Source organism: Collinsella sp. AM29-10AC (assembly GCF_003469085.1).
Taxonomy (GTDB): Bacteria; Actinomycetota; Coriobacteriia; order Coriobacteriales; family Coriobacteriaceae; genus Collinsella.
Genome location: NZ_QSKB01000022.1, coordinates 1 through 50,228, shown reverse-complemented (window position 1 = coordinate 50,228; position 50,228 = coordinate 1). Strand labels below are relative to the sequence as shown.

Here is a 50,228-nt window from a genome sequence, read left to right as displayed (position 1 = left end):
GGTCGGCGCGCAGTGCGCCGACCGCCGATATATGGGGTCTGATATTTTCTATCAGCTAGGGCCTCTTACTCGTCTAGGAGATCCTCTGGCATGTCGTTGCCGTCGCCTAGGTCGACTGGGGCCTCTTCGGCGTCGGTTGCGGCCTCGGCGCCTTCGTCTTCGGGCTTCTCCTTGGCGGCCGTCATGCGGGCTACGGCGCAGATGCGGTCGTTGTCGTCGACGGTCATCATCTTGACGCCCTGGGTGGCGCGGCCGGTCTGGCTGATCTCGTCGGTCTTGACACGAATGACCGTCGCGCCCTCTGTCACGATGAACAGCTCGTGCTGCGGGCCCACCGTCTTCATGGCCGCGAGGTTACCCTTACGCTCGGTCATTTGGATGGTGTAGACACCCTGGCCGCCGCGATTCTGCTCCGGGTAGTCCGCAACCGGCGTGCGCTTGCCGTAGCCGCGCTCGGTGATGACGAACAGATCGCCGTTGCCGTTAGTGACTTCCATGCCCAGAACGCTCACGCCGTCCTTCATACCGATACCGCGAACGCCGCTGGTATCGCGGCCGGTGGCGCGCACCTGCTCCTCGGAGAACATGATCGCCTTGCCCGCGGTGGTGGCCAGGATAATCTTGTCGCCCTCGCGCACGCGGCGCACGTTCAGCAGCGCGTCGTCGTCACGCAGGTTGATAGCGATCAGGCCGTCGCGACGGCTGCGGTCATATGCGCTCATCACGGTCTTCTTGACCATGCCGCTCTTGGTGGCAAACATCAGGTACTCGTCAGCAGGGAACTCGCGGCAGCTGATGACGCTCGCGATCTTCTCGCCCTCCTCGAAGGGCAGCAGGTTGACGATCGCGGTACCGCGCGCCTGGCGCGTACCCACCGGCAGCTCGTGCACCTTCAGGCGATAGACCTTGCCCTTGCTCGAGAAGAACAGCACGTACTCGTGCGTGGACGCGATGAACATCTCGTCGATGACATCGTCCTCTTTGAGGTTGACGCCCGACACGCCCTTGCCGCCGCGTTTCTGGGCGCGGTAGGCGGCCACCGGGATGCGCTTGACATAGCCGGTGTGGGTGATGGTCACGACCATGTCCTCGTCGGCAATGAGGTCCTCGACGTCCAGGTCCTTCTCGACCTGGCTGATCTCGGTGCGGCGCTTATCGCCAAACTTCTTGGAGATCTCGCGCATCTCTTCCTTAATGACGCCCAGGATCTTCTCCTCGTGCGCCAGCAGGTCCTCGTAGTAGGCGATGGCGCGGCGCAGGCCGTCCAGCTCTTCCTGGATCTTGTCGCGCTCCAGGCCGGTCAGGCGGCGCAGCTTCATCTCGAGGATGGCCGTGGTCTGCTCGGGTGTAAAGCCAAAGCGCTCGATCAGGCGGCTGCTGGCCTCGGAATCGGTCTGCGAGGAACGGATGATGCTGATGACCTCGTCGATATGGTCAAGGGCCATCAGGTAACCCTCGAGGATATGCGCGCGGGCCTGAGCCTTCTTAAGGTCGAAGCGGGTGCGGCGAGTGACTACGTCGACCTGGTGGTCGATGTAGTGCTGCAGCATCTCGCGCAGGCTCAGGCATTTGGGAACGCCGTTGACAAGTGCTAGGTTGTTGGCGCCAAAGGTCGTCTGCAGCGAGGTGTACTTATACAGATTGTTGAGCACGACCTGCGGAATGACGCCCTTCTTGAGCTCGATGACCAGACGGATACCCTTCTGGTTGGACTCATCGCGCATATCCGAGATGCCCTCGATGCGCTTATCGTTGACGAGCTGGGCGATCTTCTCCTGCAGGGTGCCCTTGTTGACCATGTAGGGAATCTCGGTAAAGACCAGGCGGCTACGGCCGGTCTTGGTGGACTCCACATGAGCCTTAGCGCGCACGGTGATGGAGCCGCGGCCGGTCTCGTAGCTCTGCTTAATGCCGGCACTGCCCATGATGATGGCACCGGTGGGGAAGTCCGGACCGGGCATGATCTGCATGAGCTCGTCGACGGTGGCGTCGGGGTTGTCGATCAGGTAGCACGTGGCTTCGATCGCCTCGGTAAGGTTGTGCGGGGCGATGTTGGTAGCCATGCCGACGGCGATGCCCTGGCTGCCGTTGACCAGCAGGTTGGGGAAGCGCGCGGGCAGCGCCTGGGGCTCGGCGAGCGACTCATCGTAGTTGGGCTGCCAGTCGACGGTATCCTTCTGCAGGTCGCGCAGCAGCTCCATGGCGGGCTTTGCCAGGCGGCTCTCGGTGTAACGCATGGCGGCGGCGCCGTCGCCATCGATGTTGCCAAAGTTGCCGTGACCGTCGATGAGCGGCGTGCGCATGGAGAACCACTGCGCCAGGCGGACCATGGCCTCGTAGACCGCGAAGTCACCGTGCGGATGGTACTTACCGATAACTTCGCCGACCGTCCAAGCGGACTTCTTGTGCGGACGGTTGGGGTAGATGCCGCTCTCGTTCATGGCGTACAGGATGCGACGGTGCACCGGCTTTAAGCCATCGCGCACGTCCGGCAGGGCGCGCGCCGTGATGACCGACATCGAGTACTCGATGAACGACTGCTTCATCTCGCGGCCGAACTCCGAAATCTGGAGCTGACCGCCGTTGATATCCTCGCCGGCCGAGGCGCCACGGTCGACTTCGCCAAAGCTCTCCTCGAGCTCGGCGTCGTCGTCCTCTTCCTCATCATCGGCATCGGGGTTATAGGCGTCCGGATCGCCGTCCTCGCCCTGCTCAGCACGGGCAAGCAGGCGCTTCAGATCATCGGGCATGCCGGCGTCGCCGGCCTCGTCCATACCCTCGTTATTGTTGATATCGTCTGCCACGTTACCTCCTCTTAAGCGTCAAGGAATCGTGCGTCATGCGCGTGCTTCTCGATGTACTCGCGGCGATAGCCGACCTCGGAACCCATCAGCTCGCGCACGGCGCGGTCTGCCACCACGGCATCCTCGATCGACACGCGCTGCAGGATGCGGGTCTTGGGATCCATCGTCGTCGAGGCGAGCTGCTTGGGGTCCATCTCGCCCAGACCCTTGTAGCGCTGGACGGTATAGCCCTTGCGCTTCTTGGTGATCTTGCCATCCTTGGCCTTGCCGTCTTCGTCGTTATCGTCGGGGTTCAGGCCCAGACTCTGGATGGTGTCGCGCAGGATCTCGTCTTCGGGCTGGCGGCCGTTGGGATACACGTAGTGGATCTTGTTGCGCACCTTAATGCCAAAGATGGGCGGGCAGGCAACATAGACGTAGCCGGCATCGATCAGCGGACGCATGTACTTGTAGAAGAACGTCAGCAGCAGGATGCGGATGTGCGCACCGTCGACGTCTGCATCGGTCATGATGATGATCTTGTGGTAGCGCGCCTTGGTGATATCGAAGTCGCCGCCGTCGCCGGCACTCGTCGTGACGCCGCAGCCGATCGCGGTAATCAGCGACTGGATGGTGTCACTCGAGAACGCGCGATGGTCACCAACGCGTTCGACGTTCAGAATCTTGCCGCGCAGGGGCAGAATCGCCTGGATGTCTCGGCGACGGCCGTCCTTGGCCGAACCGCCTGCCGAGTCACCCTCTACGATGAAGAGCTCGGTCAGCTCGGCATCGCGCACCGAGCAGTCAGCGAGCTTACCGGGCAGGGACGCCGTCTCGAGCAGGCTCTTGCGGCGGGTCGCCTCGCGCGCCTTGCGGGCGGCGTTGCGCGCCTTGCAGGCCTGTTGCGCCTTCTTGACAATCTCGCGGGCGGGCTTGGGATGCTCCTCCAAGTAATCGGCGAGACCGTCGGTCACGATCTTGAGCGTGAGCGCGCGCATATAGGAGCTACCGAGCTTGGCCTTGGTCTGGCCCTCAAACTGCGGATCGGGCAGCTTAACCGAGATAACGGCCGAAAGGCCCTCGCGCACATCGTCGCCGGTCAGGTTGGCGTCTTTTTCCTTGAGCAGGTTCTGTTTGCGCGCGTAGTCGTTGATCACGCGGGTGAGCGCGGTGCGAAAGCCCTCAAGGTGCATGCCGCCCTCGGGAGTGTAGATGTCGTTGGCGAACGACATGACGTTCTCGCCGTAGCCGCTATTCCACTGCAGGGAAACCTCAACCTCGCCTATCTTGGCCACAGGCGCGTCCGGATCCGATTTGCCCTCGATGTAGATGGGCTCCTTAAAGGCCTCGGGGACGTCCTTGCCCTCGTTGAGAAACTTGACGAAGTCGACGATGCCGCCCTCGTAGCAAAACTCCTCCACGTGGGGAGTCGCCTCGCGCTCGTCGGTCAGCACAATCTTAAGGTTCTTATTGAGGAACGCCGTCTCCTGCAGACGGTTGTGCAGCGTATCGAAATCGTAGATGCAGGTCTCGAAGATCTCGTCGTCGGGCCAGAAGGTGACGGTGGTGCCCGTTGAATCCGAGGTGCCCACGACCTCCATCTTCTTGACGGTCTTGCCGCGCGAGAACTCCATCTCGTAGGTGTTGCCATCGCGACGAACCTGAACGACCACGCGCTTGGACAGCGCGTTGACGACGGAGATGCCCACGCCGTGCAGGCCGCCCGAGACCTTATAGGCCGAGTTATCGAACTTACCGCCGGCGTGCAAGATCGTCATAACGACCTCGAGCGTCGGGATCTTTTTAACAGGGTGCTCGTCGACGGGGATGCCGCGCCCGTTGTCGACGACCGTGATGGAGTTGTCGGCGTGGACCGTCACCTGGATCTCGGTGCAGAAACCGGCCATGGCCTCGTCGACGGAGTTGTCAACGATCTCCCACACCAGGTGATGCAGACCGCTGGCGCTCGTCGAGCCGATATACATGCCCGGGCGCTTACGAACGGCCTCGAGACCTTCGAGAATCTTAATCTCGCCGCCATCGTAATCGTTTTCGTTTGCCACACGTCCTCCTTCAGTCAAGAAAATGTGTACAGCCTTACTAGTTTATCGTAAAAAAATACCCTCGGGAACGAGGGTATTTGGCTCTACAAGGCCACCAGATGCGATTTAAGGCTCTTTTTTGCTTTGCACGCCCTTGGCCCACTCGGCACTGGCTCTCATGGCATTCTCGAGGGCCTCGCGCAGTTTTTGGTCTTCGATGGGCGCCACTTGGCGCTCGATCTCGGTACGCTCGGCCTCACTTAGGTCGGCGTGCGGGGCCGGCGATCGCTCGGTCGTCGCCGGGCGCAGGCGCTCCTTGGCGGCGGACGGTGTGTGACCGGGCGCGGTGGTTTTGAACACCAGGCCGTCCACATGCGCACCGGCGCGCTCCATGCGTGCGCGGATGATCTCGCGCAACAGCGTCATTTCCTGCGTCCACGAGGGCGAGTCGAGATATACCAGCAGCTCATTGGACTCGGGCAGGTAGCGCAGTCCCGTCACATGCCGTCCCTCGCGCGTGCCCGAGCACACCGCGTTCCATGCGCGATAGACCGTGCGCGACTCCTCGGCAGCCTCCATCTGCGCACGGCGCTTAGGCGTTGCAGCCGCCAGGATGCGCTGGCGCTCTGCGTTCAAAAACCCGCTGAAGGCGACTGTCTCGCTCTCGCGCTCGTAATTAGCACGTCTCACCCATGCTCACCACCTTGGCTCGATCAAGCAGGTCATCGGTAAAGTACCCCAAGTTGGTCGTAGTTATGACCGTCTGGATATCATCGCCGATCAGCCGCAGGAAAGCACCGCGACGCCCGCCGTCGAGCTCGCTCATCACGTCGTCCAGAAGCAGCAGTGGGGCGGTGCCCAGGACATCGCGAGCCACGGCAACCTCGGCCACCTTCCAGGACAGCACCAGCGTGCGCTGCTGTCCTTGGCTGGCAAACGAACGGGCGGAGCGACCCGCCACGGTAAACTCAATCTCGTCGCGATGCGGTCCCACCAGCGTCACGCCGCGGCGAATTTCCTCGTCGGCGTGCTCATCGAGGGCAGCCAGCATGCGCTCGTACGCCCAGCCCTTCAGCTCTTCGCGATCCTCGACCTGGGGCAAATCCCCCAGCGTGGACGCATAGGACACGTTGGCGGCCTCACCGGACGCCACTTGCCCGTAGGCAGCGCGCACATGGCCCGCCAGCCGGTCGAGTAGGGCCAACCGGTGCACGAGCAGGGCCGAGCCCGCGCGGGCAATCGAATCGTTCCACGCGCCGAGCATCTCGCGGCAGCACCAGGTCTCCTTGAGCAAGGCATTACGCTGGGTCACGCAACGCCCATAGGTATTCGCAAGATCGGCATAGCGTGCGCTCAGTTGCATGCCAAAGTCATCGAGGGCGGCGCGGCGCACACTGGCGCCTCGCTTAACCATGTCCAGATGGTCGGGACAAAACAGCACGCTCGGCAGAACCCCGCGCACACCGGCGGCGGAGCATCTCTTGCCGTTGCGGCTAAACGAGCGCTTACCGTCCCCCGCGCTCAATCCCATATCAAGCACGCGGCCGTCGCCCTCGAGCCTCAGCTCGACCTTGCACGAGCCCACGCCGTCATGGACGAGCTCGGCTGCGGTCGGATGCCTAAACGAGGCACCGCTCGTCAGCAGCTGCAGCGCCTCTATGAGATTGGTCTTTCCCGCTGCGTTGGGTCCCGCAAGTATCGTCACGCCCTCGTCCAGGGCAAGGCGATAGCTATCGAAGCTGCGGTAGTGCGCGACGGAAAGATCGCGGGCGAACATGGTCATGGCGCAGCGCTAGATGCGGACCGGCATGACTAGGTACAGGTAGTTGATCTTGTCGTAGGACTTGAAGATGCCCGCCTGCGAGTAGCTCTTGAGCTCCAGCGTGATCTCCTTCTCCTTGGACAGGGCATTGAGGCAGCCGAAGATGTAGTGGTAGTTGAAGGCGATGGTACCCGACTCGCCCTCGGCCTCGACATCGATCGTCTCCTGCGCAAGGTCCTGGTCATTGGAAATGGAGGACAGGCCCATCTGCCCGTTCTCGACATCGATCTCGAACTTGACGGCGGGGTTGGCGCTCGCGATAACGGCCACGCGCTTGAGGGCGGCGTTAAAGGCGGCGACGTCGATCTTGACGCTCGTCACGCACGAATCGGGGATGAGCTGCTTGTAGTTGGGGTACACGCCCTCGATGCGGCGCGACACGTAGGTGGTGTTGCCGGCCTCGAAGACGACCTGGGTGTCGGTAGCCCCGATCATAATGGTCGCCTGGCTGGCCATGATGTTCAGCGCGTCGTTAAAGGCGTCGGCTGGAACGTTGAGCTCAAAGGAGCCCTCGAGGGTCGAGGTCTCGACCTGCGTATCGCACACGGCCAAGCGGAAGGAATCGGTCGCCACCAGGCGTACGGTGTTGTTCTCGACCTTCATGTGCACGCCGCCCAGGATGGGGCGAGCCTTGTCGGTCGAGGTGACGCGCCACACGCGGCCGACCATTTCGGACAAGACATCGGTCGGCAGCTCCACGGCACTCTCGATGGCATAGGCCGGAAACTCGGGGAAGTCATTGGCATCGAGCGTGTTCAGCCTAAAAGAGCTCTTCTCGCAACCAATCAGTACCTGGCGCTCGGACAGCTCAAAGGTGACCGGGGCATCGGGGAGGGTCTTGGTGATATTGGAGAGCATCTTACAGGGGATAACCATCTCGCCCTCTTCTTCGACATGCGCCGCGATGCGATGACGGATCGAGATGGTGTAGTTAGAGGTCTGGAATTCCAAGATGCCGTCTTGCGCCTTGACGAGCACGCCCGACAGGATGGGAAGGGTGGATGCCGAAGCGACACCCTTCATAACGACGCCGATGGCTTGTGTAAGCGAGCTCTGGCTGACGGTGAACTTCATCTTTTAATACCTTTCTATAGATATAAATATCTTAATAATAGTAATAGCACTGACGAAACTGTTGATTACTCTCAAAGACGCAGGTCAGACCCAAAAAGAGAATCGACAGCAACCTGTGTGCAACGGGGGTGGTTTTCCACGTTCAAAACCTGCGCAAAACTTTTCATCACCGCGGGTTGGGTTTTAGACACCTTATGCCCGTGGTTTCGACAAGTTTTCAACAGGTGTCTCTATTTCCCTACGAGCGCAGTGTAATTTTATCGCGCAGCGACTTGAGGTCTTCGGTGACGGTGCGGTCTTCCTGGATCATCTTCTGGACCTTTTTGTAGCTTGTGCTGACGGTCGAGTGGTTGCGGTTGCCAAATTCGGCGCCTACCGCCGTGGTCGTCATCTCGCACATTTCGATGGCCAGGTAGATAGCGATATGGCGTGCCTTGGCGATATTGGCGTTGCGACGCGGGCCGATGAGCTCCTCGTGCGTCACGCCGTATTGCTCTTCGATGACGGACTGAACCGTTTGGACGTTGATCTTTTTGGCCGATGTGTCGAAGTACTGGCTGGCGATGGCGTCGATATCGTCAAAGGTGAGCTCCCCGCCCTCGCGCTCGCGGTCGCCCGCCTCGCCGGCGCAGCGCTCGCAAAAGCTCTCGAGTTCGCGGATGTTGGTGCCCGAGACCTCTGCCATGTGTTTAAAGTGCTCGTCGGTCAGGTGCCCGCTGTCGCCCCCATAGGCCGCCAGCAGCGAGTCGTCGCCTGCCTCGGGAGCGGCGACGATGGTGTTCTCGTAATAGCGCTGCAAGATCTTGTATTTCATCTCGTAGCTGGGCTCTGCGACCAGGCAGAGCATGCCGGCGTTGAAGCGGCTGGTCAGACGCTCGTCCATGCTCAGGTCTTTGGGAGCGCGGTCGGCTGCGATGACGACTTTTTTGTTGTTGCGGATAAACTCGTCCATGAGCTGGAAAAAGTAGTCCACGCTCGCGCGCTTGCCGATGATGTTTTGAATGTCGTCGATGATGAGCACGTCCACGCCGTGGTATGCCTGCATGATGGGGGCGTTGCTCTTCTTTTGGCGGTCGAACTCGGTCATCAGGTCGTCCAGATATGCCTGGGAGTTGGCATACTTGACCTTGATCTCGGGCGACTTCTCGGCGAGCTCGTTTTTGATGGCAAGCAGCAGGTGCGTCTTGCCCAGGCCCGATTTGCCGTAGATGAACAACGATGTGCACGTGCCGCGCTCGTCCGCGAGGGCGGCAAACTTGAGTGCCGAGCGATAGGCATGGCTGTTCTCGGGGCCGTAGACAAAGTTCTCAAAGGTAAATTTTGAGTTCGCGGCGAGCGGGGCTCCATCCGTATTCTGCTCGGCCGGCACGGTCGGTGCTGGCACGGGTGAAGCGGGGGCCGCAGCTTGCGTGGATTTAGCCGGCGCTCCGCCCTTCATCTGGTTCATCATGCGACGAAAATCATCGGCCGAGAGTGTGTTCTTGATTGCAATGCCCGAATCCGCGCTCGCCGCTGCGTCGTGAGCGATGGGCATGTGCGTGACGGGTGCGTTCGCTGGCGCCGCCGCCGCGGTCGGCAACGGTGCCATGGTTTCACGGGAAACATCGCTGTGCTGGTGCTCGATTGTCGGCACGTCGCCTGCGGAGGCCGGCACCGCCGGGGAAGCAGCGGGAGCCGCGGCGGCCGCCGTCGCGGCAGCGGATTCGGCCGTTGCGCCTTGCGGTGCCACGATATCGAGCGCGATCGGCGCAAAGGCGATTTCTTCCAGATAGGCCTCAATAGTCGGCTGATGCTTTTTGAGCTGCGCGATGGCAAAGCGCGAGGGCGCCTCGATCGTGAGCGTATCTTCGGTCAGGCTTATAGCGCGCGATTGCCCCAGCATGTTGATGAGGCGTGCATCTTGGCCGTCGCGCTGGCAAAAGGCGATGGCATCCCCCAGGATGATGCTTGCTTCCTCGTCCACTGTCTCTCCCGTTCTTTAGCTCTGAGCTCGCACGCGAGCGGCGCCGAGTTCGGTCAGATGGTATTTCTGGCCATGCTTGATGACCAAGCCGGCCTGCGCCAAGTCATTGAGCGTGCGTGACCAAGTGGGGGCCGAGTTTCCAAACGCCCTCGCCAGATCGGTTGCGCCGCACGCTTGATTTTGCGCCAGATAGCCTAGCGCGGCGTTGCCGCGATCGCTTACGAACACGTCCGGTTGTGGCTGCGCATACTGATTTGCTGCATTAGGATACATCATTTGAGCTGCTGGTTGTTGAGAACTCTGCATGGTCGGCATCTGCTGTTGAAAACTTTGGGGCCACTGTTGGTAAGGCTGCGGAGGCATCTGCTGGGCCCAGGGGTTGTACTGCTGCTGCGGCATCTGCTGGTACGGCTGCTGATATCCCTGCTGGTACTGCTGCGGGAACTGCTGGCCATACCCCAGTGGCGGCATCTGCTGATATGGATATCCCTGATGGTACGGCTGATAGCCCATTTGTTGGCCACCCGGTGCCCCCGTCGCCTGCTGCATTGCTGCTGCATCCTGATCCGCCAGCGGCATGGCCTCTGGCATGTTTGGCGGCATCGACATCGATGCCGCCTGGGGCTCTTGTGTAGGAAGTATTCCGGGCTGCTGCATCTGCCCCACGGGGGGCTGCATCTGCTGCGTTGCCATGGGCTGCTGCGCAAAAGCTCCCGGCAGGGGATATGTGGGCTGCTCCGTCTCGGGTCGCACGGCTGCCCCGCGCCCGCCGGCACGCTCGATTTCCTGCACGCGCTTGGGGTTCAGACTTACCGTCACGACGGTGCCGTTGCCCATGTTGTCCTCGATGGAGACGGCGCCGCCGGCGTTTTCCAAGTACTCCTGTACCATGGGAAACCCGGCGCCGGTGCCGCGGATATACCGTTTCATCTTGCTGTTTGCGCTGGTTACGCCAAAATCGAAGGCACGCTCTTTGTCGTCGATGCCCGGACCCTGATCGGCAAAGCGGATGGTATCGCCACCGTCGAGAATCGAGATGATGGGCTCTGCAAAATGCGCGTGGATAAAGTTTTCGACAATCTCGCGGATAACCATCAGCGAGATGCGTCCTCCCTGCTCTTTCATGCACTGGTAGACGGTGTTGGTTGTCTCTTCCAAGTAGGTACGGACGTCTTGCGGTTCGATGACGATGACACGCGGTGTCGACAGCATGTCATCGTAGACCGCGATGCGCGCTGCATACATGGCTTTTGGCGCCTGCGTGGTCGTCTGCTCGCCTTCCTCACGCTCTTCGCGCACGCCGGTGATGTGCTCGTTGTCGGGTGCCGGGTCTCCGGAATCGACCATGGTGTAAAAGTCGTCAGACATGCCGCTCGCAATCTTTCAAAAGGTTTCGAACAAATAGTAGCTCACCGTGCAATGTTTCTCATCTTTCGACAACTTTTCAAAACCTGTTGAAAACTTTGGAAAACGGACGAAAAGTTCTCAACATTGCCAATATGACCTGTTGAAAACTCGATGAAATATCGTGAAAAGTTGCCATGCACCGCTAAATCGAGCTCGGCTTATGGGGGAACCGTGTGAACTGCGCAACCTTTTACCTTTGATTTCTTGACATTTGAACATTGATTTCCCTACAATCTTCAAGCTCACGTGTCTATATCTGCGTCCGCGCCCCCGCGGACACTCGAAATGCAGCAGGAGGAACTTAAGATGAAGCGTACGTATCAGCCTAATAAGCGTAAGCGTGCCAAGACCCATGGCTTCCGTGCCCGTATGGCCACTAAGGGTGGTCGTGCCGTGCTCGCCCGTCGTCGCGCCAAGGGCCGCAAGCGTCTCACTGTCTAGCAGCGATACACACATCTCGCATGAAGACTATTAAGTCTCGGCAAGATTTCGAGCATGTGTTCAGTCAGGGGCGTCGTTTCAATCACCCTCTGATTCGAATGACCATATGTGAATCGGTTGGCGAAGGCGACTCCGGAAGGGTCGCCTTCGTTGGTGCTAAACGGCTCGGTTGTGCTGTTGTGCGCAACCGTTCTAAGCGTGTGATGCGCGAGGCCGCCCGCAGCTGTGGATTTCCCGTTGCGGGTTATGACATCATCTTGTTCGCAACTCCCAAGACGAGGGTTTCTTCGCCTCAGGAGATGGACAATGCATTGCGTTCGCTTATGAAACGCGCCGGCGTTGCCGGGGAGGAGCGATGAGCAATCACGTTTTGCGACGTGTTGCCATCGCTCCTATTCGCATATATCAACAGGTTATTTCGCCCTTATTGCCTGACGCCTGCATTTATTACCCAACGTGCTCGCAATACGCCGTCCAGGCGATTGAGAAGTACGGTGTTTTGAGAGGCTGCTGGCTTGCCGTGAGGCGCATCGCTCGCTGCAATCCCCTGCACGTCGGCGGTTATGACCCTGTGCCCTAGCGGGCACTCGCTATCGGAGGAAAACTTACATGTGGGATTGGATCGTTAACATCCTTTTCGAGCTGCTCAAGCTCATCCAGACCTTTGCGGTCGACTGGGGCCTGTCCATCATCATCCTGGTGGTCATCATCCGTCTGCTGCTGACGCCGCTTATGCTCAAGTCGACTAAGTCGACGGCACGCATGCAGGTGCTGCAGCCCAAGATGCTCGAGATCCAGGAGCGCTATGCCGACGATCCCCAGCGTCAGGCCGAGGAAATGCAGAAGTTCTACAGCGAGAACAAATTCAACCCGATGGCTGGTTGTCTGCCGCTGTTGATTCAGATGCCTGTCCTGTTCGCCCTCTTTACGCTGCTGCGTAACCTGCCGGACTACTTTAACGACGGCACGTTCTCGTTCTTTAATATTCTGCCCGACCTGACCACCACGCCGAGTGCCTCCTTTGCCGATGGCTTTATGGTCGCGCTGCCTGCGCTGGTCTGCCTGATCCTGTTCGCTGTCCTGACCCTGATTCCGCAGCTCTATATGTCGCGCAACCAGACCGGCCAGCAGGCTCAGAGCATGCGTATGATGGCCGTTGTCATGACGGTCATGATGCTTTGGATGGGCTGGAGCCTTCCCGTCGGCGTTCTGCTGTACTACGATGTGTCCTCTGCCTGGCAGGTTATCCAGCAGATTTTTGTGACGCAGAAGGTTATCGACAAGGCGAAGGCTGATGAGGAGGAGCGCCTTAAGAACGCGCCGCTGCAGGTTGAGGTCACTCGTCGCGAAAAGAAGCCGCGCCCGCACAAGAAGAAGTAGCGGGATATCAATCTTATTTAGGTACCTAACTTTTGGAGTACGTTATGTCTGAAGAGATCATCGAGGATATGCTTGAGGAGGTTGCCCCGCAGGTCGCGGGCGATTATCCCGAGATTGCACAGCGCTACAAGGCCGGTGAAGAGTTGACCGACGAGGAGCTCGACACCATTGCCGATGTCGCGATTTCCATCCTGCGTTCCATCCTTTCGCACTTCGATGCCGACAACTCTCCCATCGATGAGTATGAGGGCGACGAGGGTGAGCTGATTCTGGATGTAACGGCTCCCGACCTTGCTGTTCTCATTGGCCGTCATGGTCGCACCCTTGATGCCCTTCAGGTTATGTTCTCTTTGCTAGTGAGCCGCAAACTTGGCTTTAGGTATCCGGTTGTAGTGGACGTCGAGGGATACAAGAGCCGCCGTCAGGACAAGGTTGCCTCCATGGCTCAGTCTGCAGCCGAGCGTGCCATCCGCACTCATAAGAGTGTTTCGCTTCCGCCCATGAATGCCTATGAGCGTCGACTGGTTCACATTGCACTTCGTGGCAATGATGCCGTCGATACTCATTCTGAGGGTTCTGACCCCGATCGCCATGTGGTGATTGTTGCTCGATAATCTGCTCGAGCTTATGCTAAGGGGACGTGGTTTCCACGTCCCCTTTTTTTGTCAAAAGTTCTCGATACACTGATTTTTGTCAGAAAGGAGCTTTCGTTGTTAGTACTTACTGATCAGCAGGCTGACAAGATGTTGAGTCGTCTAACTTCTTATTGCAAAGAGTATTCCTTGAGCGTAACTGATGTTGAGCTGAGGAAATGTATTCAGCATTTGGATTTGGTTCTGGAATCAAATAAGACAACCAATCTCACACGTATTCTTAACGTAGAAGATGCTGCAGTGCTTCATATCCTCGACTCACTTGTGTTGCTCCCCTATATCAATAAGGCTCCTGAGGGAGCTTTGCTCGATATGGGAACAGGTGCGGGCTTCCCAGGTATTCCTTTAACCATAACCACGCATCGTAAAGCTACTTATATTGACTCTGTTGGCAAGAAGGTTGATGCTGTCAATTCTTTTGTTCATGCTCTTGGATTGAAACATGCTCATGCGGTCCATGATCGTCTTGAAGAATATGCTCGAAGCCATAAGAAGCAGTTCTCTGTCGTAACTGCCCGCGCACTGGCTCCTCTACCGATTCTTGTTGAGTATGCAGCTCCGTTCCTCAAGGATGGAGGGCTATTTGTTATCACCAAGGGCAATCCTTTGGATGAGGAGCTTGCTTCCGGCATGTCAGCAGCTAAGATTTGTGGCTTCGCTTTGCTTCTGAATGACGCAATCGATTTGCCTGAGGGCTTGGGCCACAGAGAGTTCATTGTTCTTAAGAAGAGTCATCCAGCATCCATTTCATTGCCTCGTGCAAATGGCATGGCAAAGAAGAATCCGCTTGCCTAGATGTTTCACGTGAAACATAATGGATACTAACAACTTGCAGTGTTTCACGTGAAACATGGCGGTTGATATCGAATCGGAATGTTTCACGTGAAACATCCTCCGTTTGACAGCTTTAATACACACCAGGAGGGACCGTGGGATTTCGCGACGTTAAGCGTTCTAAGAACGCAAAGGACAGGCGTATCATTGCAATCATCAATCAAAAAGGCGGTGTCGGTAAGTCAACGACGGCTGTAAACCTTGCAGCAGCACTGGGTGAGCAGGGTCGTAAGACACTGATTGTCGATTTTGATCCGCAGGGAAACAGTACAAGTGGATTTGGAATTGAAAAAGAAGACCTTGATCACTGCATCTATGATGCATTGTTGAATGATGTGCCGGCAGAATCGCTTGTTCTTGATACAAATTGCAAAAAGGTATTCGTAATTCCAGCTACGATTCAGCTTGCAGGTGCCGAAATTGAGCTCGTAAGCGCAATTGCTCGTGAAACCCGCCTCAAAGATTTGCTTGAGCCGATTCAGGACGAGTTCGATTTTATTTTCATTGACTGTCCTCCTTCGCTCGGCCTGCTTACTATCAATGCCTTGACCGCAGCAGACAGCGTTTTGATTCCGATCCAGTGCGAGTACTACGCACTCGAGGGCGTTACGAAGCTGCTAGAGTCAATGAAGATGGTCAAATCACGTCTGAACAAGGGCTTAGACACCTATGGTGTGCTTATGACCATGTATGACTCGCGTACTTCTCTATCGAATCAGGTTGTTGAGGAGGTTCAATCGTATTTTGGTGATAAGGCATTTAAGACGCTGATTCCCCGTACGGTTAAAATCTCTGAAGCTCCGTCTTTTGGAGAACCGGTAATTACCTATGCACCTCAAAACAAGGGTGCAAAAGCGTATATGAACCTTGCAAAAGAGGTGATCAAGCGTGCCTAGTGCAAAGAAACGTGGCGGATTGGGGCGTGGACTCAGTGCTTTGGTCTCTGAGGCCGAGTATGAGACCGGTGGTTCGTCCGCATCTGCTTCAAATGCCGCATCTGAAACAAAACTAACTATTGAGGATATCGTTCCCAACCCGAATCAACCGCGAATTCACTTTAATGAAACTGAACTTCGCGAGTTGAGCGAGTCAATCCAAGAACATGGCGTTTTGCAGCCGCTCTTGGTTCGCAAGCATGGAAACGGCTATGAGATCATCGCTGGTGAGCGTCGTTACCAGGCGTCAAAGCTTGCTGGTCTTGAGGAACTGCCTGTCATCATTAAAGATGTTAATGATGAAGAGATGCTGGCTCTTGCTCTTATCGAAAACCTTCAGCGTTCTGATCTGAATCCCGTCGAAGAGGCTAAGGGCTATCGCCAGCTCATCGATGCTAGCGGTATGACCCAGGAGGCATTGTCGAAGGCCGTAAGCAAGTCACGCTCTGCAATTACAAACTCGCTGCGCCTTCTCGATCTCCCCGAAGTAGTTCAGCAGATGATTTTTGAGGGTAAACTTACTGCTGGACATGCGCGTGCGATTCTTGCAGTTCCCTATGAGGACGCGCGAATTCGACTTGCAGAGAAGGTTGTTGCAGAGGGCCTTTCCGTAAGAGCGACAGAAAATCTTGCTCCATTGTTTTCTGCCGGAGAGACGCCTAAGACGCCGAGGCCTGCAACGCCTCAGTCTTTTAAAAAGGCTGCGCGTGTACTTCGTCAGGTATTTAATACCAACGTGCGCGTGAAAAGCTCGCGTGGAAAGAATAAGATTGAGATTGAGTTTAAAGACGAGGAAGAGCTCTCTCGTATTCTTGGTGAAGTGATTCAGTTTGATCAAGGAGGCCAAGATGAGGAATAAGATTTTTACTGCGATTGCATTGGCGACGACTGTCGCGGCTGGTGCCTTTGCTGGTTATAAGATCGCGACAGACGATGAACTTCGAGGCCGTTTGCTTCGTGGCGCGCAAGATATCGTTGATACATCCAAGAAGAAAATGGATGTTATGACAGAAGATGTTGCCATGCGAACTGCTCAGGTAACGAAAAATCCTAAGATTAATCAAGGTTGGGTTAGTAACCAATGGGAAAATGTAGGCTATTAGGTACCTAACAATTACTTAGCATATTTTGATGGGTCCTTGTCTGATTCACGAGACAAGGACCCCTTATTTTGGCCGTAAAAATGGGACCAGCAGCAGCTGATTCAAAATTAAGGTCAATAAATGAAACGACCCCGGTTGCATATCCTGCAACCGGGGTCGTTCGATGTTTCACATGAAACGTTTTGGGGTGCGACTCCCCTATGCATTTTTCTGAACTTTAAAGCGCTGCTTCAGCTGTCCGCAAGCGGCGTCAATATCGTTACCACGGGAGTTACGAATCGTGGTCTCGATGCCACGGGACTCAAGACGACGCTGAAGATCCTCAACCTTATGAATCGGCGACGGCTTGAGCGGGCTGCCCTCGATGTCGTTAAGCTGAATCAGGTTAACGTGGCACAGCGTTCCCTCGCAGAAGTCGCAGAGCGCCTGCATCTCGGGATTCGTATCGTTGACGCCTTCGATCATGGCATACTCATAGGTCGGGCGGCGGCCAGTCTTCTCGGTGTAGAGCTGAAGCGCTTCGTGAAGGCGAAGCAGCGTGTATTTCTTAACACCGGGCATGAGCTTATTGCGCGTCGACTGGATGGCGGAATGCAGGGAAACGGCAAGAGTGAACTGCTCGGGGATATCGGCAAATTTGCGAATACCGGGAATAACGCCGCTGGTAGAGACGGTGAGGTGACGAGCGCCGATACCGATGCCATCGGGGTCGTTGAGGATACGCAGCGCCTTGAGAACCTCGTCGTAGTTGGCAAACGGCTCGCCCTGGCCCATGAAGACAACGCTTGTGGCACGCTCGCCAAAGTCGTTGGATACATGAAGCACCTGGTCGACGATCTCTTGAGCGGTCAGAGAGCGCTTGAGGCCGTTGAGACCGGTAGCGCAAAAGGCACAGCCCATGCCGCAGCCTGCCTGGGTGGAAACGCAGACGGAAAGCTTGTTACGACGGGGCATGCCGACAGTCTCGACGGAAATGCCATCGTGGTACTCGAGCAGATACTTGCGCGAGCCATCTTTGGAAACCTGCTTGGTGAGTTCAGTCGGCGTATCAAAGGCAAAAGCCTCTTTAAGCTGCTCACGGAAAGCCTTGGGGAGGTTGGTCATATCGTCAAACGAACAAACGTTCTTCTCAAAGACCCATTCGATGAGCTGCTTCGCGCGGAAGGCGGGCTGGCCAAGTTCGGCCACGAGCTCGCGAATATCGTTTTGGCTCAAGTCGCGAATGTCCTGAGATTTAGTCCTGGGATTCATGGAAGCCTTTCGATTTTGGGGAAACGTAGAGGGTATCGCTACAATATGGTATCAGCTGCAGAAATTATAGAGGAGGAGTCTGCCCATGCCGGGTAAAAGCCTAGAGAACATGCACGTAGCGGTCTTGGCGGGCGGTCATTCCGCCGAGCGCGAGATCTCGCTCGATTCGGGAAAGAACGTTGTGGTGGCACTGAAGGAAGCCGGCTACACCTCGGTGGAGCTGCTTGACACGGCCGCTGATGACTTTATGGTAACCATGGCGAACGGCGGATTCGATGTGGCATTTATCGCCATGCACGGCGCCGGCGGTGAGGATGGCGCCATGCAGGGTGCCATGGAGACCCTGGGTATCCCCTACACGGCCTCGGGCGTACTTGCCAGCGCCTGCGGTGCCGACAAGGAGGTCTCTAAGCTCCTATACGCCAAGGCGGGCATTCCCATTGCCCCCGGCCTTGCGCTCGAGGTGGGCGATGAAGTCGATATCGATCATATCGTCGAGGTTTGTGGCGAGCGCTGCTTTGTGAAGCCGGCCGTCAACGGTTCCAGCTATGGCATTTCCCTGGTCCATGAGCCCTCCGAGCTGCCCGCGGCAATCGCCAAGGCGTTTGAGTACGGCGACAAAGTGCTGGTCGAGAAGTGCATCGAGGGTACCGAGATCACCGTCGGCGTATACGGCGAAGATGACGTGCGCGCCCTGCCGATTGTCGAGATTCGTAAGCCCGAGGACTGCGAGTTCTACGATCTGGACGTGAAGTATGTCGACCCTACGGATATCCATCGCATTCCGGCGCAGATTTCACCCGAGAATTACGCTCGCGCTCAGGAGCTTGCCTGCGCCGCTCACAAGGCCCTCGGTTGCCTGGGTATCTCGCGCAGCGACTTTATTGTGAGCGAGGACGGCCCCGTTATCCTCGAGACCAATACCATTCCCGGCATGACCGATACGTCGCTGTATCCGGATGAGATCCGCCACACCGACGACATGACGTTCCCGCAGGTCTGTGACAGCCTGATCCGTATGGGCCTTCGTCGAGCGGGCATTGCATGCTAATCGAGGACGCGGTTTCGTCAGGAACGCCGCAGTTTGTCATCGACTCCTATGCCACGCTTGCCGACCGCGCCAAAACGCAGTCCTTCGGCCTTATCGAGGAAGATGTGATTGTCCTCGATACCGAGACCACGGGTCTTTCGGTGCAGGACAACGAGCTGATCGAGATCTCGGCGGCCCGTCTTTCGGGCCGCGAGGTCATCGACCGCTTCGATACCTTCGTGCATCCCAAACAGCTGATTCCCGCCGAGATTACCGAGCTCACGAGCATTACAAATGCCGATGTGGCAGATGCCCCGTCGGCGGTTGAGGCCGTCGCCGCTCTCGCCGATTTTGTCGGTGGCTGCCCGGTGATCGCACACAACGCCACGTTCGACCGCTCGTTTATCGAGTCGGTCAAAGGCGGCGTCAACGTGAGCGATATTTGGATCGATTCGCTGGCGCTGTCGCGCATCGCGCTTCCGCGCCTGGCCTCGCACAAGCTGTCTTTTATGGCCGATCTGTTTGGCTGTGACTCGGTATCACACCGTGCCAATGCCGACGTCGACGCCCTGTGTGGCGTATGGCGCGTGTTGCTCGTGGCGCTCACCGACTTGCCCCAGGGCCTCATGGCGCGCCTAGCCGACATGCATTCGGACGTGCCTTGGTCCTATCGTCCTATCTTCTCATTCTTGGCAGGGCAGAACCCTGGTTCTATCTTCTCTCTCAGCGCCGCTCGTGCTGACGTTCTCAAGGCCGATCGCGCCGACGATCGGGTGGACGCCGATGAGCTGCCGGTCCTCAAGATGCCGAGTCGTGAGGAGATTGAGGCGGACTATGCGCCAGGTGGCCTGGTCAATCGCATGTATCCCACCTACGAGCCGCGTGATGAGCAGATCGCGATGGCGCTCGAGGTCCGCGATGCGCTGGTCACGGGCACTCATCGTGTAATTGAGGCGGGCACAGGCGTCGGCAAATCGATGGCCTATCTGGTGCCTTTTGCCGAGGCAGCACGCCGTAACAACATCACGGTTGGTATTGCGACCAAATCGAACAATCTTGCCGACCAGCTCATGTACCATGAGCTGCCAAAACTTGCCGAGCAACTGAACGGTGGTCTGTCTTTTTGCGCTCTCAAGGGGTATGACCACTATCCGTGCCTGCGCAAGCTCGAGCGCATGAGCCGCGGCCAGGTCGAGATCACCACCAAGCGCGATCCGGCGGACACGCTCACGGCGGTCGCGGTCATTATGGCGTACGTCTGCCAATCAGCCGATGGCGACCTCGACTCGCTCGGCATTCGGTGGCGCAGCGTCAACCGTCCCGACTTTACGACGGCCTCGCGCGAGTGTGCTCGTCGCCTCTGCCCGTTTTTCCCTGATAAATGTTTGGTCCACGGTGCTCGCCGTCGTGCGGCGCATGCCGATGTGGTGGTCACCAACCATTCCCTGCTGTTCCGTAACGTCGCGGCCGAGGGCAGGATTTTGCCTCCGATTCGTCATTGGGTAATCGACGAGGCCCATTCCATCGAGCGCGAGGCGCGCCGTCAGTGGGCGCGCGTGGTGTCGGCGGACGAATCACGCGTCCTGTTCGAGCGCCTGGGTGGCTCGAGCACCGGCGCACTAAGCCAGGTTTCCCGTGATTTGGCAACCTCCGAGGGCTCTACGCTCTATCTGGGCCTTACTGCCAAGGCGACGTCGACGGTTGCCCGCGCGAGCATGGCAATCGCCGACGTGTTCGATGGCGTTCGCGAGCTCGGCCGCCGTGCGCGTGGGGGTTATGACAATGCCAATCTATGGATTGGCCCCGAGCTGCGCGAATCAGACGACTGGCATGATTTCTTACAGTCGGCCTACACTGGCATCGACGCATTGGAACAAGCTGACAAGAGCGTCGACGCGCTGGTGCAAGCCGTCGCCGCCGACAAGCCCGAGGTTGTTGTCGACCTGGGTGATATCTCGCGCCGCCTGCACGAGCTGGCCGAGAACCTCAAACTCATCATTGATGGCACCGATGAACACTACGTGTATTCGCTGCAGGTCAATCGCAGACTTCGTGCCGGCGGAGAGTCGATGACCGCAGAGCGCATCGACATTGGCGAGGCTTTGGCAACCGAGTGGCTACCCGAGGTTCACACGGCTATCTTTGCCTCGGCGACCATGACGGTGTCCAAAAGCTTTGAGCACTTTAACCATGCGGTCGGCCTTGATCGCATCGGTGCTTCAACGTCGTCATCGCTGCACTTGGATTCGAGCTACGACTTCGATTCGAACATGGCTGTAGTCGTTGCGGGCGATATCCCCGATCCGCGCGATCGTGAGAGCTATCTTACGGCGCTCGAGCGCGTACTGGTCGACGCCCATCTTGCCATGGGCGGATCGGTGCTCACGTTGTTCACCAATCGGCGCGACATGGAGGACCTATACGCCCGCGTTGAGCCCAAGATGGCCCGTGCGGGTCTGGAGCTCAACTGCCAGCAGCGCAACTCATCTCCTCGTCGCCTGCGCGACCGGTTTATCAACGAACCGACCTCGTCGCTTTTTGCACTCAAGGCCTTCTGGGAGGGGTTTGATGCCAGCGGCGAGACGCTGCGCTGCGTCATCATTCCCAAGTTGCCGTTCTCAAGCCCCACGGACCCGCTCTCGTGCGAGCGCAACCTGCGCGAAGACCGCGCATGGGCGCGCTATTCGCTGCCCGAGGCGGTGCTCGAGGTTAAGCAGGCCGCGGGGCGTTTGATTCGCTCGTCGACCGATAGCGGTGTGCTGATCTTGGCAGATCCTCGCCTGGTGACGAAGGGCTATGGCAAGAAGTTCTTAACGTCGCTGCCCACGAGCTCCTACCAGCGCATCGAATCGGCGCAGATCGGGCACTATCTACAGCTGTGGCGTGCACGCCACGAGCGGCGGCGCTAAAGCGGACAGACGAGGGTTTTTGCCATATCGCACAGACGCTTTGACAGGGCGGGGTCATCCAAGATGCGGATGGCTCCGCCCGCTGCGATTATCTGGCTCAGCAGCCAACGCTCGGAGCCGTAATGTACGGTTGCCGTTGCCATGTCTGTCCCGCTGCGCTCGATTAGGGTGATGCCGGCCCAGTCCAGATGCTCCGCCATATCGAATGGCAGCAAGAGCTTTGCGCTACGCTGCGTCCGGGCAAGGGAATCGTGGAGGGATGCAACGTCCGGTACGTGAGGCACGACGGAGTCTTCCGTCAAGGCGAGTCCCTCGATTTTATCCATGCGATAGGTGCGCTGCTCATCGACCGCGATGTCCCAGGCAATCAGGTATGTTTGGTCGCCGTTTGCCGTAATGCGCAAGGGGTCGACCAGACGCTCGCGTGGCCGTGCATCGTCCATCGAGCGATACGAGATACGGCAGCGAACGCCGTCCTGAATGGCGCAGCTCAGCTGCTGCCAGTGCGACCCGTGGCTGACGGTGTCAGAGACACGCTGGTTATAGCCGAGCTCTTCGGGTAGAAGAGCGTGTCGAATTCGAGCCGCCGCCTGGGGCTCGATCCCCAACGATTCAAGTTCGTGGTTGAGCACAGCGCCCTCGGCGGCACTCAGACGCAGCGGTAGCACACGCCCGGCGTCACCGGTGAGGACCACACGCTCGCCGTGGCATTCGCAGATGATGCGCGCACCCGATTCTCGGTCCGCGAGCGTCGAGACGATCTCGAGAATCTCGTCGAGCGACACTCCTGTGATGTCAAAGCGACTGCAAATCTCGGTTCGTGTCATGCCGCTCTCGCCGGCGGCGTAGAGGGCCTCAATGATGTCGATGGCGCGCGAGAGCCTCTGCTCGCTGGTGAGTTTACGCACGGGCATGCTCGTGCACCGTCCTTTCAATGAGGTGGTTCCACGCCTGCTTGAGCGATTTGGGGGCCATGGGCCTCATGCCGTCCATAGCGTGGGCCATGCAAAATGAGGCGGCGGCTTCAAGGTCGCGCACGTCAACGGTCCAGGTCCATCCCGCATCGGTGTGTGCGAGCTCACCTCGCCCGCGCGTGAGGCCGTTGATCATATCGATCTGCGCCTGCGGGGCGAACGAGAACGTGGCTGCAACGGGCGGTCGGTCGGCAAAATCGAATTCAAAGAACAGGTAGTCGTTGAGGTTGAAGTCCGCAGGGATGGTGTAGGCCTTCGAAGGACGCCAAGCGCGAACGATACGGTCGCAGCGGAATGTCCTGATGTCGTCGGTGGCATTGTCGAGGCCGCAGAAGTACGCCACGCCCTCGCGCTCGAACATGCCGTAGACGCAGACGGTACGCTCTTTTTGCCCACCGCGTCCGTTCTGATATAAAAATCGCAGCGCGCATCGCTCGGCAAAGGCGCTCCATACCGCATCGACGGTGGGAGAGCGGCGGATCGGTGCTTCGTCCACCGCAGATATGCCGGTGAGGTAGGCAATTTTGGAGCGAATGTCGGCAAGCGGCGCGGCAAAGGTGGAAGAGCCGGCCGCTATTGTCTGGTCGATAGCGTTGAGCAGGATATCGGCGTCGTCTGCGGTGATGAGGCCGCCTGCCGCAAACGTGTGCTCGCGGTCGATTGTCCACGAGCTTTCCTCGGTCTCCTGCGCACCGGCGGGGCGAACCTCCTTGATTAAGATGCCACGCTCGAGCAGTTTGTCACGATCGCGCCGAAACTTGCGCTTATCCGAGTCGATGTTGCCCGAGCCATATCCCAGGTCAGAATCCAAGACGATCTGCTCGGTCGTCAGCGGTTCGGGGGAGCTGTTGAGCACAAAGAAAAGATTGAGGATGCGCTGGGCCGTTTTATCGAAACTGGGCTCCGAATTCCCCTTTTTAATTGTCGCGGTCGCGTCGCTTGCCGTCATAGAGTCCTCGCATGAGAAGGTGGTTTGCTGCCATGATTTTAGTCCGATATGGAGATTAGGCTATATCCTTGTCCGCTCGGGGCGTTAAGATGGCCCGAATTCGGTCGTTTGCGCTCGCTCGGGGTATACTTTCGACTATATACGGTTCTAATGTGCATGCATTGGGCCTATTTGTCGGATTATGGATGTGGAGCGCACATGGCGAACACCCAGAACTATATTAACCACCTGCTGCAGAACACCGGCATTACGCCGGCATGCAGCGAAGAAGAGCGCTTGGCTGCCGAGGATATCGCTCAGATCTTCCGCAACCACGGCTTTGATCCCGAGGTTCAGGAGTTCAATGCCCCGGCGCCCAGCAGGTTGGCATTTGCCGTTACCGGTATTCTTGCGTTTGCCGGCGCCCTGCTGATGGGCATCGGCGGCGGCATCGGCTTGGTCGGCACCTTGCTGGCCATTGTCGGTGCCGTTCTTTACGTGCTCGAGCGCACGGGCCATCCCGTGGTTTCGCGCCTGGGCAAGACGGGCGTGAGCCAAAATGTCATCGCCTACCACAAGGCCTCGGGCCCGCTCGCGTCTCCGCGCAACCGCCCGGTGGTCGTTGTCGCACACTACGACTCTCCCCGTGCTGAGCTGCTCGCCCGCGAGCCCTATGCTTCGTATCGTGCGCTCATCGCCAAGCTGTTGCCCGTTGCCACGGTTGCCCCTGCTGCCGTTGCCATCTTGCGTATCCTGCCGCTCCCCGGCGCGCTCAAGGTTCTGCTGTGGATTGTCGCGATCCTCGCTTCCCTCGTTGCGCTCGCCAACGCGGCAAACATCATTTCTAACCGTTTTGTGCTTCCCTATACGTCCGGCGCAGTGTGCAACAAGTCTTCTGTCGCCGCTATGCTCGGCGTTATGGACAACGTTGCTCCCTTCCAGGGCGAAAACGAGTTTCCCGACGATGTTCCGTTCGATACCTATTTTGGGGAGCAGAAGCGTCGTGCCGAGGAGATGGCGCGCGCAGCAGCGGAGTATGCCGCGGCCCAACAGCAAAACGACTACGGCAACACCATCGAGTATGAAGAGCCTACCTACGCCGAGGACGAGTTCGGTCAGCCGATTGCTCCCGACGCTCAGACCGAGCCCGAACAGGGCGAGGCTTTCGACGAGCAGATCGAGGGCTTTGAGGGTGCGTCTGCCGACGAGACGCTGATTGGCGCCATCGTGCCCGAGGATCAGAATCAGGCTGTCCAGGCCGAAGAGTTCAATGACGAGGTTTCCGCTGCCGAGCCGGCGGAGGAGCCTGTCGCGGCCGAGCCCGAGCCCAAGCTCTATCGCAATGCCGCCGGCAACATCCGCTTTGGTTCGGATGCCATCCGTGCGCTCGGGATGCTTCCCGAGTCCTGCACGCTCGATTACGAGGAGGGCGAGGAGCCGACGTTTGAGCCCGAGCCTGCCCCCGTCGTGACTGCACCTGCGCCCGCCGTCACCGTGGATGATGAGTCTGCCGCGGTTACCGCTGCCGTTGCCGAGCCCGAGGCGGTGTCCGCGATCGATCCCGCGGCAGGACTGGACATTTTGGCCCCCGCCGCGCCGGCGCAAGACGTTGCGGACGAGCCTGACGACGATTACGTTGAACAGCCGAGGCGCGTGTCTTACGAGAGCGATACTGATTTTTCGGCCGAGATTCCCGCGGCAACGCCCCATGCCGATATTGCATCCGCGTTCTCTTCGATTGGCGCCAGTGCTTCCAACTTCTTTAAGGGTGCGCTTGCAAAGGGCAAGAAATTTGTCGACGATTTCGAGGAGAAGCGCGCTGCCGCACGCGAGGCTGCCGAGCAGGAGGCTATCGCTCAGCAGCAGGCAGCCGAGGCGGCACGTGAGCGCGCGGCGCAAGAGCTCGAGCAGAACGAGGCTATGCAGTCCGTGCCCGTCGACGCTGCCGAAGCTACAACGTCCTTTGAGTCCCAGCAACCGGCGTCCACGGATGTTGTTGAGGCGACGACGTCTTTCGAGGCTCAGCAGCACGTCGATAGCACCATGTCGTTTGATGCCGCGCAGTTCGATTCCACGATAACGTTTGAAAAGCAAGGCACCGCGATTGCCGAGTCCCTTCCTGTTTCCGATGAGCGGGGCGATGCGGCAGACGATGACGAGCCTATTGATGCTGCCGCAATCCAAGATGCCGCCGAGGACGAGCCCGTCGAGGCCAACTCTGACGAAGAGCAATACGCAACAGCCGAGCAAGATGATTCGACCGAGGTCGAGCAGGAGGAAGTGCCTGCGGTTTCCGAGGCTCCCGAGACAGATGAGTCGAGGCCTTACTCCACGCAGATTTTCACCATGCCGACCCCGAGTGGTTCCGGTGCCACGGTTGCCGATGTTGCTCCCACCCAGGACGAAACGGTCGATTCCCTTATGGCCCAGATTTCCTCCCAGGCATCGCCGCGTCCGCAGATGAATGTTCCCGATCCGGCGTCAGCTCCGTCGCCTGCACCTTCCTCGTCTCCGCTGGCTTCGGTCCCCGATCCGTCGCTGCCGTCGATGAAGCAGGCAAACGTTGCGTCTCGCACGTCGCTGTTCGACCTTCCCGACCCCTCCGCACAGGTCAACGACCCCTTTGCTACCGCTCAGGGTCCCGAACCCACATCGGCACCCGTTGCGCCTCCTATGCCCGTTGCGTCGGGCGCTCAGCCGATCGAGACCATTTCGGCTCCCGCCCCGGCGGCACCCAAGTCTCGCAAGCGCGGCCTGGGCGGCCTGTTCGGTTGTAAAAAGAAAAACGAACAGGACAGCATGAGTGATTGGCTGGGCGTCGAAGACGATTACGATGCCAAGAAGTCCGGTCGCGGCATCGGTTCGTGGGATAATTTCGAGGACGATAACGATGGCTGGAAGGGCGGCGCTACGTCTTCCGACGGCGCTTCTTCCGAAGATATGCTCTCGGCTGTCGCCTCTATGGGTGACGATGAGCTGCTCGGTCACGATATCTGGTTTGTGGCAACGGGCGCCTCGGATTGTGATGGCGCCGGTATGAAGGCCTTCTTGGCTTCGCATCGCGATAAGCTCCGCGGCGTATTCTTCATCAATCTTGAATCCGTCGGCGCCGGTAGGCTTTCGGTGGTGACGGTTGAGGGCGAACAGCAGCTGCTCAAGGGCGATCGCCGCATCATGAACCTGGTCAGCAAGGTGTGCAAGTCGTTCCATGTCGATTGTGGCGCGCTCGAGATGCCCTATGCCAAGACCGATGCCTACGCCGCGCTCGAGGCGAGCCGCCGAGCCCTCACCATCGCCGGCGTGGACGGCACGCGCCTGGCTTGCGCTCGTACCGAGGACGACCTGCCCCACAATGTCAGCCCGACGAACATTGCCACGGTATCCGAGGTCGTGACCGAGGTTATCCGCCGTTCGTAGACGGAGCTCTAAGGAGTCAACGTGTTTTCGTATATTAAGCGCCATTGGCCTGTCTACGTGATTTTGACCTTGATCGCCATTGCGTTAGGATTTGGGGCTGCCTACATCGTGGGTGCGAAGGGCTCGACCCCCGCCTCCGCAATCAGCGAAGAGGTGGAGCAAGAACAGAGCACGGGTGCCGATGGGATTCCTGAGTCCGAGCAGGCAATCGTTGATGGTGGATCTTCGTCTGCAGAGTAGATACGGCGATTTACATGATTGAAAGCGGGCGAGCCGGGGGACTGGCTCGCCCGCTTTTTTATCGCGCTAGCGCTTCTCTGGGATCGACCTAAGGCGAGCGAACCATAAGGCTGCGGCACCCGAGGTCAGAAGCGCGGTGATGCAGGCGGCGATGGGAACTGATCCTGTTGCCGGTAGGTCCTGCGGTAGGGTACAGCGTTGAATGACACGGTCCTCGTCATGTGACTCAAGTTTATCGCCGCCGCCGTTGCGGCAAAGATCGACGCGCGCGCTGTTGGTGAGTGCGGTTTGGGGCGTATAAGCCGACGTTGCCTGCATGTGCACGGCTGCGCCCCGAGCGTCTGTGCCAAGGATTGCTTTGGCATCGTCAAGGTCGTCGTGCTCATCTTTGAGATCATCACGGGTCCAAGAATCCACATCGCTTCGAGTCGTAAAGTCGGCGGCTACTGCACCGTATTCAATGCGAATGCCCGTTACGACGGTATTGGATGCAAGGTCAAGTTCTTTCGCCTCGAGTGTGGTGGATTCCGTGGTCGAGACATCCGCCTTCCAGAGGTGCCAGCCGTCGTAATCGACGAGGCGGCAATCCTCACCCAGACTCTCTTTTACTTCGTCGGACTCAAGCCAAGGATTTTCGTGCCCATCGTCAAGCGTCGCGTTTGCCGGCCCATCGACGTCTGTCGAGTCCAACGGCGTCGTGCGATACCACACGTTGCACAGACCGTTGAGGTCGCCGATGGCGACGGGGGTTTCGATTGAGACGAATCTCGCCGTGCCGTCTTTGGCACACTCAAGATCATCGGTAATTGTGAACTCATCAACCCGGGTAGCTGAATCGTTTCGAGCGTCGATGGTATAGGAGAAAAGTCCGTCCGTATTGGTTTGCGTTGCGGCGCGATTTTTACCATCGCCGTTGGCCAGCAGACCCTTCCCGATAGGTTGGACAAGCTCCTGACGCTTGTCGACCTGTCCTTTGATCTCGATGGGCGCATCCTTCATCGCGACAGATTGGACTTCTCCCGTATCCTTTATTTCAAACGTTATCTCCTCGGCAAGGTCATAGGTCCGCGGAGACATCATTTCGCGCAACGAGTAGGTGCCGGGTGCAAGATGTTCGACGCGGTGCGGCTTGTCGGATGAGGTCCAGGAGTCTATTTCGGTTTTATCGGGACCATATAAGGTGAGTTGTGCGCCTTCCACTTCCTGCTCACCGCTTGCATCGACCTTGGAGATATCAACCTTAGTGTAATCGTCGGATACGTTAAGCCGTGCTTCCACAACGGGCGTTTTCTGGTCGGCATAAGCGAGGTCTACGATATGGGGCGTTCGGTCGAGCAGGAAGCCGGCCGGCGCTTGAGTCTCGACAACCTCGTAGCGTGCGGTGCCAGATCCCAGCGGGAGGTCGTCCGCGCGTGCTTCTCCAGTTTCATCCGTTGTGACGGTAGCAACAGTCTCACCGTCGAGCGCGGCAATGCTACCGTCGGGGCGCACGATATCACCCGAGGCACGGATCTCAAAGATGGCGCCCGCTAGGCTGCTGCCGTCTACGGCATCGGTTTTAACGATCCTGATGTTTCCGGTCGCGGCGTGGTCATAATACGAGGCGATTGCAACGGGCGTTAGGTTCATGTCGGCGGGCATGTTTACCTTGATCTCTTCGCCGACAAGATAGGGCTCTTTGGCCGAGGTTTCGCGTACATAATAGGTGCCCGGCACGAGCGATTCGGGCAGTGTGACGGTCCCGGTCGCGTCAGTCGTAAAGGTGTCCATTACGTTATGTGCTGGATACCAGCAAGTTTGTGAGACAGGTTCGTGATTGCTGTCGAGGAGTTGGAAGGTGAATCCGGCTAGTGGAACAGAAGCGCCTGTTTGGGCATCGCGTTTTACAATCTGGAGATGCGTCGACAGAGCGTGGTTGTCCACGATATATTGAAGCTCGGCGCCGTCGGAAATCTGATTGGCCCCGACGGTCCATTCCCCTGCACGTTTAAAACCCTCGGGGACGGTTTCCGGAACCTCGCGAACCGTGTAGCCGGCGCGGTCGTATGGGATGGCTCCGTGGACACCGGCGGGTCGCTTGCCTGCGCCAAACCATGCTTCTGACTGATCTTTGGTGGAGGCAAAGCCATAGATGTTTGTGGTCAGTGTGCCAACAACCTGCTGAGAGCTGTTGCTGACAACCTCAAAGACAACACCTCCCGCCGGCTGCTCCAGGCCGGATTGGTCGCTATTGCCGTAGTCCTTGAATTTGGAAATCTCAAGGTCAAACGCAATGGGGATATCGGAAACGCGAGATTCGATCTCGACCACGCCTGAATCGCCGAGCTGGTCGGCTCCAACGGTATAGGTCCAGCTGTCGTTGGATGGCAGGTAGCCCTCGGGGGCTTTTGATTCGTAGATGGTAAAGGTTCCTAAGGGGACATCGGCGAGAGTGGCCCGACCGCTTTCGTCGGTCGTGAGGATTTGCGCCCATCCAGGGGTTGATTGTGATACGCACACGAATTCTGCTCCTGCGAACGAAGCTCCAACTTGGGGGCCTGCATTCGTCGCGGCATCGAGCTTTGCGATGCGCAAGGTAATGGTGCCAGGTTGTTCATCAATGGCGACCCGCCCGCCGTCATTCCCCGTGGTAAAGGCAATACGATCGTGGCGGGGGACATAGCCGGCCGGCGCCTTCGTTTCAACTAGGTAGTATGCCGTGTTGGGCAGAAGTACTGCCTGCGCTCGACCGTTGCTGTCCATCTGGACGGTGCCGACACGCGCGCCGCTGGCGCTCTCAAAAACATCGAATGTTGCCCCGTCAAACTCATAGGTATTGTTTCCGCTGGTAATGGCAGCGTTTGCAGACTGCTTTTGGAAGGAAACAGAGACCGTCGGCAGTACATAGAGCATGTCTTGACGTTTGCTGCCGCCCGATACGGTTCCTAAATAGCGCCGCGCGCGGTGCGGAGCGGCTTTGATGCTTCCTGATTTTGCGCTGTCGTGGAGCCATCGCGCAGCCGCCACGACTTCATCGTCGGCGGTAAAGTGCCCACTCTTGGTTTTGCCCTGAGCGGTCGTGTAGGAGTAGGTGCCGTCGACATGGGTAGTGCCGTTGAGCATCCATACGGCAAGCTGGGTGGCGGCGCGGGCGCGATCGGGTGAAAGATGGTAAGCGCCAAACGACGTGGCGGTAGGATATCCGTGACAAACGATTGCCGCGAACTCGTCGTCGAGCCACACCCAGCCTTGATCAAAGTTGAGCCATGGGCCGCCCGGCTTGGTGGGGCCGGGGCGCTCCTGGTTCATGCAGTAGGCAATCGAGGCGTCTTGAGCTTCATACTTGCCGATAAAGAAGGGCCCACAATCATCGCTAATAGTGCGGAAGCCGAGCTGGTCGTAGCCATCGACGGCAAATGCGGCTCCCGGTGCCAGGCAGCCGAAAAGCAGGAAGAGGAGCAGGAGCAGCGGACCTGTTGCGATTGCGCTGTGGACAGAGTGCGTGGGTGCGTTGGACATGGCTGCTCCTTATCCCTCGTGCGCCGCACGGGGAGGCCGCGGCGCTTGGGATGAGGCTACCGCCATGGTTCATGCGGGTAGGTACCAGAAGCTGACCAAAAGCTTGCCCGATTTCTGACAAATCGAGCCCAAATACAACAATCAGATAAAAGTGCAGGTAGAAGATAGGGAGAACAGGAGGTCAAAGGTCCTCGTCTCCACAATTGACATGTTTTCCAAACGAATCTCCACAGCTAAAACAAGCATCGACACCCTTGTATCGAACAAGACAACCGCGTTATACTAGCCAACACACAAGCGGGCATCGCCAAGTGGTAAGGCATCAGCTTCCCAAGCTGACACTCGCGGGTTCGAGTCCCGTTGCCCGCTCCAGTTAAGAGCACAAGCACGGCACCATCACGGTGCCGTGCTTTTTTCAATAAAGTGCTGGGATTCGAACCCGACAGGGTGCGAGCGTTAATCAAATGTCCAAGTGTGAATTCTCACACTATGCCGTTAACCAACTTACTACGATACGCGTTGCATTTTGTTTGTGTTGAGGCTATAGGCTTAACGGCGGTTAAAAGGTCGCCTCACTAGGTGTTGGAGACAACCTTCTCGATGGCGATATCGACCTGCTCCTGTGCCAGCTTGGTAGCCTCGTTCTCAAGTTGGTCAGCCTTGGCCGAGGTGCTCACGCTCCTGTCCATAAGGTCGGCGATGGCAGATTCGACGTCCGCGCCAAGACGGGGAACGCGAATTTTTTTGATATCGATAGGGCTAAGTTGAGGCACCGAGGTTCCGTATGCGCAACGAACGACCGACGGCCTGCCAACGGTGGGACTGTTCAGAAAAGCAAGCAGGTAGCCAGTTCGAATCTTTGTAACGTCGGGATAGATTCTCAGCAGATGGTTGCTGCCAAACATTCCCTCATGATTCTCCGTGAGCAAAAGAGCTCGTCCTAGGATGCCGTACTTTTGACCAGAACATGCCATGACGAGAGTTCCCGGCTTTAGGATGTAACGCTCCCAGTTTTTAATGAGCTTGGCGTAAACAAATTTTGTCGGTTGAGTGTTAACGTCAAAGACCTCGGACACACCCACAAAGGGAACGTTGGAATCGCCATAAAACCGCTTGAAGCGAGGAAGCTCTTCGACGTCCTCTACAAGTTCAGCAAGTGGCGCATACTCCATTACGTCAACCAATGAGTCTACGGCGCTTATAGAGCCGGCATAACTGTCAGCATCAAGGCGCGATCTGTTGTCAATAACTTTGGATAAACTCACCACGCATGTTCCTGCAGGACTTTCTGCCTCACAAGCAATACCGACCTCCTTCTCCAACAGCTTAAACGCCCCGTCCCGCAGCTTCCAGGCCTCGCCGCGCAGGCGCACAGCCTCGGCAGCTTTGTCGCCGATGGCTTTGCGCGTGGCCGCATCGGGCATGATGACCGGAAACTCGTTGGCGTGGGCCACCTCGATGTGCTTGATCATGTGACCGTACTGAGACGCTCGTGCGATCTGCTTGAAGAAGTCCGTCTTCATATACGCGTAGAGCCAGCCGTACTCGTCTTGGTCCTTCGGCTCGATGCGCAACAGGTCGTCCGTGATGACCTTGTTCAGGTGATGCGGGTACACGGCGGTAACGTTGCCCACCACGCCCGAGCGCGAAAGCAGCAGCCAATCCTGATTGACGAATCTAGAATCAGCCTGGGGCACGAAAGGCGCGGCGAGCCACTTCCTCACTCGGGGAAAGTCCTCGAACACCTGGCCGGCGGTAAAGAAGGGTAGCCCTTTGCCTTCCGGCACGGTATACCCCGTCAGTCTGCTCGGCTGCCAAATGTCGGTAAGGTCACCGAGCCTCTTGTGGTTGTCGCACTGGTTGGCAAGGCGTACGAAGCCGTACCCGTCGCGCAGGTAGGTTGACGCCTCGAGCCTCACGTCGCCGCCCAGCACGGTGGAAAGTCGGACGCTCTTCACCAAAGGCGCGATCGTCATTGGTCTCGCCTCCATTCAAAGAAGGCGCCGGCGATCGCCATCGTCTCGTCGTCCACCACGCGCTCCTTCGAGGTGTGGCTGCTCTCCTCTTCGGAGCCCACGTTGCCCGTCACCGCGGTGGTCTGCTCCTGCACAATGGGGTAGCCGTCATCGTCGCGTACATAGGTGGTCTGACCACGCTTGTCGTGCCCTACGTGGTCACAGATGGCCATAAATATCTTGTAATCCTGGAAGGTACCGTCCTTGCAGTATGCCTCTTCCTCACTGTCCCAGCGTCTCAGCACAAGGACGGATGTCTGCACGCCCACGTTGGGTTGGAACGCATCCGGGTGCATGTCTACCGAACCCAGGATCTGCGCATGGCGCAAAATCCACTGGCGCACGTAGCCCAGACCCGGGTTGCCCAGGATGCCGTTGGGAATGACGAGCGCCGCCACACCCACGCCGGGCTCAAGCAGGCGGATACACCGCTCGATGAAGAGGATCTCGGGCGGCTGAGATGAGAAGAGCTTGGGTTCCATGCTCCACTCGGCATCTTCCTCGGACCACGACCAGGTGTGTCCAAGGTCGAAGGATTCCAGAATCGCCGGGTCTTCGATAGGAATCTTGGAGCCAAAAGGTGGGTTGGTCATAATCGCCGTAACGCCGTGCCCCGGCTGCAGCGCCTTATTTGCCGCAATGTCGGCGGCGTCCAGGCGCAGCGCCTTTTGCAGTTTGGGTTCAAAGCCCGAGAACGGCTCGAGCGAGTTGGCGTGGAACAGCTGTCCGGTGCCGTCGTTGTTCATAACCATATTCATCTTGGAGGCACGCACTAGGATGGGATCAAAGTCGATGCCCACGATATGCTTGGACAGGAACTCGCGCTTGCGCGCGATCAGAGCCTCTTGCTTGGCTGCTTTGCTGCGCCCGCTCACCTCGACGGAGTCTCTGATCTTCTCAAGCACGTAATTCATGGCCGTGACCAAAAAGCCGCAGGTGCCCATGGCGGGGTCGAGGATGACGTCGTTTTCGGACGGGTCGACCATCCGCACCATCATGTGGCACATGTTGCGCGGCGTGAAGAACTGGCCCTTGTCACCACGCAGGTTGGAGCCCACGATTGTCTCGTACGCGTGGCCCTTAACGTCCACGTCGCTCTCGAGCAGGGAATACATTTGCAGCTGCGCCACGATGTAGGCGAGCACATCGTCGGTTAATGCGATGCGCTCGTCGGCCTTGAAGATGGTCTCGTACGACTGCTTGACGTTTCCAAAGAGTGCCTCGATGCGCTTGCGGCACTTCTTCTTACCCGCGGCGCCCTGGCGCTCGGTTGGCGTGATGTAGAACGTTGGCGTCTCGGAGTCGCGCTCATCCTGGATTTTGCAGAAGATGATCTTGAGCAGTTCAAGGAATGCCTCGGCCTTTTGGATGCCTTGGTTTCCGGCGATGTAGTTGTGACAGCGGCGGAACGAGTACAGCAGCGAGTCACTGGCGGCGGGGCGCAACTGGTCGAAGCGCGGCGCGTCGTCGGGTACCTCGCCACCAGCATGTGGCAGATCGGGCACGGCCTCGGGGCCGCGCTTGCCGGCATCGTCCACCACGTAACGGAAGGTAAGCAACTCGTCGCCGTTGGTCCACATGCCATAGGTCGAGTTCATGCAGGCAGACGCATAGGAGTGCATTTGATCTACGCCGTCTTTTTTGCCTTTGGCCTTGGTCTTGGGGTCTTTGCACTCGACGATGATGTGGATGTTTTCCTGGGTGTGCGCTTTTCCCGGCTCCCAGATGGCGACGTCGACCGCTTTTCGGTTGCTGCCGAACTTGATCGACTCCTCGACCCCGATCTGCTCCTTCTTGTAACCGTACTCACGCACGAGGGACTTTAGGATTTCCTGGCGCACTCGCTCCTCGGGGGTGTCCCTGCGCTGCGTCACGCCGTCGATGAAGTCCAGTATAGTCTCCGGCTGGATGACCGAAGTCTTGCTCACTTGCGACATTACGATTCCGTCCTTCCAACCTTGGTGTTGGTATCAACGCGTGCGGGGCCGCCCGATGCGACGCCCATCTCGCGGCTAATCAAATCTTTAAGAAATCCCTGCTTGTTTTCCTGTGCGGAGAGGAATGACCAAATCTCCTCTTCGGCGGGATAGAACCGCAGACAGAACTGCTGGGTCTTGTCGTGCTTGTACTTACGATCGGCTCGCTTCTGAGCTTCTGACGGCATGGCACCTCCCAAGGACATAGCTTAGCCATAATAGGAATTAGTATAGGTCTACACCTATATGTAGACAAGCAAAATATCACGAATCAGCAGGTAAAGGATGATTTTTAATTAAAGAAATAGAAGCCAACAAATGTAAAAACGGCCTCTAAGACATTGGACGTTTTTACGGTTGAGGAAGGTGGAGCTTGAGAAATGATCCGCCATGAGCGCTCCCTGCCGCTCGTGCATGGAGTGGCAGGGAACTATTTTTGTTGTATGAGACTGCCGTCTCGCAAGGTTGCAATGCCCGATTGGATGTCGACTTCAGTTGGATCAACCATATGCGCTGTTGCCTGACGCTGCGCGATGCCAGACGACGGAGGATGCGTCCTATCACGACTGGTAGTCAGGCACATTCTGGGCTAGTTGCGAACTTGGCTTGGAATGTGCCTGTTTGGCAGAATCGAAATCGCGAGCCATATCACTCGACTATGTGCCACTCAGCTGCCGAAGTGCTTCCAGCGTTGGTGATGCGGCCAGCTTTCCGTAGGCTTTGGAGCAGATAGCTTACATGGTCGCCTTTTTGCTTTGCCGTAAGGTCTGCCGGCAAGGCATGATCCAGCCCTGCGATAATCTCCGCTCTTGAACATGGGCGCACGCGCAGGAGCTCCAAGATCAACTCCTTGAAGACGCTATTGTCTACGCCCTTGTTTCGCACATACTCGCTGTGGGCACCGGTGGCTGCTGCCACCTCGGCTGAGACCGTCAGTTTGGGGTAACGGCCCCTAACGAGGCCTTGTTCGTGAAGCAGACGTGACTGTTCCTTTGTGACGGGTAGTCCCTTCTGAACGAGGTCCAACAGCAGTACTGTCACCAAATCAAGATTTCGATTGCTTGCGAGAAGTCGAGAATAGTCCTCGTTGAGAACCGTACCGTACAGCGTTACGGCAACGCGCCCAATCTCAGATAGATCGTAGGTGGGCATTGGTAATAGGCGGTTGCGCTGAATATCGAAGACGTTGCGAATGCCTATGGCGTTGCGGTCCATCATGCCTGTTTTGTTCATAGCGCTTGAAAGCAGGGGGTTACGGTAGTAGGGCGGCTTGTAGCCGCTCGCGAGCGCGTTCTCTATCGTCTCGGGGATAAAGGCACCCTCGTTCTTGAATATAAGCTTGTCCTCATACTCAAGGACATTGATCTTTCCTGACATCCTGAAATCTTGATGCGCAATAGCGTTGTGGAGAAGTTCTCGAATGACTTCGGGACTGTAGCGATGCGCTTCGGTGGGAAATAGCGTCTCTTCGCGGTCGAAGAAGCGATACTTTTCGTTTCTTATCTTTCCCAGGATACGATCGACCTGCAGAATGAAGGGCGGCTCAAAGTGTTCATAGGCCATAGTGGAGCCGTCGCTCGCGTAGAGCGTCCAAGTGATGCGCGGCTCAATGCCACCCAGAAAGACACTCGATTCCGGTTTGCCCAGAAGAACGAGCGCCGCATTGCTCACGTGGCCGTGGATCACAAGCGCCATCTTGCTAAGGATAGATTCTTCGTCGAGGCTACTAACGGCAGGCTGGCTTTCTCCGAACTTTTCGACGAATTTGGAGCATGCAAAGCTAACTGCATCTGGATCAAGGTCACCGAAGTTTGCCTCGTAGGCAATCTGGCGCGACCAGTCGGGCCGGCTCTGCCCGTAAATGGCGTCGAGTTTGAACTTGGGCATCTCTACGAGGGACTCATTCTCTCGTGACCAAGGGATTCCGTGCCAAGTCGTTGGCGTTGCGAAGCTGCCAGCCGGTATCTGGAAAGCAATGACTCTTTTGTCATCAACCTCAAACTCGTAAATCTCTTCGAAAGTCATGCCGTTGTTGGTGTATTGGGCGATTTCGTGCTTTAGGCGTCGCAGGCCGACACTTGGCGATTGGGGTTCTTTACGGTAGGCGGTTCCCTTTATCTTGCGGTCGTTTGAAATGCCAAAGAAAAGCCATCCGCACTCTGCCTTGCGTAAATTGGCCTCGTTGCTGAGGGCGGAGAAATACCTGCCAATGTCCTCGAAGTCATAGTTCTGCTTTGCTGCCTTGTATTCGACGACCTCGGTCTCGACGTCTGCAATGATGCGCAGAAGTAGGGAGGGCATTTCGCTCGTTTTCCGTATCATGACACTCCATATAATGTAATTTTATCCGCAACTAATGTAATTATATCTCCTGTTACATTAGCCGCCCGTGCATAAGGCTGTAGGCCGACTGTAAGGTCATATATTTCAGTGCATATAATGTCTGTACTTTTAATTTACCTCGCAGATTAGCTGCCAGGGGAAACGGAAAATAATGTGTCTTCTTCTAATGTAATTTCGCATGTAGCTTCGCGGATAACGCGTGAAATTACATTAGTACACGGAACTATTGCCGCCTGCTGCGGTGACGCTGCTGTCCATCTTCGTTGCCCGCTCCAATTCCAAAATGTTAGGTTCATGCCTGCTGCCCATACTTGCACCTGCGCACGGTACAATGGTTGGGTTACGACCAACGTGCCAATAACCAAAAAGGAGCCGCTATGATCGATCGCTATACCCGCCCGGAGATGGGACACATCTTCTCCCTCGAGAACAAGTACGCCATTTGGCAGGAGATCGAGGTTCTGGCCTGCGAGGCCCAGGCGGAGCTCGGTAAGATCGGTATTTCCAAAGACGAGGCCCAGTGGATCCGCGATCATGCCAACTTTGAGAAGGCGAAGGTCGATGAGATCGAGGAAGTCACGCGCCACGACGTCATTGCCTTCCTGACCAACATGAAGGAATACATCGATGCCGATGTTCCCGAGGGCGACCCCAAGCCCAGCCGCTGGGTTCACTATGGCATGACCAGCTCCGATCTGGGCGACACGGCTCTGTGCTACCAGCTCACCCAGGCCTGCGACTTGATCATCGAGGACGTCAAGAAGCTCGGCGAGATTTGCAAGCGTCGCGCCTTTGAGGAGCGCAATACGCTCTGTGCCGGCCGCACTCATGGTATCCACGCCGAGCCGATGACCTTCGGCATGAAGTTTGGCTCTTGGGCCTGGGAGCTCAAGCGCGATCTGGATCGTCTTGAGGACGCCCGCAAGAATGTTGCCTTCGGCGCCATCTCGGGCGCTGTCGGCACCTACAGCTCCATCGAGCCGTTTGTCGAGGAGTATGTCTGCGAGCACCTGGGCCTGGTTCACGACCCGCTGTCCACGCAGGTTATTAGCCGCGACCATCACGCCTATCTCGCCGGTGTTCTTGCCACCACGGCGGCCACCTGCGAGCGCATCGCTACCGAGGTTCGCAATCTGCAGAAGACCGATACCCTCGAGGCCGAGGAGCCGTTCCGCAAGGGTCAAAAGGGCAGCTCCGCCATGCCGCACAAGCGCAACCCCATCACCATGGAGAAGGTCTGCGGCCTGTCGCGCGTCGTGAAGGCCAACGCGCAGGTTGCCTTCGACAACGTCGCCCTGTGGCACGAGCGTGACATTTCGCACTCCTCTGCCGAGCGCGTCGCCCAGGCCGATAGTTTCATCGCGCTCGACCACATGTTCCAGTGCCTCATCCGCGTTATCGACGGCCTGCAGTTGTATCCCGCTCGCATGATGGCCAACCTCAACAAGACACGCGGCCTCATTTTTTCCTCCAAGGTCCTGCTGGCCCTCGTCGACACGGGCATCACCCGCGAGGACGCGTACGCCATTGTGCAGGAGAACGCCATGGCAACCTGGCACGAGGTACAGGATTGCGTCTCCGGCCCCACCTTTAAGGAGCGTCTCGAGGCTGATCCGCGCTGCACCGTCAGCCAGGAGAAGCTCGACGAGATCTTTGATCCGTGGGACTTCCTCACCCGCATCGACACGGTCTTCGATCGTCTGGAGCAGCTGAGCTTCGAGTAGGGTTGACCTAATTCGACCGCCTGCGGATGCATTTCAACCATTGGCGCCTTGCCCGTTTTGGGCAAGGCGCTTTTTTCACTGCCGCATTGGCTCCCGGTAATAAAATGAACTTTACTGCTGTTTCGATGAAAGGAGGAGCGTGCCCAGACGTATCAAGCGAGTCGCCATTGTCTCGTTTACGCTCATGCTCCTTGTTGCTGCCTGTGTGGTCGCCCTGACGTATACCGTTCGAAGCAGTTCTTCCTCCTCGAATGAAGCCGACAAAGATCTCCCAGTACTCAAAATCGGCGTTACGGATAACGACCCCTATGTGTATATCGATACCACGGGCGATTACGTCGGTATCGATATCGACATCGCCCGCGAGGCCTGCAAGCGTGCGGGGCTCAAGCCACAGTTTGTCGATATTGACTGGAACGATCGCGACCGGCTGCTCAAAAACGGTGATATCGATTGCCTGTGGTGTGATTATTCTCCCTGCTATCGCGAGGATAAGTATTACTGGACCGAGCCGTATTTAACCGTGCCGGTCTCGGTTGCCGCCAAGAAAACGAGCGGCATCAAGTCCTTGGCGCATCTCGATGGAAGCAAGACCATCGCGGTGATTGCGGGCTCGGTGAGCGAACGCCGATTGCTCGCAGGGGATCTGGAAATCTCGCCGGACGTGCAAATCAAATCGTACGGTTCTGCCGAGCTCTGCAAAGCCGCCCTCGCCAAAGGGTATGTCGACTGTTGGATGGCGGACGTTCAGTCGCTTGATCGACTTGTCGCCCAGTATCCCGGCCTTTACCGCGTGTTCGCTGACAACGTTATGACGGTTGACCTTGGCGTCGCGTTTAAGGACGGCTATGAGGGGGAGTACGTCAAAAACCTCAATACCGTGCTGTTCGAGATGGATCGAGATGGCACGATTGAGCGCATTGTGGGCAAGTACAAGGCAGGGGCGACGACGGACGGGCAAGGAGCGGAATCATGACAAATGATGAGCGCCGCTTGCGCCGAAAGGCATTAGTCACCGCGGCTATCTGCGTTGTGGTCAGCGCTGTCCTGTTGGGTCTGCTGTATATGGTCGGCACGCATCGCTGTCTCGATAAAACGCTTGGGTTTGGTCAGGAAACCATGGTGTTTTTAAAAAACGCCTGCGAAAAATATGACCGATATGAACAGGGAAGAAAAACCGAAGCGACGCACAATTTGGATGCCGCGCTCGAGTCGTTTTCGACGTTCTTGCCGTCTGATCACGTTGAAGTCAACGATGACCTCGTCGAGGAGTACGTCCATACCGAGCACCTTTCGGGAATGTTGGTCATGGACGCCGACGGCCATATGGCCGCTCATTACGATATTGATGGTCGCGATCCGCTGATGCTGTGGCGAGAGGAGCTGGCCTGTTCGTCGGTCGCATCGATGTATCGAGGATCCAAGGTGTCCTACTCGACGGTCGTTGAGCGTCGCGATGTCGACTTTGCCGTGAGTGTTGTTCCGTACGGTGATGGCGTAGCGCTGGGGTATCGATCGCTTGCGCCCGAGCCCGCCGATGATTATTCGTATACGATCGCCGACGTGCTCGTGAACAACACATTCCATCAGAGCCCAACGGTGCTCGTGATGCGCGATATGCAGATCGTTTCCTCAAACGATTCGAATGTCGATCTAACCCTTGCCCGGCTTCTTGCCGATAGCGGAATTGATTGGAAAGACGAAGGCTTAACACGTATCGAATATCGGGGAAGTACCTGGTATGCCGTGCGTGCGGCGTATGAGGACTATCGCCTGTTTGCGCTTTATCCCAAATCTGAGGTCATGTCGGGCAGGATTTCATTTATCGCTGCCGGCGTGCTGGTGTGCTTGGCGTTTTGGGTTGTAGTGCTGTTGGCGCGCAACATTGCCGATCGTCGCAATTTGGCCGAAAAGGACAAGCAACTCGGCATCATCAATGCTATCAGTTCCATATATGAGTCGACCTTCCTGCTGCATCTCGATACGCTCGAGATCGAGGGAATTAACATGTCGCCATCGGTGGCAAAGATATTTTCCGAGCACGCCGAGGTGTATGACTTTTTGACAACGGTTTGCCGAGACATCGTGAGTCCCGAAAGCCGCGAGGCGGTCATGGAGCTAATAGATATAAGCACGCTTCAGGACCGTATGGAGGGCATGCCGTACTTGGATGCCGAGGTACGAGATTGCCGAGGTACGTGGTATTCGCTGCAGGTTGTTCCACAGCGCCGCGATGAGCAGGGTCGACTGGAATCGGTCGTCGTGGCGACGCATAACATCTCGATGACAAAGCGCGCCGAGGAGCTTTCTTTCCAGGACAAGCTGACGGGACTTCGCAATAGAAATTACCTTGAGTCCCTTGGCGACGACCTGGTGAACGAGTCCCTGCCCGTGAGTGTGATCATGATGGACTGCAATTTCCTCAAGCGCACCAATGATCTCTACGGTCACGAAATGGGCGATGAGCTGCTACGGCGTACTGCATCTGTATTGAAGCGGACGGCAGGCGAGAAATTTGTACCCATGCGCGTTGGTGGAGACGAGTTCTTGCTGATTTGCCCTCACACCGATCGCGAATCCGCATGCAAAGTGGTGCAAGATCTTCGCCTCAGCCTTGCTGCTGCGAGCGATGAGGTGCTGACAGTCAGTGCGTCGTTTGGCGTCGCGACGGCAGAGACACCCGGATGTTCGCTGACCGAGATGTACCACATCGCTGACCACAACATGTATCAAGAGAAACGAAAAGTTCACGCTCGGGAAGCAGATTGCTAGTATTGCTACCGCCGGTTTGCGCATTGGGGAATGTTGAATCGGTGCCCGCGATACTTTATCGGTTCGGACGGGGATAATAGACGTCTGAAATTGCTTTACGAGAGGGGAACGCAATGATTAGTTTTGATTACAAGCCTCAGGGCGTATGCACTCGCAATATCCACCTTGACCTGTCCGATGACGGCAACAAGGTGGTGGGCGTCGAGTTTACCGGTGGCTGCAACGGCAATCTCAAGGCTATCTCTAAGCTGGTCGAGGGTGCTCCTGCCGATCGCGTCATCGAGGTTCTCGCTGGTAATACCTGCGGTATGAAAAAGACTTCTTGCGCCGATCAGCTCACGCGCGCTATCGAGGCCGCTCGCGCCGAGATCGCCTAATGAGTATCGCCGACCACGTCAAGAACGGAATATCGCGCCGCGGCTTTGTGCTCGGAGGGACTGCCGCGGGCGCTGCCACGGTGCTTGCCGGATGCTCAAAGAAAACGGGTACCAGCGACGACGCCGCCGGCGAGCCGCAGGTTATCAAAGACGACTCAAAGATTGTCTCGATTACGGATGAGTATGAGGCCGTCGATATCGATCTTGAGCCCATGGCGACATGGACATTGCCCTTGGGTACGCTGCTGTACTACTGCGACGGCGATTACGCCGCGGCGATGATGGCCCCGGCGTCTGCGCTGCATGCCAACACGCTTGGCGTGCTCAACTTGGGCGACGGCTCGCTCACGACGCTCATCGAGGATCCTATCGAAGGTGCGGGGTATTCGTTTTACGATGTCCGCGCCGGCGATGGCGTGTTTGCGTGGGTTGAGATGAACTTTGCCAATTCATCGTGGAAGCTCTACGCTCAAAATCTGTCGGGCGCTTCGCTCTCTGGCGACGTGGTTGAGCTCGATCGGGGTGGCAAGGACTATGATCCGCCCCTGTTTACGGCGTTCGGGTCATCGGTCATCTGGTATAAAATGCCTTCGGCAGGCGGCAATAAAACGAGTAGTGATTCGTTTTGCTATCGTCGCTCGCTTGATGAATCCAAGGCCGAGACAATTTGGAAATCGACGGGCCGCTTTGCATCGGCCCCGCGTGCGAGCGACGGCATTTTGACCATCTCGCCGCGTGTCCGCAACGACGAGGGCGTCTACTACGGCATAACGGCAATCGATCTGACCGACGGCAACAACACCAAACGTGCCCAGCTAGTCCTTCCCTCGTCAGTCTCGCCTTTCGAGGCCGTATATATGGGCGATACCTTCGTGTTTTCTATCGAGGCGACCTATAGTGGCGTGGGCAGCTTGGGCAACATGGGCACGTATATCGGTAATGAGGGAGGGTCGTACCTCTTCCTGTCACGCGAGCCGCTCGCATGTGCGGCTGGCAAGAAGAATAAATACCTTGTTAAGGTGCAGGCATCGCATTTCCTGATCGACACCTCTGCCAAGACCTATGGCTCGCTGCTGTCGCCCGACCGCGCTTTGGAGTATGGCGATTATCCAGCTACGGCGGGAAAATCGGACTCATTCCTTACGTACGCCACGGTGCGCAACAGCCAGGGTATACCAGAGACGGTCACTGCACGCCTATTCTCTCTTTAAGCTTAGAGGGGTTAAAAAGGCGCCAACAGGGGAATAAACGCGTTGTAATTGTGAGTACCGCCCGCCGAGCTGCCGCGTCATAGCGGCATCCGGCGGGCTCAGGTGCGTTAAAATGGGCTTGTTCTTAGCTAATTGAGACAGGGGGGCCGTGTTATGGCTTCAGATGCAAAAAAGATTCTGCTGGTCGAGGATGAGAAGGCAATCCGTGACGCCGTCGCTGCCTATCTCGAGCGCGAAGGCTACTGGGTTGTGGGCGTCGGCGACGGCCAGTCCGCGATCGAAGAGTTCGAGAAGCATCAGTTTGACCTGGTCGTGCTCGATCTTATGCTCCCCAAGATCCCCGGTGAGCGCGTTTGCCGCACTATCCGCGATACCTCGGATGTGCCCATTATCATGCTTACCGCCAAGGGTGAGATCGAGGACCGTATTATCGGTCTTGAGCTCGGCGCCGACGACTATCTGATCAAGCCGTTCTCGCCGCGCGAGCTCGTCGCCCGCGTTCGCGCTCTGTTCCGCCGTGCCCATCAGGCCGACGAGCCCGCCGTCGAGGTACTCGACTTCGGCGATCTGGTCATCGATATCTCGGGCCACAAGATCTTGGTCGAGGGCAAGGAAGTGGACCTGACCGCTTCCGAGTTTAAGCTGCTCACCACGCTTGCTCGTCATCCCGGCCGTGTGTATAACCGCATGGAGCTGGTCGAGAAAGTGCTCGGGTATGACTTTGAGGGCTATGAGCGCACCATCGATAGCCACGTGAAGAACCTTCGCGCCAAGCTGGGCGATGATCCCAAGAAGCCCAAGTGGCTCTACACCGTCCACGGTGTCGGCTATCGCTTCGAGGCTCCGGCCAAGACCGATAAGTCGGACGAGAAATAGGGAAATCACATATGACACCTGCGCGCTTTGAAATCGGACAAAAGCACAAGCAGGAGAGCGAGGCGGGTTCCAAGGCTAGTTGGAACACGCCTCGTTCCGATTCACGGCCAACGATGAGCTATCCCTCGCGCATGGCACTTGCTTTTGCTCTGACATCGCTCATGACGGTATTGGTGCTGGTGGGCGTTGTCTCTGTTGTGTGGGGCACGGTCTTTTCGGATTACACGCGCTCCAATATCGTCGAAATCGCAAATTCCGCAGCCGAAAAGCTTGCGACGTCGTACGAGGAAAACGGCAATTGGACTGCGGGCGAGCTGCGCACGGTCGCGACATCGAGTTTGGTGTCCGACGATTTGGGCATGCAGGTCGTCAATAAAAAGGGCGTTGTTGTCTATGACGACTCGTGGCCTTCGGCAAGTGCGACTGCCGATGTGCGCGAGAGCGAATCGGCGTCTCGCAGCTCGAGAGGTAAAAAGGCCTCGCATAGCCCGGTTTCGTCGGCGCCCACCGACTCCGATAGCGTGGCCAACGTCGAAATCATAACGCCTTCCGGCCAGCATGTCGGACAGGTAAAGCTATGGGCCATCGGCTCCGATGCTCTGCTCACCAAGGCAGATTCTGCGTTTAGAGAGAAGACCTTTAACGCCATGGTCCTTGCCGCGGTTGTTGCAGTCTGTATCTCGGTCGTTATCGGATCGTTCATGTCGCGTATGCTCACCAAGCCGATTCATCGTATTACCAGCACGGCCAAACAAATTCGCGATGGCGATTTGTCCGCTCGCACGGGCTTGCGCGGCGATGACGAAATCGATCAGCTGGGTGAGACCTTTGACGAGATGGCCACTTCGCTCGAGAAGGATATGAAACACGAGAAACGTTTGACCTCGGACGTGGCTCACGAACTTCGTACTCCGCTTATGGCCATGCTCGCAACGGTCGAGGCCATGCAGGATGGCGTATATCCTACCGACGATGAGCACTTGGAGACTGTTGCTTCCGAGACGCGTCGCCTGGCTCGTCTGGTGCAGCAGATGCTCGACCTGTCGCGCATGGAAAACAGCACGGCTCCGCTCAACCTTGAGCCGGTGGACATGGTTCCTTTCGTGCGTTCCATCGTCAATGCCCAGGAGCGCCTGTTTGTCGACCGCGATCTGCGCTTGCGCTTTGCTGACGAGACCCAAGGTCACGACGATGTCGTCGAAGCCGATCCCGACATGATCACACAATGCGTCATCAATCTCATGAGCAACGCCATGCGCTACACCCCCGAGGGCGGTTGGGTCGTGGTGTCGGTGCTCAGTGACCGCAAACACGTCAGCATTGCCGTTTCTGATACCGGCATCGGTATTGCCAAGGATGACTTGTCGCGCATCTTCGGCCGTTTTTGGCGCGCCGATGCCAGCCGTGCCCGTGAGGCGGGCGGTCTGGGCGTGGGCCTCGCCGTGACTAAACAGATCGTCGAGCGCCATCACGGCTACATATCTGTGGAGTCGGAGCTTGGAAAGGGTACGACTTTTACGATTCATCTGCCTCGCGAGCACACGGCGGACGCGGCATCTACTACAATGGAGCACTAGCTTTTCGCTATTCGGTGAAGGAGGGGTTTCGTCCCTGCCGCTCCGAGTTTGCGAAAACGTGCGGGAAAGAACCCGCATTACTGTCGTATTTTGGTAAGGAGTGACTCACGTGACAACGATGGAGCGTCGTCCGGATTCCCGTGGCAAGGTTCGTGATATCTACGATGCCGGTGAAAACCTGCTGATGGTCGCCACCGACCGCATTTCTGCGTTCGACTTCATTCTTCCCGACGAGATTCCGTTTAAGGGAGAGGTGCTCAACCGCATCTCGGCATTCTGGTTCGATAAGTTTGCCGGCATCGTTCCCAACCACCTCGTTTCCATCGACCCGGCGGATTTCCCCGAGGAGTTTGCTGAGTATCGTGACTACCTCGCCGGCCGCGCCATGCTGGTTAAGAAGGCCCAGACGATTCCTATCGAGTGTATCGTCCGCGGCTATCTGACCGGTTCGGGCAAGAAGACCTACGACGAGAACGGCACCGTCTGCGGCATCCAGCTGCCTGAGGGCCTGACCGAGGCTTCCAAGCTTCCCGAGCCGCTGTTCACGCCGTCCACGAAGGCCGAGATCGGTGACCACGACGAGAACATCTCGTTCGAGCGTTGCTGCGAGATCGTGGGCGAGGATATCGCCACGCAGATTCGTGACCTTTCCCTCAAGATCTACAAGGCCGCTGCCGAGTACGCCGCGACCCGTGGCGTCATCATTGCCGACACCAAGTTCGAGTTTGGTGTCATCGATGGCAAGGTCACGCTGATCGACGAGTGCCTCACGCCCGATTCCAGCCGTTTCTGGCCTGCTGCCAGCTACGAGGAGGGCAAGATCCAGCCCAGCTACGACAAACAATTCGTCCGCAATTGGCTCAAGGCCAACTGGGATATGACGGGGGAGACCCCGCACCTGCCCGCCGAGGTCATCGATGGCACGTCCGAGCGCTATCGCGAGGCCTTCCAGATCATCACGGGCTCCCAGTTCACAAGCATGAAGGAGAACGCATAAGTGAGTACCCGTAGCGCCACGAACAAGCGCACGCAATCCCGCGAGGTTACCGGGGTTGCGCGCAAGTCCGCCGCATCTGCTAAGCCTGCCCGTCAGGCAGCGAGCTCTGTCCGCGTCGTGCCGGCTTCGTCTAAGGCACGCCGCAAAGAGCTCGAGAAGGGCGAGAACCTCGAGGGCCTCTCTAAAGAGGAGAAGCGCGCCCGCAAGGCTAAGCAGCGCGCCAAGGAGGATCGCATCTACACGGTGTCGAATATCCTTCTCAAGCAGGATGAGGACTACACCAAGCGCCGCCGCATCTGGTGGGCCGTGCTCGCTATCGGCATGGTGCTCGTCGTGGCCATTTGGGCCTCGCTGTACTTCGCTCCCGCTGGCATGGTGTCCAGTCCCGTCCAGATGGTCGGCATCGTTTTGTCTTACGTCGTCATTCTGGGTGACTTTATCTACGACTTCGTTCGTATTCGTCCCCTGCGCAACATGTACCGCACGCAGGCTGAGGGCATGTCCGACAATAAGCTCAACGCCCTTATCGAGCGCGCGGCTGCCGAGGAGGACAAAAAGGACTCCAAGAAGAAATAGCGTTTGCATTCATACTTATCGCTAAGATATAAGGCGCGTCGTTTTTGCGGCGCGCCTTTTTACTGTTCTATAGATAGATGGAGTGGCACATGATTCGAGCTGCCCTGACGGTTGAAGAAGCTCTGGAGGGCATGAAGGCCCTGGAGCCCAAGATTAAAAACTATGCGCGCCTGGTCGTCCGCAAGGGCGTAAACGTCAAGCCCGGCCAGGAAGTCGTCGTTCAGTCTCCGGTCGAGTGCGCGCCGTTTGCGCGCGTGGTGGTCGCGGAGGCCTATGACGCCGGCGCCGGCCACGTGACGGTCATTTGGGCCGATGATGCCGTGACGAGGCTCACGTACGAGCATGTCGATAAAAGCTATTTTGAGCAGACGCCCGAGTGGAAGCGCCTGCAGCTGGATTCCCTGGCCCAGGACGGTGCCTGCTTTATCTTTATCGAGGGTGCGGATCCCGCAGCCCTCAAGGGCATCGATCCAGCCAAGCCGGCCGCGGCATCCAAGGCGAGGAATACGCAGTGCAAAGTTTTCCGCCGTGGACTGGATTACAACATCAATCCGTGGTGCATCGCCGGCGCTCCGGTCGTGGCTTGGGCGCACGAGGTGTTCCCGGGAGACGCCGATGAGGTTGCAATCTATAAGCTGTGGAATGCGATTCTGCACACCGCTCGCGCCGATGGCCAGGACCCGGAGAGCGACTGGGAACTCCATGACGCCGCATTCGAAAAGAACCTGCGTTTCCTAAACGATAATCAATTTGATTGCCTGCACTACACCGCTTCGAACGGAACCGATCTGACGATTGGCATGACGAAAGGTCACGAGTGGGCCGGCGGCAAGGGCAAGACGCCCGATGGCCACCCCTTCTTCCCCAACATCCCCACCGAGGAGGTTTTTACCTCGCCTGATCGCATGCGCGCTGACGGAATCGTCTACTCGGCCATGCCGCTCATCCACCATGGCAATAAGGTCGACGATTTTTGGATTAAGTTCGAGGGCGGCCGCGTAGTGGACTACGATGCCCGTGTGGGCAAGGCAACGCTCGCAAGCATCATCGATACTGACGAGGGCGCTGCTCACCTGGGAGAGGTCGCGCTCATCTCCAAGAACACGCCGATCCGCGAAAGTGGCGTACTGTTCTACGATACGCTCTATGACGAGAACGCTAGCTGCCATCTCGCGCTAGGTGTCGGTTTCCCCGAATGCATCGAGGGTGGGTATGACATGTCCAAGGAAGAGCTCCTGGAGCATGGCGTTAACGTCTCGAGCACGCACGTCGATTTTATGATTGGCACGGACGACATCGATATTACGGGCATTACGCCTGATGGACGTGAAGTTGTGATTTTCCAGAACGGCCAATGGAGTTGGGAATAGTCCCAGACCGTGGTACAATGCCACCCGCGGGCCGTTAGCTCAGCTGGCAGAGCAGGGGACTTTTAATCCCAAGGTCCAGGGTTCGAACCCCTGACGGCCCACCATAGAATGGAAAAGCGACTGGCGGATGCCGGCCGCTTTTTTGTTGCCGCGACGCGGGTTCGAACCCGAAAGGGCGCGGAGCTGAGTAAACGCGTGAGCGTTTGCCAGCGCAGCGCGCAAGGCGCGAAGCGCCGCAGCGGCCGCCTGCGGAGCAGGCTGAACCCCTGACGGCCCACCCAAAGTAAGGAATACGAAATGAAAACAAATAGATACGGAATTAGCGGCAGCACATTAAAGATAATAGCAGCCATTTCGATGGTTCTCGATCATGTAAGCAGGATCGTCCTGACCAATGGAATCATGACTCACGCATCGTACAGTCAGATATCAGACGAACAGTGGGCGATTCTAAGCGAGGCTTCGGATATGCTTCATGTTCTTGGCAGAATTGCATTTCCCTTATTTTGCTTTTTGATAGTTGAGGGATTTTTGCATACTCATGACTTAAAGAAGTACCTGCGAAATATGCTTGTCTTCGCAATCATTGCGGAGCCCATATACGATTTCGTCCAAACCGGGCAACTATTTGACCTTCGGCAACAAAATGTTATGTGTGAGCTCCTGCTTTCCTTGGTCTTTTTGATTGTTCTGGAAAAGATACAAAGTCTTTCAAAACGGAAAAGATACATCGCAGAAACTGCTCTGATTGTTTTGACAGCACTGGCAGCTGAATACACTAAACTAGATGGCGGTGTGTATGGCATTATGCTTGTGGCTGCATTCTATTTATTCCACGACAGCAAGGCCAAGATGTTCTTTGCTGCAGTATGTGCAGTGCTCCTTTCGTCATGCCATATAGTTGGCGGCGGATTCGAGCTTGCTGCAGCTAATGTACTTAATCCTGATGTTGCTGCCGCGGTCGTTTCGTTGCTGCTTATCAATCTTTATAATGGTAAGCGAGGGCTGAAGCTCAAATATTTCTTCTACATTTTCTATCCGGCACATCTTGCTCTGCTTTATGGTGTCTCACTTATTGTTTTGAACTGTCTTTAAAAACTCTCAAACAAGTCTCTGAAAACGGAAACAAATTGACCCTAAGACTGCTTGTGAATTTCCGGAAGACCTGAGAGATGCGAGGATAGGCAACGAGGGCTGCAGAGAGATGCTTCTCAGTTCTCTGGCGGATCGCACGTATCTGTATGAGGATCACTTCCACACACTCATTAATAACAGTGATAAACACGGCAGATCCTCAAAACATGAGGCTGTGGAGGTCGAACGATGCTTCGAAAGCATGAATGGCAGCGAGAAAATGAGTTCGGAAGCGCCCTCTGGATGATCCAGCATAGAATAGAAAGCGATCGGCTCCGGCTGGTCGCTTTTTTGTTGCCGCGCCACGGGTTCGAACCCGAACTTCTCTATATATAAGAACGCTTGGCGAACAAAACCTGCCTTTTACCGACGGGAAACAAATAGCTGATGCTTTTGGAGTAAAGTGGCGCTCCAGAGATGACCGATGCCTTAACACCTATAAACCAGCTGGTCATCGCCAATATCAGAAGCCAATGCTTCAGTTTTAACCTCAGTGATGCGACTGAGGGACCTATTCATTTGTGAACAAAATATGGAGTGCGCGATTCCCGCCCCCGGCGCCCCTCCGGTCTGGCAATATATCTCCTTGCCGCGCG

General features: G+C 57.3%; 39 protein-coding genes and 2 tRNA genes. 26 read left to right on the top strand and 15 right to left on the bottom strand.

From position 1 onward, the window contains the following. Positions 1-65 precede the first annotated feature (65 nt). The 7 genes from gyrA to DW754_RS08020 all read right to left on the bottom strand — a co-directional run bounded on the left by gyrA (position 66) and on the right by DW754_RS08020 (position 11,052). Positions 66-2,774 (bottom strand): DNA gyrase subunit A, encoded by a 2,709-nt coding sequence (gyrA, locus tag DW754_RS08050; RefSeq protein ID WP_117759217.1) that lies wholly within the window; start codon positions 2,772-2,774, stop codon positions 66-68. 41 nt (positions 2,775-2,815) lie between these two features. Continuing rightward, positions 2,816-4,846 (bottom strand): DNA topoisomerase (ATP-hydrolyzing) subunit B, encoded by a 2,031-nt coding sequence (gene gyrB, locus DW754_RS08045; RefSeq protein WP_117759213.1) that lies wholly within the window; start codon positions 4,844-4,846, stop codon positions 2,816-2,818. A gap of 105 nt (positions 4,847-4,951) precedes the next feature. Then, complete coding sequence (locus DW754_RS08040; protein WP_117759211.1) at positions 4,952-5,515, bottom strand: DciA family protein; 564 nt, start codon at positions 5,513-5,515, stop codon at positions 4,952-4,954. Continuing rightward, positions 5,502-6,608 carry a DNA replication/repair protein RecF gene (locus tag DW754_RS08035; RefSeq protein ID WP_117759209.1) on the bottom strand — a complete coding sequence of 369 codons (1,107 nt, stop codon included), beginning with the start codon at positions 6,606-6,608 and terminating at the stop codon, positions 5,502-5,504. The genes DW754_RS08040 and DW754_RS08035 overlap by 14 nt, the downstream gene beginning before the upstream one ends. Before the next feature lie 9 nt (positions 6,609-6,617). Next, positions 6,618-7,721, bottom strand: coding sequence for a DNA polymerase III subunit beta (gene dnaN / locus DW754_RS08030; RefSeq protein ID WP_099432409.1), 1,104 nt, complete (start codon positions 7,719-7,721; stop codon positions 6,618-6,620). Between the two features lie 238 nt (positions 7,722-7,959). Continuing rightward, the gene (locus DW754_RS08025) at positions 7,960-9,684 is read right to left on the bottom strand and encodes a DnaA ATPase domain-containing protein (protein WP_117759207.1); all 1,725 of its coding nucleotides are present in this window, start codon (positions 9,682-9,684) and stop codon (positions 7,960-7,962) included. 15 nt (positions 9,685-9,699) lie between these two features. Then, positions 9,700-11,052 carry an ATP-binding protein gene (locus tag DW754_RS08020; protein ID WP_117759205.1) on the bottom strand — a complete coding sequence of 451 codons (1,353 nt, stop codon included), beginning with the start codon at positions 11,050-11,052 and terminating at the stop codon, positions 9,700-9,702. A gap of 345 nt (positions 11,053-11,397) precedes the next feature. Here DW754_RS08020 and rpmH point away from each other — a divergent pair, with 345 nt between their 5' ends. The 9 genes from rpmH (at position 11,398) to DW754_RS07975 (ending at position 16,437) form a co-directional block, all read left to right on the top strand. Continuing rightward, positions 11,398-11,532 carry a 50S ribosomal protein L34 gene (rpmH, locus tag DW754_RS08015; RefSeq protein ID WP_019127408.1) on the top strand — a complete coding sequence of 45 codons (135 nt, stop codon included), beginning with the start codon at positions 11,398-11,400 and terminating at the stop codon, positions 11,530-11,532. Between the two features lie 20 nt (positions 11,533-11,552). Next, on the top strand, positions 11,553-11,891 hold the full coding sequence (gene rnpA / locus DW754_RS08010) for a ribonuclease P protein component (RefSeq protein ID WP_082435526.1): 339 nt from the start codon (positions 11,553-11,555) through the stop codon (positions 11,889-11,891). Next, a complete protein-coding gene (yidD, locus tag DW754_RS08005; protein WP_022093804.1) occupies positions 11,888-12,112 on the top strand; it encodes a membrane protein insertion efficiency factor YidD in 225 nt (74 codons plus the stop codon). The genes rnpA and yidD overlap by 4 nt, the downstream gene beginning before the upstream one ends. A gap of 29 nt (positions 12,113-12,141) precedes the next feature. Beyond that, positions 12,142-12,912: a YidC/Oxa1 family membrane protein insertase gene (locus DW754_RS08000; RefSeq protein WP_055251326.1), complete on the top strand. Its 771-nt coding sequence runs from the start codon at positions 12,142-12,144 to the stop codon at positions 12,910-12,912. Between the two features lie 44 nt (positions 12,913-12,956). After that, positions 12,957-13,526 (top strand): R3H domain-containing nucleic acid-binding protein, encoded by a 570-nt coding sequence (locus DW754_RS07995; RefSeq protein ID WP_117759203.1) that lies wholly within the window; start codon positions 12,957-12,959, stop codon positions 13,524-13,526. 168 nt (positions 13,527-13,694) lie between these two features. After that, positions 13,695-14,360, top strand: coding sequence for a 16S rRNA (guanine(527)-N(7))-methyltransferase RsmG (rsmG, locus tag DW754_RS07990; RefSeq protein ID WP_233508886.1), 666 nt, complete (start codon positions 13,695-13,697; stop codon positions 14,358-14,360). Between the two features lie 134 nt (positions 14,361-14,494). Further along, a complete protein-coding gene (locus DW754_RS07985; RefSeq protein WP_117759199.1) occupies positions 14,495-15,295 on the top strand; it encodes a ParA family protein in 801 nt (266 codons plus the stop codon). Next, positions 15,288-16,193: a ParB/RepB/Spo0J family partition protein gene (locus DW754_RS07980; RefSeq protein ID WP_199411468.1), complete on the top strand. Its 906-nt coding sequence runs from the start codon at positions 15,288-15,290 to the stop codon at positions 16,191-16,193. The genes DW754_RS07985 and DW754_RS07980 overlap by 8 nt, the downstream gene beginning before the upstream one ends. Beyond that, a complete protein-coding gene (locus tag DW754_RS07975; RefSeq protein WP_099432405.1) occupies positions 16,183-16,437 on the top strand; it encodes a hypothetical protein in 255 nt (84 codons plus the stop codon). The genes DW754_RS07980 and DW754_RS07975 overlap by 11 nt, the downstream gene beginning before the upstream one ends. Positions 16,438-16,635: 198 nt before the next feature. Here DW754_RS07975 and rlmN read toward each other — a convergent pair whose 3' ends face one another. Further along, positions 16,636-17,688, bottom strand: coding sequence for a 23S rRNA (adenine(2503)-C(2))-methyltransferase RlmN (rlmN, locus tag DW754_RS07970; protein ID WP_055251319.1), 1,053 nt, complete (start codon positions 17,686-17,688; stop codon positions 16,636-16,638). An 85-nt stretch (positions 17,689-17,773) separates the two neighbouring features. On the opposite strand from rlmN, the gene DW754_RS07965 reads away from it, so the two are divergent. After that, entirely contained in the window at positions 17,774-18,739 is a 966-nt protein-coding gene (locus DW754_RS07965; protein WP_117647819.1) for a D-alanine--D-alanine ligase, read from the top strand. Beyond that, complete coding sequence (locus tag DW754_RS07960; protein WP_117759197.1) at positions 18,733-21,627, top strand: helicase C-terminal domain-containing protein; 2,895 nt, start codon at positions 18,733-18,735, stop codon at positions 21,625-21,627. The genes DW754_RS07965 and DW754_RS07960 overlap by 7 nt, the downstream gene beginning before the upstream one ends. Here DW754_RS07960 and DW754_RS07955 read toward each other — a convergent pair. Both DW754_RS07955 and DW754_RS07950 read right to left on the bottom strand, forming a co-directional pair. Further along, positions 21,624-22,541 carry a YafY family protein gene (locus DW754_RS07955; RefSeq protein WP_117759195.1) on the bottom strand — a complete coding sequence of 306 codons (918 nt, stop codon included), beginning with the start codon at positions 22,539-22,541 and terminating at the stop codon, positions 21,624-21,626. The genes DW754_RS07960 and DW754_RS07955 overlap by 4 nt on opposite strands. After that, positions 22,528-23,550 carry a YafY family protein gene (locus DW754_RS07950; protein ID WP_117759193.1) on the bottom strand — a complete coding sequence of 341 codons (1,023 nt, stop codon included), beginning with the start codon at positions 23,548-23,550 and terminating at the stop codon, positions 22,528-22,530. The genes DW754_RS07955 and DW754_RS07950 overlap by 14 nt, the downstream gene beginning before the upstream one ends. A 198-nt stretch (positions 23,551-23,748) precedes the next feature. Here DW754_RS07950 and DW754_RS07945 point away from each other — a divergent pair, with 198 nt between their 5' ends. Then, positions 23,749-26,946, top strand: a complete 3,198-nt coding sequence (locus tag DW754_RS07945) for a hypothetical protein (RefSeq protein WP_117759191.1) — start codon at positions 23,749-23,751, stop codon at positions 26,944-26,946. Between the two features lie 21 nt (positions 26,947-26,967). Continuing rightward, positions 26,968-27,186, top strand: coding sequence for a hypothetical protein (locus tag DW754_RS07940; protein WP_022094153.1), 219 nt, complete (start codon positions 26,968-26,970; stop codon positions 27,184-27,186). Positions 27,187-27,252: 66 nt separating this feature from the next. Here DW754_RS07940 and DW754_RS07935 read toward each other — a convergent pair whose 3' ends face one another. Further along, entirely contained in the window at positions 27,253-30,684 is a 3,432-nt protein-coding gene (locus DW754_RS07935) for a SpaA isopeptide-forming pilin-related protein (RefSeq protein WP_117759189.1), read from the bottom strand. 297 nt (positions 30,685-30,981) lie between these two features. Between DW754_RS07935 and DW754_RS07930 the strand changes: the two genes are divergently transcribed. Beyond that, positions 30,982-31,056 (top strand) — tRNA-Gly (locus tag DW754_RS07930). A gap of 203 nt (positions 31,057-31,259) precedes the next feature. On the opposite strand, the gene DW754_RS07925 is transcribed toward DW754_RS07930, so the two are convergent. From DW754_RS07925 to DW754_RS07910, 4 genes are all read right to left on the bottom strand, one after another. Then, on the bottom strand, positions 31,260-32,660 hold the full coding sequence (locus DW754_RS07925; RefSeq protein ID WP_117634739.1) for a hypothetical protein: 1,401 nt from the start codon (positions 32,658-32,660) through the stop codon (positions 31,260-31,262). Then, the gene (locus DW754_RS07920) at positions 32,657-34,636 is read right to left on the bottom strand and encodes an N-6 DNA methylase (RefSeq protein ID WP_117634741.1); all 1,980 of its coding nucleotides are present in this window, start codon (positions 34,634-34,636) and stop codon (positions 32,657-32,659) included. Before DW754_RS07920 ends, DW754_RS07925 begins: the two co-directional genes overlap by 4 nt. Further along, positions 34,636-34,863 carry a hypothetical protein gene (locus DW754_RS07915; RefSeq protein ID WP_117634743.1) on the bottom strand — a complete coding sequence of 76 codons (228 nt, stop codon included), beginning with the start codon at positions 34,861-34,863 and terminating at the stop codon, positions 34,636-34,638. Before DW754_RS07915 ends, DW754_RS07920 begins: the two co-directional genes overlap by 1 nt. 460 nt (positions 34,864-35,323) lie before the next feature. Continuing rightward, positions 35,324-36,997 (bottom strand): RNA-binding domain-containing protein, encoded by a 1,674-nt coding sequence (locus tag DW754_RS07910; RefSeq protein ID WP_117637911.1) that lies wholly within the window; start codon positions 36,995-36,997, stop codon positions 35,324-35,326. Positions 36,998-37,395: 398 nt separating this feature from the next. Between DW754_RS07910 and purB the strand changes: the two genes are divergently transcribed. From purB to DW754_RS07850, 12 genes are all read left to right on the top strand, one after another. Next, on the top strand, positions 37,396-38,742 hold the full coding sequence (purB, locus tag DW754_RS07905) for an adenylosuccinate lyase (protein WP_022093797.1): 1,347 nt from the start codon (positions 37,396-37,398) through the stop codon (positions 38,740-38,742). A gap of 139 nt (positions 38,743-38,881) precedes the next feature. Continuing rightward, positions 38,882-39,718 (top strand): ABC transporter substrate-binding protein, encoded by an 837-nt coding sequence (locus DW754_RS07900; protein ID WP_117634747.1) that lies wholly within the window; start codon positions 38,882-38,884, stop codon positions 39,716-39,718. Between the two features lie 89 nt (positions 39,719-39,807). Beyond that, on the top strand, positions 39,808-41,514 hold the full coding sequence (locus tag DW754_RS07895) for a diguanylate cyclase (RefSeq protein ID WP_158567516.1): 1,707 nt from the start codon (positions 39,808-39,810) through the stop codon (positions 41,512-41,514). Between the two features lie 113 nt (positions 41,515-41,627). Continuing rightward, on the top strand, positions 41,628-41,891 hold the full coding sequence (locus tag DW754_RS07890; protein WP_117735816.1) for a TIGR03905 family TSCPD domain-containing protein: 264 nt from the start codon (positions 41,628-41,630) through the stop codon (positions 41,889-41,891). Then, on the top strand, positions 41,891-43,102 hold the full coding sequence (locus tag DW754_RS07885; RefSeq protein WP_117759186.1) for a twin-arginine translocation signal domain-containing protein: 1,212 nt from the start codon (positions 41,891-41,893) through the stop codon (positions 43,100-43,102). The genes DW754_RS07890 and DW754_RS07885 overlap by 1 nt, the downstream gene beginning before the upstream one ends. 153 nt (positions 43,103-43,255) lie before the next feature. Further along, a complete protein-coding gene (locus DW754_RS07880) occupies positions 43,256-43,978 on the top strand; it encodes a response regulator transcription factor (protein WP_006236208.1) in 723 nt (240 codons plus the stop codon). Positions 43,979-43,989: 11 nt separating this feature from the next. After that, positions 43,990-45,555, top strand: a complete 1,566-nt coding sequence (locus DW754_RS07875; RefSeq protein WP_117759184.1) for a cell wall metabolism sensor histidine kinase WalK — start codon at positions 43,990-43,992, stop codon at positions 45,553-45,555. 118 nt (positions 45,556-45,673) lie between these two features. Then, on the top strand, positions 45,674-46,552 hold the full coding sequence (locus tag DW754_RS07870; RefSeq protein ID WP_117759182.1) for a phosphoribosylaminoimidazolesuccinocarboxamide synthase: 879 nt from the start codon (positions 45,674-45,676) through the stop codon (positions 46,550-46,552). Then, positions 46,553-47,128, top strand: a complete 576-nt coding sequence (locus tag DW754_RS07865; protein WP_117759180.1) for a hypothetical protein — start codon at positions 46,553-46,555, stop codon at positions 47,126-47,128. Between the two features lie 89 nt (positions 47,129-47,217). Further along, positions 47,218-48,498, top strand: coding sequence for an aminopeptidase (locus DW754_RS07860; RefSeq protein WP_117637906.1), 1,281 nt, complete (start codon positions 47,218-47,220; stop codon positions 48,496-48,498). 28 nt (positions 48,499-48,526) lie between these two features. Continuing rightward, a tRNA-Lys gene (locus tag DW754_RS07855) sits at positions 48,527-48,602 on the top strand. 193 nt (positions 48,603-48,795) lie between these two features. Continuing rightward, positions 48,796-49,593 (top strand): TraX family protein, encoded by a 798-nt coding sequence (locus DW754_RS07850; RefSeq protein ID WP_117759178.1) that lies wholly within the window; start codon positions 48,796-48,798, stop codon positions 49,591-49,593. Positions 49,594-50,228 lie beyond the last annotated feature (635 nt).

Bases quoted from the DNA above. Each gene is read 5' to 3' on its own strand.
- gyrA (WP_117759217.1), bottom strand. From the start codon at position 2,774: ATGGACGAGGCCGGCGACGCCGGCATGCCCGATGATCTGAAGCGCCTG.
- DW754_RS08035 (WP_117759209.1), bottom strand. From the start codon at position 6,608: ATGACCATGTTCGCCCGCGATCTTTCCGTCGCGCACTACCGCAGCTTC.
- dnaN (WP_099432409.1), bottom strand. From the start codon at position 7,721: ATGAAGTTCACCGTCAGCCAGAGCTCGCTTACACAAGCCATCGGCGTC.
- DW754_RS08020 (WP_117759205.1), bottom strand. From the start codon at position 11,052: ATGTCTGACGACTTTTACACCATGGTCGATTCCGGAGACCCGGCACCC.
- rpmH (WP_019127408.1), top strand. From the start codon at position 11,398: ATGAAGCGTACGTATCAGCCTAATAAGCGTAAGCGTGCCAAGACCCAT.
- rnpA (WP_082435526.1), top strand. From the start codon at position 11,553: ATGAAGACTATTAAGTCTCGGCAAGATTTCGAGCATGTGTTCAGTCAG.
- yidD (WP_022093804.1), top strand. From the start codon at position 11,888: ATGAGCAATCACGTTTTGCGACGTGTTGCCATCGCTCCTATTCGCATA.
- DW754_RS08000 (WP_055251326.1), top strand. From the start codon at position 12,142: ATGTGGGATTGGATCGTTAACATCCTTTTCGAGCTGCTCAAGCTCATC.
- DW754_RS07995 (WP_117759203.1), top strand. From the start codon at position 12,957: ATGTCTGAAGAGATCATCGAGGATATGCTTGAGGAGGTTGCCCCGCAG.
- DW754_RS07975 (WP_099432405.1), top strand. From the start codon at position 16,183: ATGAGGAATAAGATTTTTACTGCGATTGCATTGGCGACGACTGTCGCG.
- rlmN (WP_055251319.1), bottom strand. From the start codon at position 17,688: ATGAATCCCAGGACTAAATCTCAGGACATTCGCGACTTGAGCCAAAAC.
- DW754_RS07965 (WP_117647819.1), top strand. From the start codon at position 17,774: ATGCCGGGTAAAAGCCTAGAGAACATGCACGTAGCGGTCTTGGCGGGC.
- DW754_RS07960 (WP_117759197.1), top strand. From the start codon at position 18,733: ATGCTAATCGAGGACGCGGTTTCGTCAGGAACGCCGCAGTTTGTCATC.
- DW754_RS07955 (WP_117759195.1), bottom strand. From the start codon at position 22,541: ATGCCCGTGCGTAAACTCACCAGCGAGCAGAGGCTCTCGCGCGCCATC.
- DW754_RS07950 (WP_117759193.1), bottom strand. From the start codon at position 23,550: ATGACGGCAAGCGACGCGACCGCGACAATTAAAAAGGGGAATTCGGAG.
- DW754_RS07945 (WP_117759191.1), top strand. From the start codon at position 23,749: ATGGCGAACACCCAGAACTATATTAACCACCTGCTGCAGAACACCGGC.
- DW754_RS07935 (WP_117759189.1), bottom strand. From the start codon at position 30,684: ATGTCCAACGCACCCACGCACTCTGTCCACAGCGCAATCGCAACAGGT.
- DW754_RS07925 (WP_117634739.1), bottom strand. From the start codon at position 32,660: ATGACGATCGCGCCTTTGGTGAAGAGCGTCCGACTTTCCACCGTGCTG.
- DW754_RS07920 (WP_117634741.1), bottom strand. From the start codon at position 34,636: ATGTCGCAAGTGAGCAAGACTTCGGTCATCCAGCCGGAGACTATACTG.
- DW754_RS07915 (WP_117634743.1), bottom strand. From the start codon at position 34,863: ATGCCGTCAGAAGCTCAGAAGCGAGCCGATCGTAAGTACAAGCACGAC.
- DW754_RS07910 (WP_117637911.1), bottom strand. From the start codon at position 36,997: ATGATACGGAAAACGAGCGAAATGCCCTCCCTACTTCTGCGCATCATT.
- purB (WP_022093797.1), top strand. From the start codon at position 37,396: ATGATCGATCGCTATACCCGCCCGGAGATGGGACACATCTTCTCCCTC.
- DW754_RS07895 (WP_158567516.1), top strand. From the start codon at position 39,808: ATGGTCGGCACGCATCGCTGTCTCGATAAAACGCTTGGGTTTGGTCAG.
- DW754_RS07890 (WP_117735816.1), top strand. From the start codon at position 41,628: ATGATTAGTTTTGATTACAAGCCTCAGGGCGTATGCACTCGCAATATC.
- DW754_RS07885 (WP_117759186.1), top strand. From the start codon at position 41,891: ATGAGTATCGCCGACCACGTCAAGAACGGAATATCGCGCCGCGGCTTT.
- DW754_RS07880 (WP_006236208.1), top strand. From the start codon at position 43,256: ATGGCTTCAGATGCAAAAAAGATTCTGCTGGTCGAGGATGAGAAGGCA.
- DW754_RS07875 (WP_117759184.1), top strand. From the start codon at position 43,990: ATGACACCTGCGCGCTTTGAAATCGGACAAAAGCACAAGCAGGAGAGC.
- DW754_RS07870 (WP_117759182.1), top strand. From the start codon at position 45,674: ATGGAGCGTCGTCCGGATTCCCGTGGCAAGGTTCGTGATATCTACGAT.
- DW754_RS07860 (WP_117637906.1), top strand. From the start codon at position 47,218: ATGATTCGAGCTGCCCTGACGGTTGAAGAAGCTCTGGAGGGCATGAAG.
- DW754_RS07850 (WP_117759178.1), top strand. From the start codon at position 48,796: ATGAAAACAAATAGATACGGAATTAGCGGCAGCACATTAAAGATAATA.